A 56323-nucleotide genomic window follows, 5' to 3' on the forward strand; every position below is an offset into this window, starting at 1 on the left:
CACGGTCGGGCGCGGCTCGATCATGATGCGCTCGAAGCACGAGATCGAGACGAAGCGCGGCGACCGCACCTCGATCGTGCTGACCGAGATCCCGTATCAGGTGGGCAAGGCCGGCCTCGTCGAGGGGATCGCCGAGGCCGCCAAGGAAAAGCGGATCGAGGGCGTCAGCGACATTCGCGACGAATCGAACCGGTTCGGCGTGCGGATCGTCATCGACCTTAAGCGCGACGCGACCCCCGAAGTGGTGCTCAACCAGCTCTGGCGGCATACGAGCGCGCAGACGAGCTTCCCGGCCAACATGCTCGCGCTTCGCGGCGGCCGGCCCGAGACTTTGTCGCTCTACGACATCATCGAGGCGTTCGTCGGCTTCCGCGAGGAGGTCATCACCCGCCGCTCGAAGTTCGAGCTGCTGAAGGCGCGCGAGCGGGCGCATGTGTTGCTCGGCCTCGTCGTCGCGGTGACCAATCTCGACGAGGTCGTGAAGATCATCCGCGGCTCGGCCTCGCCCGTCGTGGCGCGCGCCGCGCTGGCCGCCCGCGAATGGCCGATCGCCGAGATCGCGCAATATATCCGCCTCGTCGAAGCGGTCGAGGAAGAGGTGACGGGCGACACCTACACCCTCTCCGACATCCAGGTCCGTGCGATCCTCGACCTGCGGCTCCACCGCCTGACCGGCCTCGGCCGCGACGAGATCGGAAGCGAGCTGGAAGGCCTCGCCACATCGATCGGCGAATTGCTCGAGATCCTCGGCAACCGTGTGAAGCTGTACGAGGTGATGGACGCCGAATTCGACGCGATCCTCGCGGCCTTCGCGACCCCGCGCAAGACGCTGATCGCCCCCGCCGGCGACGATATCGACGACGAGGATCTGATCGAGCGCGAGGACATGGTCGTGACCGTGACGCTCGGCGGCTATATCAAGCGCACCCCGCTCGATACGTTCCGCACGCAGGCGCGGGGCGGCAAGGGCCGCTCGGGCATGGCGACCAAGGACGAGGATGCGGTCACCAAGCTGTTCGTGACGAGCACGCACACCCCGGTCCTGTTTTTCTCGACCGCGGGCAAGGTCTATCGGATGAAGGTCTGGAAGCTGCCCGAAGGCGCCCCGCAGGCGCGCGGCCGGCCGATGATCAACCTGCTGCCGCTGGCGCCCGGCGAGACGATCTCGACCGTTTTGCCCTTGCCCGAGGACGAGGCGGAATGGGGCAAGCTTCATATCCTGTTCGCGACCGCCAAGGGTCTCGTCCGCCGAAATTCGATGGACGCGTTCACGAACATCCGCTCGGCTGGCAAGATCGCGATCCGCTTCGGCACCGACGACGAGAGCGAGGATGCGACAGATCGCCTGATCGGCGTGACCCTGCTGACCGAGGAGGACGACGTCCTGCTCGCGACGCGCAACGGCAAGGCGATCCGCTTCGCCGCGACCGACGTGCGCGAATTCCAGAGCCGCACCGCATCCGGCGTGCGCGGCGCCAAGCTGATCGGCGGCGACGAGGTGATCTCGCTCTCGATCCTTAAGAGCGCGCCGTGGGACACCGAGACTCGCGAGAAATATCTGAAGGCCGCCCCCTGGAAGGAGGGCGAGCGCGAGACCGACCTCGATGCCGAGCTGATCGCGGAAATGTCCGAGCGCGAAGAGTTCGTGATGACGGTGTGCGCCAACGGCTATGGCAAGCGTTCCTCGGCCTATGAATATCGCCGCACCAATCGCGGCGGCCAGGGCATCACCAATATCGACAATCTCGCGCGCAACGGCGCGGTCGTCGCCAGCTTCCCCGCGCACAAGGGCGAGCAGCTCATGCTCGTCACCGATCAGGCCAAGCTCATCCGCATGTCGGTAGGCGATACCCGCGTGATCGGGCGCGGTTCGGCGGGCGTCCGCCTGTTCCACGTCGCCGACAACGAGCATGTCGTCGCCGCTGCGCGGATCGAGGAGGCTGAGGAAGAGGCCGAGGCCGATGTGCGCGAGGATGGCGACATCGTCGCGCCGACGACCGATCCGGTGCCCGATGCCGACACCGGCGAGGATCTCGCCGACGGAGGCGAGGCCGAGTGACGGACGGGCAATGATGTTCGCGCCCGGCGCGGCCGCCTGCATCGGTGCCTGCCTGATCGAGGCGCTGTCGCCCGAGCGGCGCGCGGTCGTCGAGCAGCAGGTGCGCACGCAGGGGCCGGCGCGCGCCGTCGCCGATCTGTCTTCGGACGGGGTCGGCCGCGGCAGCCGCTGGGACATATTGATGATCGCGATCGAAAGCGGCGATGTCGGCTGGCTGCGCGTCGCCGGAGCGCTCCGCCCCGGCGCAACCGGGGCGGCCGGAGAGGCGTTGCTCAGCGCGCTGTCTACGGCGCTCCGCCGCAATGCGCCCGGCGTGCTCGGCATGATGGGGCCGACGATCCGCGCCGAGGACATCTGCTATCAGCGGATCGATGCGCGGCCGATCGACGACAAGGTGTTCGAGGTCCATACGCGCAACGCTCTGGTGAGCGTCGCCGACCCCAGATTGACGGCGCTGCGCGACAAATGCCTCGCGATCCTGACCCAGCATAGCGAGGAATGACGATGCCCGAGCCGATCGCCTACAAGGTTCTGACGACCGAGCAGATGGAGATGCTGGAGCATGAGAGCAGCTTCGCGGGCGCACCGATCGATCTCGCCGACGGCTATATCCACCTCTCGACCGCGGCGCAGCTGACCGAGACCGTCGACAAGCATTTCGCCGGGCAAGACGGGCTGCATCTGGCCGCGGTCGATCTCGATGCGCTGGGTGACGCGATCCGCTGGGAGGAATCGCGCGGCGGCCAGCTCTTCCCGCATCTCTACGGTCAGCCGCTGAGCCTGGAGACGATCCTCGCCTACGGCCCGCTCGAACGCGAGGCGGACGGCACGATCCGGTTGCCCGTCGCCGGCTAGACCGGGGGCACCGCGCTCGCGGGGCGCAGGGCGAGCGCCTAAAGGGAATGTCCGGGGGGATTCTGTTGCTCGGCCCCCCCGGCGGCCGCCGGAATCCGCTTCTGTTGCCCGGTGCGGCCCGAACCGCGTTCAAGCCTTATAATCTAAGCCGTTAGGCCTTGATTATGCAGCAATCGCGAGCGCCTCGTTATCGTTGGCACTTGTGGTTTTGAGCCTTTAACGGGTTACTCAGCCCGGGCGAAAACACGCATCCCGTCCACACGTCGATCCTAGTTCGGCCCCGTCAGAGCCGGCCTTGAGAGACCGGTTATGGTGGAGCCGCCGGGTACTGCCCCCGGGTCCGCTGCGTCGAAAGTACGTACGATTTATCGCCATAGCCGCGGCGAACCCCGGCACGGGCGATATAGGCAAGCGGTGCCGGGATGTGAAGGGCGCGAACGAGCGGCGTTACTTGCCCCGCGCTTTCAGCTCGTCGCGGATCTCGCGGAGCAGCTGCACCTCGGCGCTGTCGGGCGCGGGGGCGGCGCCTGCTTCCTCGCGCGCTTTCTCCGCCTCGAAGGCGGTCATCGCCTTGCTGACCGCGCGCAGCAGCAGGAAGATGATGAAGGCGACGATGATGAAATTGACGACCTGCGTCGCGAAGGCGCCATAGCCGAGCAGCGGGACGCCGGCCTTCTTGAGATCGGCATAGCTGGCCATCGACCCGGCATAGTCCGCCGGGACCGGGCCGAGCCGCAAGAAATAGCCCGAGAAATCGAGCCCGCCGAAGATCTTGCCGATCATCGGCATGATGATGTCGTCGGTCAGGCTGGTCACGATCTTGCCGAAGGCGGCGCCGATGATCACGGCGACCGCGAGATCCATCACGTTGCCGCGGTTGATGAATGCCTTGAATTCCTTGAGCATCGAAAGTCCTTTTCGGCCGTTTCTCACCCTGCGCGCTTTGTCGGGCCTCGCGCCGGCCGGATCAACCCCGACGATCCGGCGATCTTGATTGCGGCACGTGTTCTACCCAAGTAAGACGGCGCAACCGAAACAATCCTTTCCGAGGACGCATGATGTCGCTTTCGATCAAGACCCGTCTCGCCTTTGTCGCGCCCCTCGCTGCGATCGCGCTCGGCGGCTGCGGCATCAATTCGATTCCGACCGCCGAAGAGAATGCGAAGGCCAAATGGGCCGACGTGCAGAACGAATATCAGCGCCGCGCCGATCTCGTCCCAAATCTCGTGGCGACGGTGAAGGCGGCCGGCGCGCAGGAAAAGAGCATCCTCGTTGAGGTGACGCAGGCGCGGGCTGCGGCGAACACGGTCCGCGTCTCGGCGAGCGACCTGACCGATCCGGCCAAGCTCGCGCAGTTCGATCGCGCGCAGAGCACGCTCGGCCTATCGCTGCAGAAGATGCAGGAAGCCTATCCCGAGTTGCAGAGCCAGGAAGGCTATAAGACGCTGCAGAGCCAACTCGAGGGCACCGAGAACCGGATCACGATCTCGCGCCGCGATTATAACGAGGCGGTGCAGAGCTATAACACGCGCATCCGCACCTTCCCCGACGCGGTCGGCGCGAAGATCTTCTACGGCGCCAAGCCGATGGCGACCTTCCAGGCGACGAGTGCGGGCGCCGACACCGCCCCCAAGGTGAATTTCTAAGCGGCTCGTGACGCTTTTTCATCCGCACGGCCAGGGCCGGGGTTCATCGAGGCGCTCGGCCCGCGCTCCGGCTTTAGCTTGGCTATGGTTGGTCGCGCTGGCGGCGTTCGCGCTGGGCGGGGTCGCCTCCCCTGCTCGCGCGCAGACCTTTCCGGCGTTCACGGGGCTGGTCGTCGACGGCGCCAACCTGCTTCCTGCCGATCGCAAGGCGACGCTGCAGGCCAAGCTCGAAGCCTTCCAGAAGACGACGCAGCGCCAGCTCGTCGTCGCCGTCATCCCTGATCTGCAGGGCTATGCGGTCGAGGATTATGGCTACCGGCTCGGGCGCAGCTGGGGCGTCGGGCTCAAGGATGCCGACAATGGCGTGATCCTGATCGTCGCGCCCAAGGAGCATAAGGTCCGGATCGAGGTCGGGCGCCGGCTAGAGCCCTTCCTGACCGACGCGATCTCCAGCGTCATCGTCCGCGACCGCATCGTCCCGGCCTTCAAGGCGAACGACATGCCCGGCGGCATCGACGCCGGCACCGACGCGATCATCGCACAGCTCAGCCTGCCCGACGAGCAGGCGAAGGCGCAGGCCGCCAAGGCCGCGACCGAATTCGATCGGACGCACAAGCGCTCGTCCTCCGGCGACGGCCTTCCGCTCGGCCTGATCTTCTGGGGCTTCGTCGTCCTGTTCGTGATCCTCGCGATGCGGCGCGGGCGCAGCGGCAATGCCGGCGGGCCATGGGGCCAGCGCCGCTACAAGAGCAATGACGGCGGCCATGGCTGGATCTGGCTGTGGGCGGCGAGCGAGATCCTCAACAGTTCGAGCCGTGGCGGCGGGGGCGGCGGCGGTTTCCTCGGCGGCGGGAGCAACGGCGGCGGGGGCTCCGACGGCAGCTGGGGCGGCGGCGGCTTCACCGGCGGCGGCGGCGGCGATTTCGGAGGCGGTGGCGCCTCGGGAGACTGGTGATGAAGCTGACCCCGCGCGATTCGCAGATCGTCGCCGACGCGATCCGCGCCGCCGAGGCGCGCACCGACGGCGAGGTCGCCGCGATCGTTGCGCAGGAGTCCGACAGCTACAAGGATGTCGTGCTGCACTGGGCTCTGGTTGTGGCACTGCTGCCGCTCAGCATCGCCGCCGGTTTCCCGGCGCTGCATGCCAAGGGCGCCACGATGCTCACGGGCGGGTGGGAAGAGCCGTCGCTGCGGCTGATGCTGATGATCCTGCTGTTCGAGACCGTGCTGGCCTTCCTGGTCGGGCGCTTCGTCGTTGGCCTTCCCAGGGTCCGCATGGCGCTGACGCCGGCCACGACGAAGGCGCGGCGCGTCCGCCGCCGCGCGATCATGCTGTTCCGCACCGGCACCGAACAGCGCACCGCCACCTCGACCGGCGTTTTGCTCTATCTGAGCCTTGCCGAGCATCGCGCCGAGATCGTCGCGGATGCCGCGATCCACGCGAAGGTCGAGCCGGCTCTGTGGGGCGAGGCGATGGCGGTGCTGATCGCGGCGGTGCGCGACGGACGCCCCGGCGAAGGCATTGCTGCGGCGATCGCGAAGATCGGCGACGTGCTCGCCGAGCATTTCCCGCGCGGCGACGATCCCAACGAGTTGCCCGATCGGCTCATCGTCCTCTGATCGAAAGACCACGCATGGATTTCCCCGACAGCGACCAGCCGGTCGAGACGATGTGGACCGGCAAGTTCATCGTCGCGAAACGACAGGGCCGTTGGGAATATGTCGGCCGCGCGCGCGGCATTCATGCCGCGGTGATCCTCGCGATCGATGAAGGTGCGGACGGGCGCCACGTTCTGCTCGTCGATCAGCCGCGCGTGCCGCTCGGCGCGCGCTGCATAGAGCTTCCCGCAGGCCTCGTCGGAGACGAGACCGCGGGCGAGGCGATCGACGTCGCCGCCGCGCGCGAGCTGGAGGAAGAGACCGGCTATCGCGCCGCGCGGATCGAGATCATCGGGCGCTTCGCCTCCTCGCCCGGCATGGTCTCCGAGACCTTCACGTTGGTCCGCGCGCACGGTCTGGAGAAGATCGGCCCCGGCGGCGGCGTCGATGGCGAGGATATCGTCGTCCACCGCGTGCCGATCGCCGGCATCGCAGACTTCCTCGCCGCCAAACGTACCGAAGGCTATTATATGGACGTGAAGCTGCTCGCCCTGCTCGGCCCCGGCCTGCTCGGCTAGCGCTTGAGCGCCCGCTCCGCCTCGTGCGCGAGCAGGGTCAGCTCGATCAGGTTTTCCGGCTCGTCACGCGGCTTGGTATCGACGATGCACAGCGCACCGAGCGCATAGCCCATCCGATCCACCAGAGGCACGCCCGCATAGAAGCGGATACCCGGATTGTCGGTCACAAGGGGATTGTCGGAGAAACGCGGATCCTTTGCCGCATCGGTCACGACCATTGGTTCGCCGGGCCGGTGGATCGCATGTGCGCAGAAGGATTGGCTACGCGGCGTCTCGTCCGTGCCGAAGCCCTGCCCCGCAGCGAACCATTGCCGCTGCTGATCGATGATCGAAATGGCCGCGATCGGCGCCTTGAAGATCTTGGCAGCGCGCTCGACGATCCGCTGCAGATCGCTTGCCGCCCAGCCACGCAGCAAGCCGCTGCTATCGACAGCGCGCTGGCGTTCGGCCTCGAAGGCGGGGGGCGATAAGGGCTCGCGATTCGCGGCAGCAGCCATCCCGGATTGCTAGCACAGGGTTTTCGCGCATTGTAAGACCAAATGCTCTTATTTCGAGATGGAACCAGATTTACATCTTGTTAGCACAGTAAAAAGGCCACTGTTTTTCAAGATATCCTGCGGTTCGTCAGACCTGTTCTCGCACGCGTTCATGATGGCGGATGACTTCGTCGATAATGAAACGAAGGAATTTCTCCGAAAAATCGGGATCCAGCTGTGCTGATTTGGCGAGCGTGCGCAGCCGTTCGATCTGCTCGGCCTCGCGCGACGGATCGGCGGGCGGCAGTCCGGCCTTCGCCTTGTAATGGCCCACCGCCTGCGTCACCTTGAAACGCTCGGCGAGCAGGCAGATCAAAGCGGTGTCGATATTGTCGATGCTCTGGCGATAGGCGTCGAGCTGGGCGTCGCTCACTTTTGTCTCCTCGGTCCGCCGCCTTTTGTGATCGCGCCGCCCCGAGCGCAAGCACGCGCTGTTGCCTTTGCCGTCCCGCGGCTCCAAGGGCAGGGTCTATGGGACAGGTCACTCCCCTCCGCCGCAACCAGCCCGCGTCGCTCGATCCGATGATGAAGCTGGTCTCTGCCGACATGCACAACGTCAATTCGGTCATCTTGACGCGGATGCAGTCGGACGTGCCGCTCATCCCCGAGCTCGCCGGTCATCTGATCGCGGGCGGCGGCAAACGGATGCGGCCGATGCTGACCTTGGCCTGCGCCCGGCTGCTCGATTATCAGGGCGCGCGGCACCACAAACTGGCGGCCGCGGTCGAGTTCATCCACACCGCCACGCTCCTGCACGACGATGTCGTCGACGGATCGAACACGCGGCGCGGGCGGCGCACCGCCAATCTCATCTGGGGCAATCCGGCGAGCGTGCTCGTCGGCGATTTCCTGTTCAGCCGCGCCTTCGAGCTGATGGTCGAGGACGGATCGCTGCGCGTGCTGCGCATCCTCTCCAACGCCTCCGCCGTGATCGCCGAGGGCGAGGTCAACCAGCTCACCGCGCAGCGCCAGATCGCGACGAGCGAAGCGCGCTATCTCGACATCATCGGCGCCAAGACCGCCGCGCTCTTCGCGGCCGCCTGCCGCATCGCCGCGGTCGTCGCCGAGCGCGACGAGGCGGTCGAGGAAGCGCTCGATTCCTACGGCCGTAATCTCGGCATCGCTTTCCAGCTCGTCGACGATGCGATCGATTATGCCTCTGACGAGGCGACGATGGGCAAGGACGCGGGCGACGATTTCCGCGACGGCAAGGTCACCCTCCCCGTCATCCTCGCGCATGCGCGCGGCAGCGAGGCCGATCGCAAATTCTGGCGCGAGGCGATGGAAGGCCGGCGCACGAGCGACGCGGATCTCGCGCTGGCGATGCAGCTTCTGGAGGCGACGAATGCGATCGCCGACACGCAGGCGCGTGCCCGCCATTATGGGCAGCTTGCGATCGACTCGCTGGCCGGGCTCGGCACCGGCGCGGCGCGCGCGGCATTGATCGAGGCCGTCGAATTCGCGGTGGCGCGCGCTTACTAAGCCGTGTCGGGGGCCGTTCTCCACGAGGCAGCGGGCGAGCCGACGCTGGCCGCGCCCGTCTCGCAGGCCTGCACCGCCGCGCAATTCGCCGAGCCGGACTATGCGCGCTGGGCCGATGCGATCCGCGAGCCGGCGCGCACGCACCGCAAGCAGTGGGAATTCGTCTATATCCTGCGCGTGCTGGAAAGCCGCGGGCTGCTCCGGCCCGGCGTGCGCGCGCTCGGCTTCGGCGTCGGCTTCGATCCGCTGACGGCGGTACTCGCCGCGCACGGCGTGGAGGTGACCGCGACCGATCTCGCGCCGGAGGCGGCGGCGGCCGGCGCCTGGATCAAGACCAGCCAGCATGCGCCGGACCTGCAGGCGCTCAACGATCGCGGCATCTGCGATCCCGATCTCTTCGCCGCGAACGTCCGCCACGAACCGGTCGACATGCGCGCAATCCCCGGACATCTGCGCGATTACGACCTGGTCTTCTCGTCCTGCGCATTCGAGCATCTCGGTACGCTGAAGGCCGGCGAGGATTTCGTGATCGCGGCGCTCGATTGCCTGAAGCCAGGCGGGCTCGCGGTGCACACGACCGAGCATAACCTGAACGATACGTGGCGGACGCGGCGGCGCGGCGCGACGGTGCTGTATCGGCGGCGCGACCTCCAGCGCATCTTCGATCGCGCGGCGGCGAAGGGCTTCGGCGCGACCGTGAACTGGAGCCGCGGCGCGGGTGCGGTAGACCGGCATGTGGACCTGCCGCCTTATAGTGACGATGGTCATGTGAAGCTGCTGTTTCGGGGGTATGAGATGACGAGCTTCGGGCTGGTGCTGGGGAGATAGAGGCCCAGCCTCTCTACCGCGCCCCTTACCCCGCTCATCCTGAGAAGCCATTGAGCGAAGTCGAAATGGCGTCTCGAAGGACGCGTGCAACGTTGAGGGTCCTTCGAGACGGGCCTTCACGAAGCTCAGTCCCTCCTCAGGAAGAGCGGAGGAGAGATCGCCCCCTCTACCCCCTAGCCCCGCATCGCCGCCATGAAATGCCGCCGGCACAGGGCCACATAGCGATCATTGCCGCCGATCTCGGTCTGGTCGCCCTCGCGCACCGGGCGGCCCTCCCCGTCCACCCGCAGGTTCATCGTCGCCTTGCGGCCGCATTCGCACACCGCCTTGATCTCGCTGAGCGTGTCGGCGAGCGCGAGCAGATAGCGGCTGCCTTCGAACAGCTCGCCCTGGAAATCGGTGCGCAGGCCATACGCCAGCACGGGAATGTCCAGTTCGTCGCACAGGCCGCACAGCGCCAGCACCTGATCGCGCGTCAGGAACTGCGCCTCATCGATCAGCACGCAGGCGAGCGGCCCCGCCCGGTGGCGCGCCTCGATCGCCGCGCGCAGATCGGTGTCCGGCGCGAAGATGTCCGCCTCCGCCTCCAGCCCGATCCGCGAGGTGACGACGCCCGCGCGGTAGCGCGTGTCGATCGCGGCGGTCCACAGCATCGTCTGCATGCCGCGCTCGCGATAGTTGAAGCTCGCCTGCAGCAGGTTGGTCGATTTGCCCGCGTTCATCGACGAATAATAGAAATAGAGCTTGGCCATGCGATCAGCCGCGCGCCTTCGCGATATAGCCGTCGACGACGCGCTCGAGCAAAGTCAGCGGCGTATTGCCCGAGCCGACGACGATATCATCGAACGCGCGCAGATCGAACCGACTGCCCAGCCCCGCTTTCGCTTTCTCGCGCAGGCGGATGATCTCGTTGTGCCCCATCTTGTAGCCGCACGCCTGCGCCGGCATCGCGCAATAGCGATTGACCTCGCTGACGAGCTGCGCGCGCGACATGCCCGTATTGGCCTGGAACCAGTCAACCGCCTGCCCCGGCGTCCAGCGCTTAGCGTGGATGCCGGTATCGACGACGAGCCGGCAGGCGCGGAAGGCGATCGACTGGAGATAGCCCAGCTCGCCCAGCGGATCGCCCTCATAGACGCCCAGTTCACTCGACAGCTGCTCGGCATAGAGCGCCCAGCCTTCGGAATAGGCGTTGAAGCTCAGATAGGTGCGGATCAGCGGCAGCCGGTTGGCATATTCGCCCGCCCAGACATGACCGGGAATACCCTCGTGGAAACAGAGCGTCGGCAGCGAGAAGCGCGGCCAGATGCCTGTATCCTTCAGGTTGATATAATAATTGCCCGGCTGGCTGCCGTCGATCGAGCCTGCCGCGGCATAGCCGTTAGGCGCGCCGTCCTGGATCGAGGGGGGTACGCGCTTGATCAGGAGATTGCCCTTCACGAGCGTGCCGAAGGCGCGCGGCAGGCGGGTACGCACGTCGGCGATGCGGCCGTTGAGGAAGGCGAGCAGTTCGGCACGGCCCTTGTCGTCATTGGCGAAGAGCTGGTCGGGGCGCTTGCCGAGCGCGGTCATCCGTTCGCCGACGCTGCCCTGCGTCAGCCCCTGCTTGCGCAGGATCACGTCCATCCGCGCCTGCAATTCCTTGACCTGCGCCTGGCCGAGCGCGTGGATTTCATCGGGCGTGCGATCGTTCGTCGTCGCGAAGCGCAGCGCCCACGCATACCAGGCGGGGCCGTCCTTGAACTTCCAGACGCCGGCGTCGGACGTCGCCTTAGCGCGCGCGTCTCTCAGCACCGCGAGCTGGCCGTCGAGCGCGGGGGTCACGTGATCACGTACGATCGCCGCCGCGCGGCCCGCATAATCGCTTGTCAGCCCAGCCTTGGCGGCTCGATCGGCGAGCGAGCGGACGAGGCCCTGCTGCGCGACCGGCACGGCGCGCGCGCCGGCAATCTGGCCGATCGTGATGTCGAGCAGAAAATCGGGCAGCATGATGCCCCGCGCCGTATCCGCGGCGATGCGCACATTCTCGGCGGCAAGTTCGCCGGCATAGGCGTCGAGACGGGCGAGATAGGCGTCCGCATCGGCGGCGGTCTCGACGACGTGACGGCTGTCGAGGAAATCGGGCTGGTCGACGAACGCGCCGCACAGCTGCGAGGTGACATAAGGCGAATTGCGGAAGCTGTTCTGCCCGTTGAGCACGCCCATCTCGCCGAACGGGAAGCGCCAGCCCTGCACGGCGAGATCGAACGCGGTCTGCGCGACATCGACATCCAGCGCGGTCTTGGGCGAGAGCGCCGTGCGATCGACCGCCTTCAGCTCCGCCAGGCGGCGCGCGGCCCAGGCGGCACGGCTCTTCTCGGCGGCGATCGACTTGTCGGCCAGCTGCGACTTGAGCGCGGCACCCGCCCCCTTGTCGAGCCCGTAATAGCTCGCATTCTCCGGATAGAGCGCGAGCAGCTCCTGCGCGGTCTTCGCGAGCAACGCCTCCGCCGCCGCGTCGCCGCCCGGCGCCTGCGCCCAGGCGGACATCGCCATCAGCGCTGCGCCAGCGACGCCGGCGGCCAGAAGCTCGCGCCTCGTCAGATCGTGCATTTCGGTCTCCCTTTGGCGCGAGGCTAGCGCGTCGGACGGCGGCTGACGAGCGTCGAGCGCGGCTGGAGGCGGCGGTCACACGCCGCGGAAGTTGACAAAGTTGACACTACGTCACCCCCCATCCCGGGGTCTTCGGGGGCGATCGCCACGAAAAGTCGCGTCTCCCGGCCGGCGTGCGTCGCGGCGCGCGAGCGACCGAAGCGGTGGGATCGACGGGCAAGGGGGCATGGCGTCCGACTCCGAAAGGGGCAAGCGGACAGCCCAGATGTCACGGCAAATCCTACATTGCAAAGGGCTTTGCGGAGAAACGGTTGCGGACGTCTGTTCCTCCCCCGCTTCGCTGGAGAGGGACGAACTGCATTCCATCCTCCGCCAACACTGGCCTAAAGGCAGGGGGATGGCCGATCTGCCGATCCTTTCCGTGCTGCCCGACCTGCTCGCCGCGCTCGACGCGCGCGCGAACGCCGTGCTCGTCGCCCCGCCCGGCGCAGGCAAGACCACCGCGGTCGCCCCGGCTCTGCTCGATCGTCCTTGGTGCACGGGCCGCGTGCTGCTGCTCGGCCCGCGCCGCCTCGCGGTGCGCGCGGCGGCGGAGCGGATCGCCGCCAATGCCGGCGAGGCGATCGGCGGGCGGATCGGCTATGCGACGCGGCTCGACAGCAAGCAGAGCGCGGCGACGCGCGTGCTGGCGATCACGCAGGGCATCTTCGTCCAGATGATCCAGAGCGATCCCGAGCTGCGCGGCATATCGGCGGTGCTGTTCGACGAGGTGCATGAGCGCAGCCTCGACGGCGATTTCGGGCTCGCGCTGGCGCTGGACGCGCAGGAGGCGCTGCGGCCCGATCTGCGGATCGTGGCGATGTCGGCGACGCTCGACGGCGCGCGCTTCTCGCGGCTGCTGGGCGAGGCGCCGGTGATCGAGAGCGAGGGGCGCAGCTTTCCCATCGAGCATGTCCATCTCGGCCGGGGCGGCGCGCGGATCGAGGACGATATGGCGAGTGCGATCCGCCGCGCTTTGGCCGAGCGCGAGGGTGGCATCCTCGCCTTCCTGCCCGGCGTCGCCGAAATCAGGCGGACCGCCGAGCGGCTGGAAGGACTGCCCGCCGACATCGCGCTGCATCTGCTGTCGGGTAGTGCCGAGCCTGCCGCGCAGCGCGCCGCGATCCAGCCGGAGAAGGACGGTCGCCGCAAGCTCGTCCTCTCCACCGCGATCGCCGAGACGAGCCTGACGATCGACGGAGTCCGCATCGTCGTCGATTCAGGGCTCGCCCGACGCCCGCGCTACGACCGATCCGCGGGGCTGACCCGGCTCGTCACCGAGCGGGTCAGCCGCGCGGCGGCAACGCAGCGCGCGGGCCGCGCCGGTCGGCAGGGGCCGGGCATCGTCTATCGCCTGTGGGAGCAGGCCGCGCTTGCCGGCTTCCCCGCGCACGATCCGCCCGAAATGCTGGAGGCGGACCTGTCCGGGCTGCTGCTCGCCTGCGGATTGTGGGGGGTCAGCGATCCGGCGCGCCTCAAGTGGATCGATCCTCCGCCCGACGCCGCCGTCACCGAGGCGCGGGCGCGACTGGCGGGGTTCGGGCTGATCGATGCGGACGGACGGCCGACCGCGCATGGCAAGCAGGTCGCGGCGCTGCCGGTGGGCCCGCGCCTCGGGCATATGCTGGTGCGCGCCGGCGAGCAGGGCATGGCGCGGACCGCGGCCGAGGTCGCGGTGTTGCTGTCCGAACAGGGGCTGGGCGGGAGCGATCCCGATCTGGAGGTGCGCCTGCGCCGCTGGTGGAGCGAACGCGGACCGCGCGCCGATGGCGGGCGCAAGCTCGCCGAGCGGTGGGCACGTCTTGCCTCCCCTCCCTGCCCGCAGGGAGGGGATCGAGGGGTGGGTTCCTCTCGGCAGGGCGCATCACCCGCCTCCGGCCAACCCACCCCCAACCCCTCCCTTTCAGGGAGGGGGGAGGGAGACGTCGGCGCGTGCGTCGCGCTGGCTTTCCCCGATCGCATCGCGCGGCGGCGGGGTGGCGACGGGGCCGACTGGCTTTCGGCCGGCGGACGCGGGTTCCGGCTCGATACGGCCTCGTCGCTCGCGCGCGCCGAGTGGCTGGCGGTGGCCGAGACGCACGGCGCGGCGTCGGGCGCGCGGATCCTCTCCGCCGCGCCGATCGAACAGGCGGTGATCGAAGGACTGTTCGCCGAGCGGATCGTGACCAAGCGCGAGGTGCGGTTCGACAAATCGACGGGCGGGATCGTCGCGACGCGCGAGCGCAGGCTCGGCGCGGTGCGGCTGTCGGGCGGGGTCGATCCCGATCCCGATCGTGCAGAAATCGAAGCGGCGCTGATCGCAGCGGTGCGCGAATTCGGGGTCGCGCTGCTCCCCTGGGGCTCCGCCGCGAGCGCGCTGCGCCAGCGCGCCGCTTATGCCGGCGCGGCGGTGGACCTGTCCGATCAGGCGCTGCTCGCGCGGCTCGACGAATGGCTGCCGGCGCTCGTCGCGGGCCGCCGCAAGCCCGGCGACGTGGCGCCGTCGGACCTGCATCAGGCGCTAGAAAATCTGCTCGGCTGGGCGGGCAAGAGCGCGCTGGATGCCACTGCCCCCGGCCACTTCACCTCGCCGCTCGGGAACCGCCACGCGATCGATTACGCCGCCGAGGGCGGCCCGGCGGTGGAGCTGCGCGTGCAGGAAGTGTTCGGCCTCGCGCGCCATCCGATGATCGGCACCACCCCGCTGACGCTGCGTCTGACCTCGCCCGCCGGCCGGCCGATCCAGACGACGAAGGATCTGCCCGGCTTCTGGGCGGGCAGCTGGGCGGCGGTCGCCAAGGAAATGCGCGGCCGCTACCCCCGCCACCCCTGGCCCGACGATCCCGCAGGCGCCGCGCCGACTTTGCGCACGAAGCGCGCCCAGGTTCGTGACGGCGGCTCTTGACGCGGCCACGCGCCGCGATAGGGCGTCGGACATGGTCGAAGCCCGCATCCACCCGCGCGTAAAGAGCAGCATGCAGTCCGGTCGTGCCAATGAGGGCGCCTGGATCCTCGAATATGAGCCGGCCGAGGCGAAGAGCCCCGATCCGCTCACGGGCTGGGCGGGATCGGGCGATACGCGCGATCAGATACGGCTCGGCTTCCCGACGCTCGATGCGGCCAAGGCCTATGCGACGCGCAACGGACTCGCCTTCCACGTCAGCGGCGTGGCGAGCGGGCGGACGCTGAAGCTCCAGACCTATGCCGACAATTTCAAGGGCCCGGACATCGCCTGAGGCCTGACGCGGCGCCCATCGAGAGGAGCGGCCGCGCATGAAGCTGGCGATCCTGACGAGCTTCCTCCACGCCCGCAGCTTCATCTCGTCGGGATCGATCTCGGCTTTTGCGCCGACCGGCCTGCTCGCCGTGCGCGATCCGCGGCCCGATCGCCCGCGCGGCGGTTCGATCAGCGCCTTCGCCTATCGCATGCTGTTCGGCGCGATCGGCTGGCCGTGGCTGCTGCGCAGCCTGCACGGCGGCAGCCGCGCCGCTCGCGAACGGCTCGCTGCACGGCTCGGCTGGCCGCTGGATGCGCTGCCGCGGATGGGCAGCTGGAAGGCCGATGCGGGCTTCCTTCACCGGATCGTCGATGCGGTCGAGACGCTGCGGCCGGCAACCGTCGTCGAGCTCGGCGCGGGCGCCTCGACGCTCGTCTGCGCCCGCGCGCTGGCTTTGCACGGCGGCGGCCGGCTGATCAGCTACGATCAGCATGCGCCCTTCGTCGCGGCGGTGCGGACGTGGCTGTGCGAACGCGGATTGGCGGCGGACGTGCGGCACGCGCCGCTGACGCGCACCATCCCCGGATGGCCGGGCGACTGGTACGAGGCGGACGGCCTGCCGGAGACGATCGACCTGCTGCTGATCGACGGACCGCCCTGGGCGATCCACCCCTTCGTGCGCGGCGGTGCGGAGAGCCTGTTCGATCGGATCGCGCCGGGCGGGCGCATCCTGCTCGACGATGCGGCGCGGCCGGGCGAACGGATCGTCGCGCGGCGCTGGCGCCGGGCCTGGCCCGACATGCGCTTCCGCCTCGCCGGCGGCGGCAGCAAGGGCACGCTGATCGGCGAAAAGCCCGCAATAGCGCGCCCGGATCCGCCGCCTGAAACGGCCGGAGCGGAACTGATCGGCGTCACCGGGGATTGAGCCGCCACATCAGTGGAGAGTTCATCATGGCCGATACCGAAACCACGCGCACCCCAGCCGGCGGCACGACCATCATCGAGAAGAAGGGCAGCGGCGGCACGATCCTGATCGCGATCGTCCTGCTGCTCGCCGTCGTCATCGGCGGTTTCTACCTATTCTCGCGCGCAGGCTCGCAGAATGCCCGCGACAATGCGGTCACCGGCGCGGCGACCAGCGTGAGCTCGGCCGCCGACAAGGTCGGCAGCGCGGCGACCGACAGCAAGTAACCGACCGCACGCTACTACGGACGGGCGTCGCGATGCGGCGCCCGTTTTCGTGTGTGCGGGGCGCTTGCCGGGCGAGGCCGCCGATCGTATTAGGCGAGCAACACACTTTCTCCGGAGAGCCTCTTGCGCGCCACCCTGCTTGCCGCCCTCGCCTTCGCCTCGCCACTCGCCATCGCGACGGCAGCGCACGCCGCCGAGACCGGGATCGTCGCCGATGCCAGCGCGCCCAAGGGCAAGCTCCCCGATCAGGCGCGGCCGATCGCCTATCGGCTCGACCTGACGATCCTGCCCGATCAGCCCCGCTTTTCCGGCCATGCCGAGATCGACGTGACGGTGAAGGCCGAGACCAAGAGCCTCTATCTGCACGGCCGCGACCTGACGATGGCGGGCGCCCGGGCGATCGTCGGCGGCAAGACGATCCCCGCCAAATGGGCGCAGGTCGACAAGACCGGCACCGCGCGACTCGATTTCGCGGCGCCCCTGCCTGCGGGTCGCGCGACCCTCGCCTTCGATTATGACGCTGCGATCGGCGACAGCCCGTCGAGCCTCTATCGCGTCAAGGTCGGCACGGACTGGTATAGCTGGACGCAGTTCGAATCGATCGACGCGCGCGGCACCTTCCCCTCGTTCGACGAACCCGGCTTCAAGACGCCGTTCACGGTTTCGATCACGACCAAGGCCGGCGACAAGGCGGTGAGCAACGCGCCCGAGACCGACGTAACCCGCATCAAGGTCGATCCCCGATCCGCCGCCGCCCAATATGCGCGCGCGCACAAGCTGCCCGTGCCGACCGCGCTCGACGTCCACCATTTCCAGCCGACCTTGCCGCTGCCGACCTATCTCGTCGCGCTGATGGCCGGGCCGTACATTACTGCCGAGGGCAATGCCCCGCCGGTCGGCGCGCGCACCGCGCCGCTGCCGCTCCGGATCGTCGCGACCAAGGCGCAAGCGGGCAAGCTCGATTATGCGATCGCCGAGAGCCCGCGCATCGTCGAGCTGCTCGAGAAATATTTCGGCCAGCCCTTCCCCTTCCCGAAGCTCGACCAGATCGGATCGCCGGTGATGCCCGGCGCGATGGAGAATGCGGGCGCCGACATCTATGGCGACGACATCATCCTGATCGACGGCAATGCGACGACGCGCCGCAAGCAGAATTTCGGCATGATCGTCGCGCACGAGCTGTCGCATCAATGGTTCGGCGATCTCGTCACGCCGGCCTGGTGGGACGATATCTGGCTCAACGAGAGCTTCGCCAACTGGATGGGCTATCGCATCGGCAACGAGTGGCGGCCCGAGCTCAATATCGGCGTCGGCGCGATCGACGAGGCGCTGTCGGCGATGGACACCGACGCGCTGGAGGTCGGCCGGCCGATCCACCAGATCATCGCCGAGAACAGCCAGATCGACAGCGCCTTCGATTCAATCACCTATGGCAAGGGTGGCCAGGTCGTGGCGATGATCGCCTCCTATCTGGGCGACGAGGAATTTCGCGACGGCGTGCGCCTGCACCTTTCGCGGCACCGTTACGGCAATGCGACCTCGGATGAATTCTTCCAGGCTTTGGCCGATGCCGCGCACGATCCGCGCGTGCTTCCCGCGCTCAAGAGCTTCGTCGATCAGCAGGGCGTGCCCGTCGTCGATATCCGGCGAGAGGGCGGGCAATTGGTGGCGAGCCAGTCGCGCTACGCGTTCCTGGGCTCGAGCCCCAAGCCTTTGACCTGGACGATCCCGCTGTGCGTGCGCGTCGGCGAGAAGCGGACCTGCAGCCTGCTCGATAAGACCAGCATGGCGATCGGCGCGGCGGGCCCGGGCGCGATCATGCCCAATGCCGGCGGTGCGGGCTATTATCGCTTCACGCTCTCGCCAGACGATTGGAAGACGCTCATCGCCGCCGGCCCGACCTTGCCCGCGGGCGAGGCACTCGCCGCCGACGACAGCCTGTGGGCCGCGTTCCGCGCGGGCAAGGCCGATGCGGCGACGCTCATCACCGCCGCCAAGACGATGGCGACGGCCAAGGATTCGAACGTCGCGGTCGATGGCGGGCTGCGCCTGGCCGGTCTGCGCGCGACGGGGCTCATCGACGATGCCTCGCTGCCCGATTATCGCCGGCTGATCAGCACGATCTACGGCCCGATGCTCGCGCAGATCGGCTTCGATCCGGCGGCGGGCGCTCACAAGTCCGACGATCCCGACCGGCAGAAACTCCGCCAGGATCTGGTGCGGATGCTGGCTCTGACCGCGCAGGACGCAGATGTCCGGGCGAAACTGCTTGCCGCCAGCGACGCCTATTTTGCGGGCAACATGCAGGCGATCGACCAGGCGTTCCTCGCGCCGATGCTCGCCCTTACCGTCCAGAAGGGCGGATTGCCCGCGGCCAAGACGATGCTGGAGCGCGCGCTGACGAGCGAGGATGCGGTGTTCCGCCCGCGCGCGCTGAACGCGATCGCGCTGTCGGGCGATCCGGCGATCGCGCGCTGGGTGTTCGGCCTCGCCGACAAGCGGCTGCGCCCGACCGAGCGGATCAACCTGATCACTTTGCTCGCGACGACGCGCGAGACGCGCGACGTGACCGCCGAATGGCTGCTCGCCAATTACGACACGATCGCCGCGGGCAACGGCATCTTCATCACGAGCCGGCTGCCGCAGGTGCTCGGCACGCAATGTTCGGCGGAGCGCGCCGCGGACATCCAGGCCAAGCTCGGGCCGAAGGTGAAGGCGATGGGTGCAGGCGAACTCGAATTCGCGCGCACGGTCGAGGAGATCCGCCATTGCGGCGTGCTGAAGGACGCCAAGGCTGACGAGATCGCGGCGGCGCTGAAGGCAGCGGTGGCCGGTTAAGCCACGGCGTCATCCTGAACTCGTTTCAGGATCCATTACCTGCCTTCTCAACCGTCCCGCCGGCGGAGATGTCGGTCCATGGATCCTGAAACAAGTTCAGGATGACGAACCGCGTCGATCACGCCAGCGCGGCATCGCCAGGCAGTTCATAACCCCTGATCGGCTCCTGTTCGCCGCGCGAATAGGTGCCGACGAGCAGCCCCGCGCCAAGGATCCGCCCCTCGATCGCGCGCAGGAAGCCCGATCGGCCGGGATTGGCGCCGATGTCTGGCGTCTCCGACAGAGCGAAGAGCTGGAACACATAATCGTGGCTACCATGGCCGTTGGGCGGATCGGGCGGCAGCCAGCCTTCGCGCAGATAGGAATTGCGGCCGACGTCGCGTCCGTCCGCGCTGCCTGCCCCGTCCGCGACGATCGCGCCTTCGGCCAGCCGCCGTTCGTCCGGCGGCAGATCCCAGATGATCGCATGCGTCAGCGGGTGAGTCGCGGGCGCATCGGGATCCTCGACGATCAAAGCGAGACTCGCGGTGCCGGGCGGCACATCGCCCCACACCAGCGGTGGCGAGACGCCCGCGCCATCGGCGGTGAATCGCTCGGGCAGACGCGCGCCGGAGGCGAAGGCCGGGCTCGACAGATCGATCGTCGCATCCCCCAGAGCGAGGCCGGGATCGACGATGACCAGTCGGGCATGACCCGCGCGGATATTGCTCAGCAATCCGCCGATCCAGCTGGGAATATGTTCGAGCATATGCGCCTCCGTTCGATGAGCAGAACCCGCGAAGGCCTCCGGAATGTCCGCCGCCTGACGCGAAGCGCCGGCACGGTTCATCGCAGGCCCATGCTGCGACGCAGCGAGTCGCTTGAATCGTTAAGCCTCCCCGGGGTAAAAGAGAGCATGTCCCAAAATGCTCTCGTCCTCCAGGCCATCGCCCTCAAGCAGTGCGTCGAGGCCACCTATAATCGCGTGAAGGTCCGCCTCGCGCCCCATATCCTCTATACGCGCCACGACGAACTCTATGTCGATGCGGTGACGATCGAGCGCGACGGGCAGCCGCCCAAGGAAATCAAGATCGGCACGTTCAAGCTGGCCGGGCTGCAGGATCTGGCCGTCGCCAATCGTGCGTTCGTGCCGCAGACGATCTTCGATCCGGGCAGCGAGAAATATCAGGGCGTCACGCTGTTCGCGGTCGAGCGCAGCTGAGCCAGCACAACTGACGCCCGGCTTCGGCCCGGTTCAGTCGGCCTCGACGCGCCCGCGCGCGCAGCAGACCATGTTCCGCCCGCCGCGCTTGGCATCGTAGAGCGCCTCGTCCGCCCGCTGGAGCAGGCCGGTCAGCGTCTCGCCCGGCTGCCAGCCGGCGACACCCAGGCTGGCGGTGACGGTCGGCCAGTCGCCGAAGCTGTCGATCGCATCGGCCGCGATCGCGGCACGGACGCGATCCGCGATCGTCTCGGCGACGTCGAGCGAGGCGTTGGGCAGGACGATGATGAATTCCTCGCCGCCGAAGCGCCCGATCATGTCGGTCCCCCGCAGCGCCGACATCGCCGCCTGCGCGACGCGCTGCAGAACGCGATCGCCGACGACATGGCCGTACGTGTCGTTGACGCGCTTGAAATGATCGATGTCGAGGATCGCGACCGCCAGCGCCTGGCGCTTCTCGCCCGCGAGTTCGCGCGCGCGTTCCAGCACGATCAGCAATTGCCGGCGATTGGCGAGCCCGGTCAGCGAATCGGTTTCCGACGCGACCCGCGCGGCGGCGGCGGATTCCTCGGCGGCGATGCGGGCATAATCGAGCGCGCTTTCCTGTTCCGACTGGACGGTCACGTCCTGGATCATGCCGAACAGCGCGATGATCTCGCCATCCGGGCCGCGATCGATCTCGCCGCGTGACGAGACGTGGCGGACCACGCCGTCGCGGCGGCAGATGCGCGAGCGGAATTCGTAAGGCAGCCCGTCCGCCAGCGCCGTCTCGACGAGCGCCTGGATGCGCGCGCGATCGTCCTCGGCATAGACCGCCAGCGCATCGGCCAGGGTCGGCGACGGGCCGGCCGGGTCCCAGCCGTGGATGCGATACGTCTCGGCCGACCAGAACAATATCTGCTCGCCGACCGTGAGCCGCCAGTGGCCGAGCTGCGCCGCCGCCTCGGCCAGGTTCAGCAGGCGGTTATTCTCGCGCAACTCCTCCAGCAGGCGGCGCTGCGCGCCGAGCAGGGCCGCCGTCGGCAGCGAGGCGGCATAAAGGACGAACAGATAGACCTGGACGAAGAAGGCGTCCTGCAGCCGGGTCATCGCGATCGTCACGACCGGGCCGGTGCCGAGCCCGGTGGTGGTCGCGGCGATCACGGCAATCACGAGCACGCTCGCCGATGCGCCGACCGTACCGAGCCGGACAACGACCGGCATCATCACCGCGAGCGGCAGAAACAGCAGCGGATAGGTGGACTGGCCGAAAACGAGGAGCGTGACCAACGTGACCATCAGCAGCAGCGAGACGGCCTCGATCGCCCGCCTGCGCGGAACGCCGGCCATCCGCCGCCAGGGATCGCTCCGCACCACATCGGCGACGACGATGGTGATCGGCGTGATGATCAGCATGCCGAGGAAGTCGGCGAGGAACCACGAGGCGAAGAAGATCGAAGGAGAGCCCGGCGCGAACAGCGTCGCCACCGTCGCGCTGACCGCCGCGGCCGTCGCCGCGACGACGCAGAACAGGGTCAGTCCCTTGCCCGAAATATCCGAGAGGCCGGCGCGCGGAAATATCGGCCGCAGCAGACGGCGGGCGAGGATCGGCTCGATCAGATTGGCGGCCGTGAACCCCGCGCAGACCGGCCAGCTGCCGCCCGCCCAATGATTCGCGGCGAGGCTCGCGACCAGCCCTGCGACCAGGTAGCGCCGCGCGCGACGACCGCCGCGCAGGATCGCCGCGAGCAGGATCGCATTGGCGGGCCAGAGCGGCGCGAAGCCATAGGGTCCCTGGCTCAGCATCAGGCTGAAGCTGGCGGCGCAGAAATAGACGATGCCGACCAGCGTCGCCTTCGCAAACGCGCCCGCACGGTCCTCGTTCGCCAATGCGGGTGTCGCAGCCATGTCGGGCGGATAAGCGCGAAGCGTTAAGGCGTCGACAATGATCGCCGGATCGCGCGCTCCGCAATACGCGCCATCGTTCGGTCGCCGGCGACGGCCGAGGAGCCCCACTAACGGGGATCGCTGTTTTGGGCGGGCGCCATCGGGAGGCGCGATACGCCGCCGATCACCGCCGGACGAAGCTCCCGCGCGCCATGCCGGTGATCCAGGCGATCACTGGCAGGCGAGGCATTCGTCATAATCCTTGGCTTCCAGCTCGATCTGCTTGAGATCGGGCGTGTTGTCGGCCTCGACGCCACCGGCGAAACCGGCGCGCTGGATCGACTTCGAGCGAAGATAATAAAGCGACTTGATGCCCAGCTCCCACGCACGGAAGTGGAGCATCAGCAGATCCCACTTCTCGACATCGGCGGGGATGAACAGGTTCAGCGACTGCGCCTGATCGATGAACGGCGCGCGATCGCCGGCCAGCTCGAGCAGCCAGCGCTGATCGATCTCGAAGCTCGTCTTGAACGTGTCCTTCTCGTCCGCGCTCAGGAAATCGAGATGCTGGACCGAGCCGCCCTTCTCTAGGATCGTGTTCCACACCGCATCCGAATTCTTCGATTTCTCGGACAGCAGTTTCTCGAGATACGGATTCTTGACCGAGAAGCTGCCCGACAGCGTCTTGTGCGTGTAGATATTGGCCGGGATCGGCTCGATGCAGGCCGAGGTGCCGCCGGTGATGATGCTGATCGACGCGGTCGGCGCGATCGCGGTCTTGCACGAGAAACGCTCCATCACGCCCATGTCGGCGGCGTCCGGGCACGGCCCGCGCTCGATCGCGAGCGCCATCGAAGCCTCGTTAACATGCGCCTGCAAATGCTTGAAGATGCGAAGATTCCAGCTCTTCGCCATCGCACCTTCAAACGGCAGTCCGCGCGCCTGCAGGAAGGAATGGAAGCCCATCACGCCGAGCCCGACCGATCGCTCGCGCGAGGCGGAATAAGCGGCGCGCTCCATGCCCGGCTCGGCGCGCTCGATGAAATCGTCCAGCACATTGTCGAGGAAGCGCATCACGTCCTCGATGAAGAGCTTGTCGCCGTTCCACTGATCCCACGTCTCCAGATTGAGCGACGAGAGGCAGCAGACCGCGGTGCGATCCTTGCCGTGCTGGTCGCGCCCGGTCGGGAGCGTGATCTCGCAGCACAGGTTCGACGTCGAGACCTTGAGGCCCACGTCGCGCTGGAAGGCGGGCATCGTTCGGTTCACCGTGTCCTGGAACACGATATAGGGCTCGCCCGTCGCCAGCCGAGTCTCGACGAGCTTCTGGAAGAGCGAACGGGCATCGACCTCGCCGCGCTTCGATCCGTCCTTGGGGCTCTTGAGATCGAAGCTGTCGCCATTGCGGACGGCTTCCATGAACTCGTCGGTCAGCAGCACGCCGTGGTGCAGGTTGAGCGCCTTGCGGTTGAAATCGCCCGAGGGCTTCCGGATCTCGAGGAACTCCTCGATCTCGGGATGCGAGACGTCGAGATAGACCGCGGCCGAGCCACGCCGCAGCGAGCCCTGGCTGATCGCGAGCGTCAGGCTGTCCATCACGCGCACGAACGGGATGATGCCGCTGGTCTTGCCGTTGAGCCCGACCGGCTCGCCGATGCCGCGCACCTGGCCCCAATAGGTGCCGATGCCGCCGCCGCGCGAGGCAAGCCAGACATTCTCGTTCCACGTGTCGACGATGCCGTTGAGGCTGTCGTCGACCGAATTGAGGAAGCAGGAGATGGGCAGTCCGCGCCCGGTGCCGCCATTCGACAGCACCGGCGTCGCGGGCATGAACCACAATCTCGAGATATAATCGTAGATGCGCTGCGCGTGCGCGGCATCGTCGGCATAAGCCGAGGCGACGCGGACGAAGAGATCCTGATAGCCTTCGCCCGGCAGGAGATAGCGATCCTTGAGCGTCTCCTTGCCGAAATCGGTCAGGAGCGCGTCGCGGCTATGATCGACCTCGACCGGATAGGGCGCGCGGGGGCCCCGCTCGCCATCGACGGCAGCGGCGGTCTTCGCCTCGGGCTCGAGCAGAGTCGCCATGTCGTTCACGTGTCCTTCGTTGCCGCTCAAGAGATCCATCGCCTGCCCCCGCCGTTCTCTGTCCGTTCGACTCGGGGTGGCTGCCCCGATCATAGGCCCGCAGGCGGCACTGACGAGTCACGCGACCCCATTCATCCCCACCTAAAACGGGAACGGCGCGCCGGATCCGATATGGTGATCGCCCCGGAGAAACTCAATCTGGTGCCGGCCGTCAGGCATCGACACCACGGATTGTGTCATTGCCGGATTCACCGCGCAAGGCCGAAATTTCCGTTTCGGAAAACTCTCAGGCTTGACGCGGGGTGAGCCGAGCGAATTCGACGGCTTAGCGAAAAGTGCGCAAAGCCGATCCGAAGTCCCGTGGGCTGCTCGTTAACGTCTTGTTCGCACGCGGCTTTCCGCCCGGCGGTGGCAAGATTCTGCTGTCTTTACCGGCACCTGTTGGCTTCGGCGACGATACGATATGAGCTCAGTCCGCCTTGCGAATGATGAGACCGATCGACGTACAGACGAAACCGTCGATCGCCACCTTCATATGCTGCGGCTCGCCAAGCCCACGACTGATCAACTCGAGCGTGCCATCGCGCCACGGTGGCAAATCGACGAAGCGATCGAGCAAACCATTCCCCGGATCAAAATCGACTGCCTCGACATGATGGCCGCGCGCGCGAAGTCGCTCGACAAGCCCGTTGATATGCCGCTGCTGGAACATCACGGTCGGCCAATTGTCGATCGTCGGTCCGAGCGGATTGACGTTGAACTCCGTCGTGTGGACGGCCAACCCGCCCGGCCGTAATGGCTCTAGCGAGCGCTCGACGAAATCGATGCCCTGCTCGATCGAGCCCAGATGTTCGAACGCGCAGAGCGACCAGCAGAAATCGAAACCGGCAAGATCGTCATGGATTGCGTTCATGTCCATCGGCCGGAACCGGACCAGGCGATCGAAGCGCGCACGATCGACGAGGTGCGGATGATAAGCGTGATCGAGGCTGGCGGCGTGCTGCCCCGCAGCGGTCCAGCCGGCGACGCGCCGATCCTCGGGTGCAAGGTCGGTAATGAGCGTGGCAATGTCGCGGCTCGCGAAAAAGCTGGCCATTGGTTCACCGCCGCACCCGAAGCCGAGACCCCGGGCATCATGCCGAAGCAGGTTGGCCTCATGAAGCGCCTGGAGCAGGAACGACCATTCCCAACCCTTGCGATGGTAAAGCCGCGGAATAGCCAGTTCGGCATGCCAGTGCCCTGCCCAGTCGCTCTCGATATCGGCCTGCGTCGCAAGTTTGGGCCGGAGGCCGATCCGGCATGGCTCTGTTGTGGGGGGCGCGGGTAACCCTGCCGCGAGTGTCCGCGCCAGTTCGTATCCCAACGCCTTGATGTTGAGAGCCAGGATATCAAGGTTGCACGTCGCGATGCTGAGCGCGTTGAGATTGGGCTGATCGCGCGGATTAAGCAGACTCATCGCAGCGGCAAGCCTCGCGCGATCCCCGCTACCGATCCTCACCTGCCGGAGCTGACGAGGCGCAAGCTTTCGGCGCAGGGGCAGCAGATGCAGCAGATCGACGAAAGCCATTTGTGCTTGGTGCGGTGAGAGGCGCAGCCGCGCGACCGGTCCTTCGTGAATGGGCGAATGGGCGAACGGTTCTTGCCGATTACGGCGGCAATCCGCATAATCCGGGCATGACCCTTTCGGACCTGCTGGGGAGGCCGGACCGTTGGGCCAGGCTGCTGGGATGGGCGCTCGCACTGGGGCTCCTGCTCGGCATCATCGGCCCGTTCGGAAGCTATCCCGCCAACATGTTCACGCGCACCGTCTATTGGACGGGGCTGTTCGTGGGCGGCACCTTGCTGCTGTGGCCGTGCGTGGCGGCGGCCGCCGTGATCGGCCCGGCGCGCGGTTTCCCCCTGCCTTTCGCCTTCGTCGTGATTGCGCTGGCCGGCGCGGTGCCCGTGGCGGCCTTGGCGGCGGCGGGCGGGCATCTGTTCTGGCCGGTTCGCGCCTCGGGCATGCGGGCGCTGGAATGGTATGGCCAGACGGTCGTCATCGCTCTCCCCGTCGCCGCCGGCGCCCTGTGGCTGGAAACGCGTCTTTACGGCGGCGAGAGGCCTTTACCGCCGATAGCCGAATCGCCGCCGTCGGCGGACGTCACTCACCGCCTGCCCGATCATCTGCTGGAAAGCGCGTTGTGCCTGCAGATGGAGGACCATCACGTCCGCATCCACGCGCATCAGCGATCCTGGTTGCAGCTGGCGACTTTGCGCGAGGCGATCGATCAGATCGGGCCCGAGCGCGGGCTCCAGGTCCACCGCTCCTGGTGGGTCGCGCGCGATGCGGTGCGCGATGTCGTCGAGGACGGCCGCTCGGTGCGGCTCAAGCTGGCAAACGGACTGGAAGTGCCCGTCGCGCGCAACCGGATCGCCGATCTGCGCACGCGTGGCTGGCTCGATGGCCGGCAGGAGATCGCCGGCTAGCGCATCGTGGCATGCTTGGGGAGCACCATCCGCACGATCGGCGCGCGCGCGGTCGCGCGGCGGCGGACATCGCCTTCCATCAGCCGATCGAGCAGCGCCTGCCCTTCGCTCCACCGGCCGAGCCCGGAGCCGGCGTTGATATGCCCCAGATCGTCGAGCAGGACGAGATCGGCGAGCCAGGCCGAGGCCATGTCGGCGGCGCGATCGCGCCGGCAATAGGGATCGTCGGTCGAGGCGACGACGAGCGCGGGGAACGGCAAGGGCGCGAGTGGCGTCGGCGCGAAGCGCGCGATCACGTCGGGCGAGCGGCAGCGATCGACATCGGGCGGCGCGACAAGCAAGGCACCAGCGACGCGGCTCGTCACGTCCTGCCCGAGCAACCCCGCCCACCAGGCGACCGCGATGCAGCCGAGGCTGTGCGCGACGAGGATCACCGGGCCGCCCGCGGCGCGGACCGCCTGATCGATCCGCCCGATCCAGACATTCCGCACGGGCGTGTCCCAGCAGCCGAGCTCAACCCGCCTGCAATCGGCGCGCTCCTGCTCCCACAATGTCTGCCAATGGCCGGGGCCGCTATTGCCGAGGCCGGGCACGATCAGGCAGGTGGGGGAACGGCGCAGATCTTCTTCGAACATCATCGTCGCGACTCCACGGTGGGAGCCACGATGATATCCGAACCTGAACGCCAGACAACGAATTGCGGCTTAATGGGGGCACAGTTCGGCTTGTGGACCCGCCCGAGGTTCAGGCGTCATCCTGAACTTGTTTCAGGATCCATGGCCTGCCCTTCCAACCCGCGCGCGGGTGGCCGAGGTCGGTTCATGGATGCTGAAACAAGTTCAGCATGACGGAAGGAGAGGCTTTCAGATCTTCAGCGCGCCCCGCCCCGCATAGCGCCCGACCGCGCCCAGTTCCTCCTCGATGCGGATGAGCTGGTTATATTTGGCGAGCCGGTCCGATCGAGCGAGGCTGCCCGTCTTGATCTGCCCGCAATTGGTGGCGACCGCGAGATCGGCGATCGTCGAATCCTCGGTCTCGCCCGAGCGGTGCGACATGACCGCGGTATAGCCCGCCTGCTGCGCCATCGAGACCGCCGCCAGCGTTTCCGACAAGGTGCCGATCTGGTTGACCTTCACGAGCAGCGAATTGGCGAGGCCCTTCGAGATGCCCTCGGCGAGGATCGCGGGATTGGTGACGAACAGATCGTCGCCGACGATCTGGATCTTGTCGCCGAGCCGGTCGGTCAGGATCTTCCAGCCGGCCCAGTCGTCCTCGGCCATGCCGTCCTCGATCGAGACGATCGGATAGCCGGCGCAGAGCTCGGCGAGATAATCGACCATCTCGGCGGACGAGAGCTTGCGCCCCTCGCCGGCCAGATCATAGACGCCGCCCTTGAAGAATTCGGATGCGGCGCAATCCAGCGCGATCGCGACATCCTCGCCGGGCGTGTAGCCGGCTTTCTCGATCGATTGCATGATGAAATCGAGCGCGGCCCTGGGGCTGGCGAGGTTCGGCGCGAAGCCGCCCTCGTCGCCTACCGCCGTCGCCAGACCCTGATCGTGCAGCGCCTTCTTCAGCGTGTGGAAGATCTCCGCGCCGCAGCGGACCGCTTCGAACAGGCTGTCGCTGCCCAGCGGCATGATCATGAATTCCTGGAAGTCGATCGGATTGTCGGCGTGCGCGCCGCCATTGATGATGTTCATCATCGGCGTGGGCAGGACATGCGCCGAGACGCCGCCGACATAGCGATAGAGCGGCAGCCCGCGCGCCTCGGCCGCCGCCTTGGCGACCGCGAGGCTGACGCCGAGAATGCCGTTCGCGCCCAGGCGGGACTTGTTCTCGGTCCCGTCCAGCTCGATCATGATGCCGTCGATCTCGCCCTGGTCCTCGGCCTCGAGCCCCTCGACCGCCTCGGCGATCTCGCCATTGACCGCATCGACCGCGGATTCGACGCCCTTGCCGAGCCAGCGGCTCTTGTCGCCGTCGCGCTTCTCCACCGCCTCGCGCGCGCCGGTCGAGGCGCCCGAGGGAACGGCGGCGCGGCCGAAGCTGCCATCTTCCAGCGTGACGTCGACCTCGACCGTGGGATTGCCCCGGCTATCGATCACGGTGCGTGCGTGGACATCGACGATCGCGGTCATTTGGCAGGTTCCTTCGGGCGGTTTGGCGGGCTGCCGCGGGCTCTATCGGGGCCTCCCGAAAAGGGCAATAATGAGGGCCCCTCATGGAACGCGGCTGCGCGGCCATGTGTTGGAGTTCGCGAAAAGGAGATCAGCCATGGCCGCTGCCGACAAGCCCCTGCCGGAAGGCACCGATCACGTCATCAACGGCGCCAGCTCGCTGGGCGACGACGATATCGGCACGACCGCAACGTCGAGCTCTACCGACGCTTCGTCCGATGCGTCGGATACGACGGACGGTTCGACCGCCGGAGCCGACGCCCCGCGCGGCGCCTTCTTCGAACGCTTCGAGGACGTGAAGGCGCAGGGCTATGACCGGGCACGCGAATATGCCGTGCTCGGCAAGGACCGGACGACGGGCGCGCTCGACGATTTCATCCGCATGATCAACGATGCCGCCGGGCAGGTCGATAGCAAGGTCGGCAGCCAATATGGCGATTATGCCCGCCGCGCCGCCGAAGGCATCGCCTCCTTCAACGATGCGCTGAAGGGCAAGGATGTGGACGATCTGTTCACCGATGCGCGCGAGATGGTCGCCAAGGCGCCCGCGATCGCGGTCGGCACGGCGGCGGCGCTGGGTTTCGTCGTCGCGCGGCTGGCCAAGGCCGGGCTCGACACGGCCAAGCCCGACAAAGATGAACCCTCGGCCTGACGCACCAGGTGAGGGGGAGTCACGAGGCGTCGTTGCGCGAGCTGCTCGCGCGCTTGATCGACAGCGGCAAGGCCTTCGTCCAGGCCGAGCTGACGCTCGTCAAATTGACGGCGGCGAAATGGGCGGGCGCGGCGAAGATCGGCGCGGTGCTGATCGTCGTCGCGTTGATCCTGATCAACGCGGCGGTGATCGTGCTCGTCGCGGCGCTCGGCATGGCGCTGGCGACATGGCTCGGCGTCGCGGGCGGTCTCGCCGTGGCGGCGCTGATCGCGATCCTCGTCGCGGGGCTGCTCGGCTGGCTGGCCGTGCGGCGCTTCGCGGCGATGGTGAAGTGACGTGACCGACTCCGAACTGCTCGCCGCCCGGGCACGTGCGGCCGCCGCGCGCGCCGACTTGCAGGCGACAGTGCGCGAACTCCAGGCGCGGCTGCGGCCGTCCAGCCTCGCCAGCGACGCGCTGGATGGCATCAAGCGCAAGAGCGAGGACATGGCCGAGGACGCCGTCGATGCGGTGCGCAAGCGCCCCGTCGCCGCGTCCGCCGTCGTCGCCGGCATCGGCGCGCTGATCGGCGCGCGCCTCTATTTCCGCAAATCGAACGAAGGAGACCCCTCATGAGCAAGAGCGACAAGAAGCCTGCAAAGCCCGAGCCCGCGCGCCAGGAGCTCGCGACGTCGAAGGTGACGACCGCCTACGAAGCGGCGCGCGACAAGGCGTCGGGCGCGGTCCAGTCGACCGTGTCGCTGCTCGAAAGCAATCCGCTCGCGGCCTTGCTCGGCGGGATCGCGCTCGGTGCTGCGGCAGGTGCGCTGGTCCCGCGCAGCGACAAAGAGAAGGCGCTGCTGGCCCCGCTTGGCGACAAGCTCGCCGCCGCCGCTGCCGCCGCGATCGCAGCGGGCCGCGAGGCCGGTGCAGAAGCGATCAAGGGCACCGCGCTCAACAAGGATACGCTGCGCGATCAGGTGACGAGCCTGCTGGGCGAGGCGACAAAGGCCGCGACCGCCGCCGGCACCGCGGCTTTCGCCGCCGGGCGGGACAAGGTTTCGGGCTGAGGCCGCCCGGGCGCCCGCCCCGCCGCTCATTCGGCTGGCGTTCACGGCGGGAACGCTAGCTAACCTCAGCGCTTTTTATCGCGCACCATCCGAGAGACCATCATGACCCCCACCCGTTCGTTCCTCACCGCTCTGGCCTGCACGACGGCTGCGCTCGCAGCGCCGCTGGCGACGATGCCCGCGCAGGCCGCGGTCGATTCCTCCGATCCGCAGCGCTTCATCCAGACGCTGACCGCCGACGGCTTCGTCGCGATGAAGACCGGCAACAAGGCCGCCGCGCGCGCGCAGTTCCGCACGTTGCTCGCCAGCCACGTCGCGGTCGATCAGATCGGCGACCGGCTCGTCCGACGCTGGCTGCCGACCATCACGCCCGCGCAGAAGGCCGCCTACAAGCAGGCGCTGCCCACCTATATCGTCGGCACTTATGCGGATCGCCTGTTCGAATATTCGGATGCGACGATCAAGATCATCCGCGCCCAGCCCGCAGGCGGCGGCGTCGATGTGATGACGCAGGTTATCAAGCCCGGCAACCAGCCGATCCCGGCGGTCTGGTCGGTTTCTCAGGTCGGCGGCGCATGGAAGGTTGCCAATCTGCGCGTGGGCGGCATTAACGTGGCGATGGCGCAGGCGGCGGATTTCGACAGCGTCATCCAGCGCGAGGGATTCGACGCGCTGATCAAAAAGATGAAGGCGCGCGGCTGATCCGGCTGCCGCCGAACGGAAGGAACGGCAGTTGAGCAAGCTCCATCTCGTCTTCGGCGGCAGGGTCAAGGATCCGCGCGAACTGGATTTCGTCGATCTCGCAGGCCTCGACGTCATCGGCTTCTATCCCGATTACAAATCGGCGGAGAATGCCTGGCGCGGCGCCGCGCAGAAGACGGTCGACGATGCCGAGATGCGGTATGTGATCGTGCATATGCACCGGCTGCTAGAGCCCGATCTGGGCGTGTGACGCGCGAATTTTTCCGCGCATTTACAATAGCCATTGGTCGTAATCCCCGATTTTTCAGGGAACGCGCCGCTGCGCAAATCGTTAATAAACCATGTACAGCGTTCTCTTTGCGCTCCTGGCGACGACCACGTTCATGGGCCGACCGGCGACACCGCCGATCGAGTCCGCGCGCGCGATCGTGCGACCGGCGCCCGCGGGCAGCGAGGCTGCCGATCCCGGCGTCTCCGCCGTCCAGGCACGCCGCACGCCTGGGCTGAAAGATCCGGAAATCGGCGAAAGCGACGCGACGCTCGACAAATTGTGGGTGCCCCTGCCCTGCACGCGGGTCGGCCGGCGGATGGTCTGCTGAGCCGCGCGGAACGGTTCGGCCCGCCGGCGGATTATCCGGCGATGCCAATGCTCACCGCATGAAGATCGCTACCTACAATGTGAACGGCATCAACGGCCGCCTGCCCGTGCTGCTGCGCTGGTTGTCCGAGGCGCTGCCCGACATCGTCTGCCTGCAGGAACTGAAGGCCCCGGACGAGAAATTTCCCGAAGCAGCGCTCGCCGAGCTCGGCTATCGCGCGATCTGGCAGGGCCAGAAGAGCTGGAACGGCGTCGCGATCCTGAGCCGCGCGGGCGAGATCCACGAGACACGCCGCGGCCTACCGGGCGAGGCCGAGGACACGCACAGCCGCTATATCGAAGCGGCGGTCGCGGGCATCCTGATCGGCGGCCTCTACTTGCCGAACGGCAATCCGAGGCCGGGCCCGAAGTTCGACTATAAATTGCGCTGGTTCGATCGCCTGATCGATCATGCCGCCGGACTCATCGAGAGCGGCCTGCCGGTCATGATCGCGGGCGACTTCAACGTGATGCCGACCGAGCGCGACGTCTACAAACCCGAACGCTGGCTCGACGACGCGCTCTTCGCGCCCGAGGCCCGCGCGGCTTACTTCCGCCTATTGGATCAGGGCTGGACCGACGCGCTGCGCACCACGCATCCCGACGAGACGATCTACACCTTCTGGGATTATTTCCGGAACGCCTATGCCCGCAACGCGGGGCTGCGCATCGATCACCTGCTGCTCAGCCCCGCGCTCTCCGATCGGCTCGTCGCGGCAGGGGTCGATGCGCATGTCCGCGGCTGGGAGAAGACGAGCGATCACGCGCCGGTTTGGATCGAATTGCGGGACGGGTGAGGAGGGCGGAAAGGATTCCCCCTTCCTAGCCCCGTTGGGTTCGAGCTTGTCGAGAACGCGCAGGGATCGAGCGAAGTCGAGAGCCCGTGCCACGTATCCCAGGCTCTAAGCCAATAAAGTTCTCGACAAGCTCGAACCCAACGGAAAGGAAGGGTCCCGGCCGCCGCCCTCAGGCGGCCGCCACGCCCTTGTCCTGCATGAGCTCGGCCAATTCGCCGCTCTCATACATTTCCATCATGATGTCCGATCCGCCGACGAATTCGCCCTTCACATAGAGCTGCGGGATCGTCGGCCAGTTCGAATAGTCCTTGATGCCCTGGCGCACGCCCTGATCCTGCAGGACGTCGACCGATTCGAACGCGACGCCGAGATGCTCGAGGATCGCGATCGCGCGGCTCGAGAAGCCGCATTGCGGGAAGAGCGGCGTGCCCTTCATGAACAGGAGCACGTCATTGGCTTTGACGGCGGCATCGATGCGGGCCTGCGCGTCCTGGGTGGTGGTGGTCATGGCAGGATATCCTCGACGGTTCAGGAAGGAAGGGCTGTGGTGAGCTGCAGCGCGTGGAGCACGCCGCCCATCCGCCCGCCAAGCGCATCATAGACGCGCTGGTGTTGGCGGACGCGGGGCATACCCCGGAAGCTTTCGGCGACGACGCGCGCCGAATAATGATCGCCGTCGCCCGCGAGATCGGTGATCTCGACATGCGCATCGGGGATCGCGGCGCGGATCATCGTCTCGATCTCGTCGGCCTGCATCGGCATCAGCGCGTCCTCACTGGCTTTCGAGCAACTGGCGGCGCGCCTCGACGGTCGCGTCGTGCAGCGCCGAGCGGACGCGCCCGTCATCCATGTCGACGCCCGCGCCGACCAGATCGCCCAGGAGCTTGCGGATCACGTCCTCGTCGCCGGCTTCCTCGAAATCGGCCTGGACGACCGCCTTCGCATAAGCGTCGGTCTCTTCGGCGGTCAGCCCCATCAGCCCCGCCGCCCAGGTGCCGACCAGCCGGTTGCGGCGCGCGGTGATGCGGAACGCCATTTCCTCTTCCCGCGCGAACTGGCTCTCGAAAGCGCGCTCGCGATCTGAAAAATCGGTCATGTCGGCTCCCGTAACATTCGGTTTGGCAAATAGGCACGCACGCCGCCGAGCGCAACGGAGGTGCATAACCAGCGTGATTCCTCACCCCGCTCATCCTGAGGAGCCATTGAGCGAAGTCGAAATGGCGTCTCGAAGGACGGTGGCGACAGTGCGGGTCCTTCGAGACGGGCCTTCGCCAAGCTCAGTCCCTCCTCAGGATGAGCGGGCGAGAGAAGATCGTCTTATCAATCCACCAGCTTCATCAGCTTGCGCTCCAGCGGCGCGAGCACCGGCCCTAGTTCGTGCCCGCGCTTGAGCACCGCGCCCGCCTCGCCGATCAGCGCCCATTCGCCCTGGCGCAGGCGCAAGGCCGGGCGCTTCTCGATCCGATATTCGGGGCGCTCGGCGGTGCGGCGGAAGCAGGCGAAGGAGGCCGCATCGCGCCCGAAATTCATCGCATAATCGCGCCAGTGCCCAGCCGCGACCATCCGGCCATAGACGTCGAGGATCTTCTGCAATTCGCCCCGATCGAACACCACCTGCACAAGCGCAGGGCCGGGAAAGGGCGTGACGATGCCCATCAGGCGTCACGCCCCATCCGAATGAAATCCGCTCAGGCGCAATCGCGATCCCGCGCCGGCTTTTCGCCCTCGCGCTGCTCGATCAATGAGGCGAGCCGGGCGCGCAGCGTCTCGACCTCGCACTTCAGCAGTTCCAGCTGCTGGGTCTGCGGATCGAAGCGTTCGCTGCACGGCGTCCCATAGGGAATGAAGCTATTATAATTCTGCGCATCCACCAAGGTGGGGCGTGCGGGGATGCCCGTCATCGTCGCGCCCGGCGGCACGTCGCGCGTGACGACCGCGTTCGCGCCGATCCGTGCGCCCTGGCCCACCGTGATCGGCCCCAGCACCTGCGCGCCGGATCCGATGATCACATCGTCCTCAATCGTCGGGTGGCGCTTGCCGGCGACGCCGTTGGCGGGGTTCGTGCCGCCCAGCGTCACGCACTGGTAGATCGTCACATTGTCGCCGATGACCGCGGTCTCGCCGATCACGGTGAAACCATGATCGATGAAGAAGTTGGCGCCGATCTTGGCGCCCGGATGGATGTCGATCGCCGAAAACAGCCGGCCGATATGATTGACGACGCGCGCAAGGAACCAGAGCTCGGCCTCGAACAGCCAGTGCGCGGCGCGGTGGAACACGAGCGCGCACACGCCCGGGTAAAGCAAGATCTCCCAACGCGAACGCGGCGCGGGATCGCGCGCCTTCACGGAATCGAGATAGGCGATCACTTCGCGCTTCATGGTCGTTCGAACTCCCTGCGGGCGCGATCTAATCGCTTAACGCACGAATTTCCAGAACCGATCGGTACAGATGTCCGCAGATCAGACACCGAAGGTGACGTTGCCCGCTTCGTCCATCGCGAAACCCGGTTCCAGGCGATCTCCCACGCATGCCCATCGGGATCGGCGACATAGCCGCGAAACCCGCCATGCGCCGGCGCATCGGCCGCACGCAGGATCGTCCCGCCGGCGGCCGCGAGCCGATCGATCAGCGCGGTCACTTCTTCTTCGGAACCGACATTGTGCGCGAGCGTACTGGCCGGCACCCCCGCCGCCGGCCGCTGCATGTCCGCCGCAAGCTTGTCCGCCAGCCAGGTGCCGAATACGATCCCGTTGAGCTGATAGAAGACGATCTCGTCATTCTCGAAAACCGGCGCCCAGCCGAACCCCTCGCCATAAAAACGCTTCGACCGCGCCAGATCGGCGATGCCGAGCGTGATGACGGAGAGAGCCTGCGGCATTCTGTTGCAACCCGATTGGGCGAAATTGGTTGCTCGCTCTCAGCCCGACGTGACGTCTGCTTTCGCCCCAGTCGAGGGCATAAAGCAATTGCCGCCACGACCTCCCCTCCCTGGAAGGGAGGGGATTGAGGGGTGGGTCGCCTTCGACGGAGCGCTCCGTTGGACAGCGACCCGCCCCCCACTCCCCTCCCTTTCAGGGAGGGGAGTGGGGACACCCGCGCAGGCCCGCGAGCGCCTACAAATTCAGCAATGCCGGATCGCCGCCCTGCGCGGTGATATTCACCGATAGCGCCCGCTCCACCGCATAGCGCAGCAGGGCATGCGGCCCGCCGGCCTTCGGGCCCGTCCCCGAAAGCCCCTCGCCGCCGAACGGCTGCACGCCCACCACCGCGCCGATGATCGAGCGGTTCACATACACATTCCCCGCCGGCACGAGCGCACGCACCTCGTCGGCGAAGCGCTCGATCCGGCTGTGCACGCCGAGCGTCAGCCCATAGCCGCGCGCCGCCAGCGCGCCCGCCACGTCGGCCAGATCGTCGGGATCGTAGCGATAAACGTGGAGGATCGGCCCGAACGTCTCGCGCTCGAGGAAATCGGGACGCGGCACCTCGGCGATGACCGGTGCGAAATAGCTGCCCTTCGCCCCCCACGCGCCCACATCCAGGCGCCGCACGATCTTCGCCTCGCGCTGAAGCCGCACGACATGGCTTTCCAGCGCCGCGCGCGCCTCTGCATCGATCACCGGGCCGATATCGGTCGCCGGATCGGCCGGATCGCCGACCACCAACGTCTCCAGCGCGCCCGCGATCGTCGCGATCAGCTCGTCCGCCGAGTCCTTCGCCACGAACAGCACGCGCAAAGCCGAGCATCTCTGCCCCGCCGATCCGATCGCCGAGGCGATCACGTCGTCCACCACCTGCTCGCGCAATGCGGTCGTGTCGGCGAACAGCCCGTTCAATCCGCCCGTCTCGGCGATGAAGGGCAATATCGGCCCGTCACGGTCGGCCAGCTGGCGATTGATTGCGCGCGCCGTATCCGTGCCGCCGGTGAAGGCCACGCCCGCCACGAAGGAATGCCCGCACAAGGCCGCGCCCACCGTCGCCCCGTCGCCCGGCAGCAAGGCCAGCAGATCGGGATCGAGCCCGGCTTTGTGGAACAGCCGCACCGCCTCGGCCGCCACGAACGGCGTCTGCTCGGCGGGCTTGGCGAGCACGGCATTGCCCGCCGCCAGCGCCGCCGCGATCTGTCCGGTGAAGATGGCCAGCGGGAAATTCCACGGGCTAATGCACGCGAACACGCCGCGCCCGCGCAGCTCGAGGCTGTTGGTCTCGCCGACCGGCCCCTTGAGCACCTCGGCGCCTGCGAATTGCACCTCGGCGAGATGCGCATAATAACGACAGAAATCGACCGCCTCGCGCACCTCGGCGACGCCATCGTTGAGCGTCTTGCCGCCCTCGCGCGCGAGCAGCGCGACGAGCCGGTCCATGTCCGCCTCCAGCGCGTCGCCCATCGCCCGCAGCACGCGCGCCCGGCCCCGCCCCTTCAGCGCATCCCAGCGCGGCTGCGCGGCCTTGGCGCGCTTCGCCGCCATGTCGATGTCGGCCACTGTCGCTTCGCTGACGCCGCCGAGCAGCACCGTCCCATCGACCGGGCTCATCATCGGCTCCGCGCCTTTGCCGGCGAGCAATTTGCCGCCGACGATCGGCCCTGCAGACAGCGTCTCGTTCGCCAGCGCCGCGGTCGCCTTCGCCGCACGCTCGCGCTCAGACCCGATCGAATAATCGCGCCCGAGCGGGTTCTTGCGCTCGACCCCATAGATGTCCGCGGGCAGCGCGATCTTCGGATGCGGCCCCGGCTGCGCCTCCACCGCCGCGATCGGATCGGCGACGACCAGTCCAGCCGGCACCGCATCGTTCAGCAGCGCGTGGACGAAGCTCGTATTCGCACCATTCTCCAGCAGGCGACGCACCAGATAGGGCAGCAATTCTTCATGCCCGCCGACCGGCGCATAGGCCCGCAGCCGCGCCGCCCCGCCCAGCCCCGCCGAGCGATAGAGCGCCTCGCCCATGCCGTGCAGCCGCTGATGCTCGATCGTCACGCCCGCCCGCTCGGCCATCAGCCGCACCGCTGCCAGCGTATGCGCATTGTGCGTCGCGAATTGCGGATAGAGGTGCGGGCTCGCCGCGACCAGCGCGTCGGCGCAGACGAGATAGGACAGGTCCGTCGCCGGCTTGGTCGTGAACACCGGATAGCCCGGCCGCCCCGCCACCTGCGCGCGCTTGATCTCGCTGTCCCAATAAGCGCCCTTGACGAGCCGGACCATGATCCGCCGCCCCGTCTCCTCGGCGAGCCCTCGCAGCGCCTCGATCACCGCGAGCCCGCGCTTCTGATAGGCCTGCACGACCACGCCGAGCCCGGTCCACGCGCCAAGCTCAGGCTCGCGCGCCAAGCGATCGACGAGCTTCAGCGACAGGACGAGCCGATCCGCCTCCTCGGCATCGATCGCGAAGTTGAGATCGTGCGCCGCCGCCAGCACCGCCAGCCGCCTGAGCCGCGGATACAGTTCCTCCCAGACGCGCGTCTCCTGCACCGCCTCGTAGCGCGGGCATAGAGCCGAGAGCTTGACCGAAATGCCGTGCCCGTCCTCGGGCGTCAGCCCCGCCCCGCGCGCCTTGCCCACCGCCGCGACGGCGCGCGCATAGATCTGCTCGTAGCGCTCGGCATCGGCCGCGGTCCGCGCGCCCTCGCCCAGCATGTCGAACGAGCAGAGATAGCCCTCCTTCTTCGCCCGAGACAGCGCCGCCTCGATCGTCCGCCCCAGCACGAACTGCTCGCCCATCATCCGCACCGCCGCGCCCACCGCCTGGCGGATCACCGGCTCGCCCAGCCGCGCCGTCATCCGTTTGAGGAAGCCGGGCAGATCGCGCTTCGCCTCGTCGTCGACATCGACGAGCTTGCCCGTCAGCATCAGCCCCCAGGTCGAGGCGTTGACGAACAAACTGTCCGATTGCCCCAGATGCGCCGCCCAGTCGGCCGATCCGATCTTCTCGGCGATCAGCCGGTCGCGCGTCTCGGCATCGGGGGTCCGCAGCAGCGCCTCGGCGAGGCACATCAGCGCCAGCCCCTCGCGCGTGCCGAGCGAGAATTGCTGGAGGAAGCTCTCGACCACCCCCTGCTTCTCGGCCGACGCGCGCGCCGCCTCGACGAGCCGCGTCGCCTCCGTGGCCACGCGCCGCCGTTCCTCGGCCGAGAAAGGCTGCGCGGCGAGCAAAGCGCGCACGGCCTCGCTCTCGTCGCGATATTTGAGGGCGTCGAGCGCGTCCCAGCGCGCGGGATCATAGGTCGTCATGGGCGATAGCTGGCCCCGTTGAAGCCCCTCGGCAACCCCACCGCCGTTCGGTTCGAGCAGCATCAAGCTTGTCGAAATGCGTCCGTCGAGAACGCCCGCGCTGACTTCTCGACTGCGTTCTCGGCTTCGCTCGAACTCCGCTCGAATCGAACGGAGACGGCGTCAGCCGCCGCGCATCCTCGCCTGCGTGCCCAAGTGGAATACCCGATCCCCCGCGAGCACCGCATCCGGCTCGAGATCAGCCATGTCTTCGACCGCATCATACAAGGGCCCGAAATCCGTCTCCAAGGTCTGCCGCAGCAGATCCTCGAAACTCGGAATCACGAAATAGCTCTGCTGGTAATCGTCGATCCGGTAGCGCGTCCGCATGATCCGCTTGAGATCGAAGCCGATCCGATTGGGCGAAGGATCGTCGAGCGCGAACATGCTCTCGCCGAACGACGAGACGATCCCCGATCCGTACAATCGCAGGCCGTCCGGCCCCGCGATCAGCCCGAACTCGACCGTATACCAGTAAAGCCGCGACAGCCGCTCGATCGCGCCCAGCCCGCCCGCGCGCTGCCCACCGCGGCCATAGGCCTGCATATAATCGGCGAACATCGGGTTCGCGAGCAGGGGCACATGCCCGAACACGTCGTGGAAGACGTCGGGCTCCTCCAGATAATCGAGCTGGTCGGGCCGGCGGATGAAGCGCCCCGCGACGAAGCGCCGGTTGGCGAGATGATCGAAGAACACCGCATCGGGCACGAGCCCCGGCACCGCCACCACCTGCCAGCCCGTCGCCGCCATCAGCCGCGCGGACAGGGCCTCGAAATCGGGAATGCCCGGCCGGTCCATCCGCAGCAGATCGAGCCCGGCCAGAAATTCAGGCGTCACCCGCCCCGGCAGCATCGCCGCCTGCCGCGCGAACAGCCTATCCCACATCGCATGTTCGGCGGGCGTGTAGCGCGCCCAATCCTGCGGGACCGTCCAGTCGGCGGCGGCGCCTTCGGGCAACGAGGCCGACGATTCGCTCACCCGACTCCCAGCTCCTTCGCCGCCGCGTCGATCCGCCCGAGCGCGCTTGCATCGCCCGCAAACGCGGCCCGCGCCTTCGCGCGCGCGTCCTTGGCGCCGGCCGCGTCGCCCAGCACGAGCTTCGCGCGCATCAGCCGGATCCAGCCTTCCTCGTCATGCGGCTGCTGCGTGAGCCGCGCGGCGAGGCGATCGACCATGCCGCGCGCCAGCGCATCCTGCTGCGTCGGCGTCATCCGCGCCGCATCCTGCATCTGGTTGGGCGTCGGCCCGGGAATCGCGTCGCTCGCCACGCTCACCGGCGCAGGCGCGGTCGGGATCCGCCCGGCGACATCGATCTTCTCGCGCTTGGAGACCTTCTCGATCAGCGTCCGGATCGATTCGGCATAAGGCGCATCGGCCGGCGCATCGCGCAGCACCGCGATCCAGTCATCGATCGCGCCCTTGTGATCGCCCTGCAGATCCTTGCGCACCGCGAGAAAATAGCGCGCGCGCGCATCCTTGGGATCGATCTCGACCGCGCGGCCAAACGCATGCGCGGCATCGTCGTCGACGCCCTTCTGGTGCGCATAGACGAGCGTCTCGCCCAGCGCGGACCACAGGCTTGCGTCGCGCGGCGCCTGCTCGGTCGCGCGCGCATAGGCCTTCGCCGCATCCGCGAATCGGTTGAGGTTGAAATAGGACCAGCCGAGCATCCGCCAGCCTTCGGTGTCCTTGGGGTTCGCCTTCAGCTTGGCTTCCAGCGCCGCGATCATCCCGCTGACGTCGCCCGGCGTCGCGGCGGGCGCCGCTGCGCTCGGCGCCGCGCCCTTGTCCACTCCGCCCTCGCGATAGCGCAGCCCCAGCGCGACGACCGCCGCCACGCCCGCCAGCACCAGCGCGTACAGCCCGATCCGGCTCGCCCCGAAACCGCCCCCGTCCGCCAATTCCCGCTCTCCCCCCAAAATCCACTCCCCCTCTAGCCTCCCGCCGCAGGGATGCTAGAGCAAGCACAGGGGAAGTGGGGGGACATCCGTGACGATGCATCGCGTCGCCATTATTGGGTCGGGACCGGCGGGCCTGAGCGCTGCCGCGCATGCCGCCGCTTTGGGCCTTGATCATGTGCTGATCGAGAAGACCGATCACCTCTCCGATACGATCTACAAATATCAGAAGGGCAAGCACGTCATGGCGACGCCGGCCCAGCTGGTGTTGCGATCGGATCTCGATTTTGCGGCGGGCAAGCGCGAGGTGATTCTCGGCGCCTGGAACGAGGGTACCGAAGGCCACAAGGTCAACGTGCTGATGGAGGCGGAGGTCGTCGCCGTCACCGGCCAGGCTGGCGATTTCACGATCAGCATCAAGGGCAAGCCCGATGTGAAGGCCGAGACGATCGTGCTCGGCATCGGCACGCAGGGCAATCCGAACCGGATGCGCTGCCCGGTCGATGACAATGCCACCGTCCAATATACGCTCGACGATCCCGCCGAATATATCGACGAACATATCACCGTCATCGGCGGCGGCGATGCGGGGATCGAGAATGCGCTCGGCCTGATCGCCGATCCCGAGCAGCGCAACACCGTCACGCTCGTCAATATCGGCGCCGATTTCCCGACCGCCAAGGACGCGAACGTCAAGCTGCTGATGGCCGCCGAGGCCGAAGGGCGGATGACGGTGATGCGCGAGACCAACACCGCCGCGATCGGCGCAGACACGATCACTTTCGATGCGCGCGACGGATCGGTCACCGTGCCGTGCAACCGCACGATCGCGCGGATCGGCTCGGCCCCGCCGCGCGCCTTCGTCGAGGCATGCTGCGCGAGCTTCGAGGACAAGGACGGGCGGAAGTCGGTCGTCCCCGGCACCGGCGTCCAGTTCGCGAGCGCTGATCGCATCTCGTACCCGAAGCTCACGCCGACCTTCGAATCGACCGTCCCCGGCATCTTCGTGATCGGCGCGCTCGCGGGCTATCCGCTGATCAAGCACTGCATGAACCAGGGCTATGACGTCATCGAGTTCATCGCCGGCAATACAGCGCTGAAGCCCGCCGACGAGCCGATCCTCGAACAGAAGTTCTCAGGCCTCCCGAGGGGCCTCGCGCGCACCGACGATGTCACCGGCTGGCTCGATTATCTGCGCGAGCATGTCGAGATCCTCCACGATCTCTCGCCGCTGCAGATGCGCGAATTCATGCTCGACAGCGAGATCGCGGCCTTTGCCGCGGGCGAGACGATCTTCCGTCGCAACGATCCCGGCTCGTCGCTGTTCGCGGTCGCCGCCGGCGCGGTCGCGGTCGAGGTCGCGCCCGGCACCGACGTGATGATCGGCGAGAGCTCGATCTTCGGCGAGGTCGGCTTGATCTCGGGCCGCCGCCGCGGCTCGACCGTGCGCGCCGCCAAGCCCTGCGTCCTGCTCGAAATCCCGCGCTCGGCCGCGCTCAAGCTGATGAGCCAGGTGCCCGCGGTGAAGCGCACAATCATCCGAATCTCCACCGAACGGCAATTGCTGCAGATGTTCGGCTCGGGGCTGACCCCCGCCGATCTCGCCGATGTGATGACGCATTCGGAGATCAAGCAGATCAAAGCCGGCGAGGCGATCCTCGTCGAGGGCGACGAGGGCCGCGACATCTATGTCGTCCGCTCGGGCTCAATGATCGTCGAGAAGAAGGTCGGCGGAAAGCCGATCTTCCTCTCCTATCTGCCCGCCGGCTCCTATGTGGGCGAGATGGCGCTGATCGACGGCGGCACGCGCACCGCCACCGTTCGCGCCGCGATCCGCTCCGAAGTGCTGCGCATCGACGGCGACGCCTTCGCCGCCTTGCTCCAGAAGCATCCGGCGCTGCTGGAGCGCGCGACGCGCGACATGGCCGCGCGCCGCCAGGTCAACGGCTTCATCGAGGATCGCAAGGCCGATTTCGGCGGCGCGGTCGACATGTATTCCTCGGTCGCCAACTTCCTCATCGAGAATGGCATCGGCGAAGCGACCGACGTGCTGCTGATCGACGAGAAACTCTGCGTCGGCTGCGACAATTGCGAGAAGGCCTGCGCCGACAGCCACGAGGGCCTGTCGCGCCTCGATCGCGAGGCCGGCCGCACCTACGCGCATCTCCACGTCCCGACCTCGTGCCGCCATTGCGAGCATCCGCACTGCATGGCCGATTGCCCGCCCAACGCGATCCATCGCGGCCCGGACGGCGAGGTTTTCGTCGACGACAGCTGCATCGGCTGCGGCAATTGCGCGCGCAACTGCCCGTATGGCGTGATCCGGCTCGACAAGGTCCCGCCCAAGAAGCCGGGCCTGCTCTCGTGGCTGCTCTTCGGGCGCGGCCCCGGGCCGGGCGAGCCCTCGCACAAATGGTCGCACGACAATATGCCCGCCGGCGTCGAGAAGCCGAAGAAGGCGATCAAGTGCGACATGTGCTCGGGCATAGACGGCGGCCCCGCCTGCGTCCGCGCCTGCCCGACCGGCGCGGCGATCCGCGTCGCTCCGGAGGAATTTTTGACGGTGGCGCGACTGGGAGCGGAGCGGTGAGCGCCGTGCCTGCGAGCCCCGCCGCCCCCCGCCCCTCCCCGTTCGCTTCGAGCGAAGGTTCGAGCCTGCCGAGAACCGTAGTCGAGAAGGCACGCTCGAGGCATGTTCTCGACGGTCGCATCTCGACAAGCTCGATGCTGGTCGAACCCAACGGATGGCGCGAAACATCGGAGGGCCCGCGCTGATGGCCACGCGCTCCGATCGCAAGCAGGTCCGCCGCTCCGGTGCGGTCCTCCACGACAGCTTCCTGCGCCACCGCAACTGGCGCTGGGCGAAGATCGCCTCTCTGCTCTGCCTCGTCCTGATCCTGATCTACGCGTTCGACAATCCGATCCCGCGTCCCGAGGGCGACACGGTCTACGGCTACACGCTCGGCACGATCGGCTTCGGCCTGATCCTGTGGCTGACCGCGCTCGGCATCCGCAAGCGGCGCATGTCGCCGGGCGTCTGGTCGTTGAAGGCGTGGACGTCGGCGCATGTCTGGCTGGGCCTGTCGCTCGTCGTGATCGGCACGCTCCACACCGGCTTCCATTTCGGCTGGAACGTCCACACGCTCGCTTATGCGCTGATGATGCTCGTCATCCTGTCAGGGCTGTTCGGCGTCGCGGTCTATGCGTCGCTGCCGTCGCGCCTGTCCGAGAACCGCGGCGAGCTGACCGAGACGCAGATGCTGGAGGGGCTGCGCGCGATCGATCGCCAGCTTCATTCGGCCGCGCAGCCGCTCAACGCGCGGGCGGCGGGCGTCATCCAGGCGAGCCTCGACGAGGATGCGTTCGGCGGCGGGCTGCGCGCGCGGCTGCGCTCGGGCAAGCTCGACAATGCGACGACGCGCGCCGAGCATGATCTGCGCACGATGGCGGGCGAGATCCCCGCCGATGCGCTGGCGCGCTTGCTGTCCCTGCTCAGCCAGAAACATGGTCTCGTCGCGCAATTGCAGCGTCATTTGCGCCTGCGCGCGATCCTCGAAATCTGGCTCTACGTGCACGTACCGTCGACGATCGCGCTGATCGCGGCGCTGATCGCGCATGTCGTCTCCGTCTTCTTCTACTGGTGAGGGCGGCATGTCGTTCCTGATCCACGCCGTCTCCGTATCCGCCACCGGGCGCGAGATTAGGCGCAGCCGCCGTCTCGAAGACGCCCGCATCACCGTCGGGCGCGATCCCGCCTCGGACATCGTCCTCACCGATCTCGAGGTCACGCTCAATCACGCCGAGCTGATCCAGACCGGCCCGCACCGGCTGATCGTCCGCGCGGTCGCGGGCATCCCCTTCACGATCGACGGCCGCTCGACGCTCGAGAGCGAAGTCGATGCGCGCGCGGGCACCGAGATCCGCATCGCCGGCTTCCGCCTGGAAATCGCGTGGGACGAGGCCGAGAGCGCGATCGGCGTCACGGTCGAGCGCTACGGCCTGCCCGGCGGGGGCGACGAGGAGCGCGACGAACGCCAGCTCTTCACGCTCGTCGGCGTCGCGCCGTCGCGCCGCCTGCTCGCCTGGGCGGGCGCGCTGATCGTCCTGCTCGCCTTCGTGGCCTGGCCGATCGCGTCCTACATGGCCGCCAGCGGCAAGAAGCTGACCTCCGAACAGATGATGGCGGGCGCCGCGGGCTTCCACGGCGATCGCAGCTGGTCGGCCGGCCCGCTCTCCGCCGCGCACGCCAGCCTCCAGAACAATTGCACCGCCTGTCACACCAAGGCGTTCGTCTCGGTCCGCGACGACAGCTGCAAGACCTGCCACGCCAGCGTCCACGATCATGCCGATCCTGAGAAACTGCGCGTCGCGCTGGCGCCCGACACGATCGGCGGCAAGCTCAGCCTCGCGGTCGCGCACGCCTTCAATCGCCCCGCCGGGCGCTGCGTCGATTGCCACACGGAGCATAAGGGGCAGGCGATGCAGATCGCCGCGCCCAACCAGAAATTCTGCGCGGATTGCCACAGCGATCTGAAGGCCAAGCTGCCCGAGACGGCACTCGGCGACACGAAGGATTTCGGCACCGCGCACCCGCAATTCCGCCCCGCCATCCTGATCCAGCCCGGCGCGAATCCGGTCTTCCGCCGCACGTCGCTCGACGCGCATCCGCGCCAGGAGACGGGGCTGCTCTTCCCGCACGATCTCCACCTCTCGGCGACCAACGGCGTCGCGCGCATGGCGCAGGCGCTGGGCCAGGTGAAGCAGGGCGGGCTCGAATGCGCGGGCTGCCACACGCCCGATCCCAGCGGCGCGGGCTTCCAGCCGGTGACGATGGAGAAGGATTGCCAGTCCTGCCACAGCTTGGCCTTCGGCCGCCGCGACGGGCAGGTCCGCACGCTGCGTCACGGCGATGTCGCGCAGGCGATCGCGCAGGTCCGCGATTTCTACGGCGCGGGCGGCGGCACCTCGGTCCAGCCGCTCGAAGGCTATGCGCGCAAGCGTCCGGGCGATTTCGCGGCCGCGCAGCTCGCCTCGCTCGCCGCCCCCGGCGGCAGCACGGGCCAAGCGATCCGCGCGCTCTTCGCGCCGAATGGTACGTGCGCCGATTGCCACCGGATCACCGGCCCGTCGCGCGCCGGCGCGGTCGATTACAAGATCGCCCCCGTCACCCTGCCCGATCATTTCTACGTCAACGGCTGGTTCGATCACCGCGCGCACGCCACCGAAAGCTGCGCGAGCTGTCACAATGCGCCCAAGTCGAACGACGCGCGCGAGGTGCTGATCCCCGGCATCGCCACCTGCCGCAATTGCCATGTCGGCGAGAATGGCGGGGGCATCGCCAAGAAGGCGCAGGTCGCCTCGAACTGCGCGATGTGCCACGTCTATCACAAGGATGATCGCCGCGGCGCCACCGCCGCGCAGCGTCAGGAAAAGCGAAAGTTCGCGCAACCTTCGCCCGCCGCGTCCGTAAGGGATAGTGGGTAGGAAGGTGACGGGGGGCACATCACCGATGTTGATCGCGCAGATTTCCGATCTGCATATCGGATTCGAGCGCGCCCACCCGGACGAGCCCAATCTCCGCCGCCTCAATCGCGTGCTCGATCGCATCCTCGCGCTCGATCCGCTGCCCGATCTGCTGATCGCCTCGGGCGACCTCACCGAATATGGCGACGCGGAAAGCTACACCGTCCTCGCCAAGGCGCTCGCGCGCTGCCCGATGCCCGTCCACCTGATGGCCGGCAATCACGATCTGCGTGGCCCCCTCGCGCAGGTCTTCCCCGATGCGCCGATGCCCGATGGCTTCCTCCAGCATGTCATCGAGGGCACCGATCTTCGCCTGATCCTGCTCGATACGCTCGAGGAAGGCCGCCACGGCGGCGCCTTCTGCGAGATCCGCGCCGCCTGGCTCGCCGCGCGCCTGGCCGAGGCGCCCGACCGGCCCACGCTCGTCTTCCTCCACCACCCGCCCCAGAGCGTCGGCATCCCCTGGATGGACCCGGCCCCTACCGAACCCTGGATCGCGCGCCTGAACGCGGCGATCGCCGGCCACGCGCAGGTGATCGGGCTCGTCTCGGGCCACGTCCACCGCTCCAGCCACACGAGCTGGTCGAAGCTCCCGCTCATCATCTGCCCTTCGACAGCGCCCGAGGTCAGCCTCGTCCTCACCCCGATCGACGCCGCGCATCCCGACGATCGCCCACTGATCGAGGATGGCGATCCCGGCTTCGCGCTGCATTGCTGGCACGGCGATCGCCTGACGACCCTGTTCGGCGGCTGCCCGCCGCAGGTCCTCGCCAGCTACACCGACAAGCTCCAGCCGATGATCGCCTCGATGCTGGCCGAACGCGCAGGGTAACCCCCAAGCCGTTCGGTTCGAGCAGCTTCGCGCTTGTCGAGAAGCGTCCGTCGAGAACCTGCCCGAAGCTGGCGCGCGATTTCTCGACTTCGATCTCGACAGGCTCGATCTCCGCTCGAAACGAACGGAAAGACGTCGGTCTCGAAGGTGCGGCATCTCACGCCCCCACCGTTGAGATTCCCCGCCACATCCCCTACGTGCGCCCGCTCGAAAGGACCGAATGCATGGCGACGAACTGGACGCCCGACAGCTGGCGCAATCACGAAGCGCGGCAGCTCCCGGAATATCCCGATCAGGTGGCTCTGGAAGCCGCCGAGACGGAGCTGCGTCGCTATCCGCCGCTCGTCTTCGCCGGGGAGGCGCGCGCGCTCACCGCCGATCTGGCGCAGGTCGCCGCGGGCAAGGCCTTCCTGCTCCAGGGCGGCGATTGCGCCGAGAGCTTCGCCGAATTCCACCCGGACAATATCCGCGACACGTTCCGCGTCATCCTCCAGATGGCGGTCGTCCTGACCTATGCCTCGAAGATGCCGATCGTGAAGGTCGGCCGCATGGCGGGCCAGTTCGCCAAGCCGCGCTCGGCCAATACCGAGACGATCGACGGCGTCGAGCTGCCCTCCTATCGCGGCGACAACGTCAACGACATCGCCTTCACGCCCGAAAGCCGCATCCCCGATCCGCAGCGCATGATCCGCGCTTATTCGCAGTCGGCCGCCACGCTCAATCTGCTGCGCGCCTTCGCGCAGGGCGGCTATGCGAACCTCCAGCAGGTCCACCGCTGGACGCTCGATTTCATGGGCCGCAGCCCCTGGGCCGCGCAGTACCAGCAGCTCGCCGATCGCATCGGCGATGCCCTGGGCTTCATGGCCGCGTGCGGGATCAACCCCTCGACCGTCCCCCAGCTCGCCGGCACCAGCTTCTACACGAGCCACGAGGCGCTCCTGCTCCAGTATGAGCAGGCGCTCACCCGTCAGGACAGCCTGACCGGCGACTGGTACGACACGTCCGCGCACATGGTCTGGATCGGCGATCGCACGCGCTTCGAAGGCTCGGCGCATGTCGAATATCTGCGCGGCGTCGGCAATCCGATCGGCCTGAAATGCGGCCCCAGCCTCGATCCCGATGCGTTGCTGCGAATGCTCGACACGCTCGATCCCGCGCGCGTCCCCGGACGCATCACATTGATCACGCGCTACGGCCATGATCAGATCGAGAAGCATCTGCCCAAGCTCGTGCGCGCGGTGAAGCGCGAGGGGCGCCCGGTCGTCTGGTCGTGCGATCCGATGCACGGCAATGTCATCAAGGCCGCCAACGGCTACAAGACGAGGCCCTTCGAGCGCATCCTCGCCGAGGTGCGCGGCTTCTTCGCCGTCCACAGAGCCGAGGGCACGCACGGCGGCGGCATCCACGCCGAGATGACCGGCCAGAACGTCACCGAATGCACGGGCGGCGCGATCGCGGTGACCGAACAGGGCCTCGCCGACCGCTACCACACGCACTGCGACCCGCGCCTGAACGCGGGCCAGAGCATCGAGCTGGCGTTCCTGCTGGCCGAAATGCTCAACCAGGAAATGCGCGATCGGGAGCGGGTGGCTGCGTAAGGCTCTCCATCCGCCCCAGCGTTCCGCCCCGCCGCCCCGTCGTCCGCGCATCGGGGCCCTTTGAGCGCGCGCAACGATCTGTCGCGGCGGGGACATTTCGGAATGCGTGCCTGAAACCGTTGCGGCCTTAGCCGCCGACGAAGTCCAGATAGGCGACGACATCGTTGCTGGTCTGAAGGAACAGCCCGTCCTGCACATCCTCGGGCTCGGCCTCCGCCGCCGCCAGAGCCTCGGCCAGCGTGCCGTACAGCAGGGTCGTCGTCGCGCCGCTGTCGGGATCGAGATGATAGAGCCGGACGGCGTCCTGGTCGGAGGTGGTGCGCATCGCCGCACCTTACCTGCTCCCCTCCCCGAAAGGGAGGGGAAGACGCTTAATTGGCGTAGGCGCTGCCCGGCTTCCATGTCGGCCGCGTCGGCGCGTCCGCCACTTTGGCGGTCAGATCGTAGAAGAAGCGGTTGAACTTGCCCGCCGCCGCCCAATCGATCGGCTGGCTCAGATCATCCTGCGGCCGGTGGTAGCGCGTCTCGTACCAGCCCCGGTAGATCGCTTCCGAAGGCGATCCGGGCCGGTAGCCGAAGACGAAACCCGTCGCCGGAATATGGTGCTCGATGAACAGCCAATGGTCGGCGCGGGCGAGCAGGCCGCGCTCGGGCTCGGGATCGATCTGCACCGCGATTCTCGACTTGGCCGCCACTTCGCGGACATCGTCGCCCAATGTGCTTTCGTTGAGCGCATGGACGGTCAGCAGATCGAGCGGGAAGATTGGCCGGAGTTGGTCGAGATTGATGTCGGCGACGATGGTCGCGATCGGCACGGTCGGGTGCGCGGTGAAGTGGACCGCGCCGAGCAGCCCCTTCTCCTCGCCGGTGAAAGCCGCGAATAGCAATGACCGGCGATAGCCCTTGCCCGCGCGCCGCTCCGCCAGCCGCTCCAGCAAGGCGACATAAGCGGCATCGTCGAACGCGCCATTGTACAGCACATCGCCGTCGACGGCCTCGCCAAAGCCATAGCCGTCGAGATGCGCCGAGACGACGACGACCTCATGCTTCAGCGCCGGATCGGTCCCCGGCAGCATGGCCAACACGTTGTCGGATCGCAGCGCCCGGTGCGACAGCGCGATATGCGCGGTCAGCCGCCCGGCGTCGAAGCTCGGGAGGGGGCGCCCCGCGCTCCCCTCGGCGATGATCGCCGCCGCATCCTGCCCGCTGCCCGCGATCAGCGCCCCCAGCGCCTCGGCATTGACCGAACCGATGAGCATCGCGTCATTGGCCGGCGGCTTCTCGCCCTCCAGGGTTACCGTCCGGGCATAAGCCGCGGGCCAGCGCGGCGGCTCCACCGTGAACGACGGATCGGCGATCGTCAGCAGCCCGATCGCGCCGCCCGCCTTCGCCGCCTCGGCCCGCTCGGCGGGTGCGGGCAGGCCCTTCTTGCGCGTGCCGTAGCAGAGCACGATCTTGCCCTGCACCGCGCCCATCGCGTCGCGCCCGCAATAGCCGCGAAAGGCGATCCCCGCGTCCAGCTGCGTCGGCATTCCCGGCGAGGCGCGCAGCGTCAGATCCTGCAGGAAGCGCAGCGGCCGACCGCCGACCGCAAGGCTGGTCCCCTCCCTCTCGATCGTGACGTCGTTGAGCTTCAGCGTCTGGAAAAAGGAGCCATTGTCCCCCGCCGGCTTCAGCCCTGCTTTGGCGAAGCTCGCCGCAACGAGCTGCGCCGCGCGATCATAGCCGGGCGATCCCGTATCGCGCCCCTCCATGTCGTCCCCCGACAGCGCCTGCGTCGCCTGCCACCAGGCGGCGGTGTCGCGATCGGGCGCAGGCGCCGCGCGTGGAGGCCGATGCCCTGCGGCAGCGGCGGCAAGCAAGAACGACACCAGCATCGCGGTCCCCCCGTCGCAGCAGGTGTCGCAGCCTTGGCGCGGAACGCAAGGCTTGCCGTGCATCCGGCGCGGTGGACAGAGCCGCGCGCGCATGGTTCAAGACGGCATGACAGGCCCGCCGGTCTCGCGGACGTTCCGCTCGCAGAGGCTCGATCTTCATTATGTCGATTGGGGCGGCGCGCATCTTCCGCCGCTGATCCTGCTGCACGGCGGAAATGATCATTGCCGCAGCTGGGATCCGCTCGCGCGCGCGCTGTCCGATCGCTTCCGGGTCATCGCGCCCGATCTGCGCGGCCACGGCGACAGCGGCTGGTCGAGCGACAGCCATTATTCGATCACCGCGCACGTCTTCGATCTGCTCGCGCTCTACGAGGCGCTGGGCCTCGAATCGGCGCCGATCGTCGCCCACTCGTTCGGCGGCTTCGTCGCGCTACGCTTCGCCGGCCTGTATCCGGCGGCGGTGACACGCCTCGTCCTGCTCGACAGCGCGAGCCGCTTCGATGGTGAGGCGGAGCGGCTCGCGGTGCCCGTCGAACAGCGCATCGTCACCTTCTTCGAGAAGATCCGCCGGGCCGGCCGCGCGTCTCCCCGCCCCTATGCGAGCATCGGCGAGGCCGCCGCGCGGATGCAGGTGACCAATCCCAGCCTCTCGGACGATCTGGCGCGGCATCTGGCCGAACATGGCAGCCGCCTCGGCGAAGACGGCATGCGCCGCTGGAAGTTCGATCCCAGCGCCCGCGTCAGGACGCCGGTCGATATCTCGCCCGAGGAACGCCGCCGCCTGCGCTGGCAGGTCGCGGCACGGGTCCTGATCCTCGACGGCGCCCAAAGCTGCGGCGCGCCCGGCCGGCAGCCGCTCGATTTCCCCGACGCGAGCCGGATCGTCGTCGCGGACGCGGGTCACTGGGTCCAGCACGACCAGCCCGCCGCGGTCCTGGCGGCGGTGCGGGATTTCCTCGCCGCGGATTAGAGCGCCGGCCGCAGCTTGTGGAGCCCGAGCGCGAGCACGCCGCCGACGAGGAGCCCGACGATCCCCGCGCCGATCGCCCCGATCGCCCACGCGACGAACCCGCCGATCGCCGGCAGCGCATGAGCGGCTGTTTCGCCCGCGCCGTGAATCAGATGCGCCAGAGCGCCGAAGCCCAGCACCTCCATCCCGTGGACGAGGATCCCGCCGCCAACCCACAGCATCGCCACCGTCCCGATCGACGCCAGCGCCGACATCACGACGGGCATGCCCTTGACCAGCCCACGCCCGATCGCCCGGATCGCCGTGCCCTGCCGGCGCGACAGATGCAGGCCGATATCGTCCATCTTCACGATCAGCCCGACCACGCCATAGACGCCCGCGGTGATCCCGATCGCGACGAGGATCAGCGCCAAGGCCTGCGTCAGGATCGGCGAGGTCGCAACATCGCTCAGCGCGATCGCCATGATCTCGGCAGACAGGATCAGGTCGGTGCGGATCGCACCGGACACCTTCTGCTTTTCCAGCTCGGCCGGGGTCGCCGCGCTCTCGGCCGCGTCGTCATGCGCCTCGCCGCTTGCCGCCTCGATCAGTTTCTCGCCGCCCTCGTAGCAGAGGAAGCAGCCGCCCAGCATCAGCAGCGGCGTGATCGCCCATGGCGCGAAGGCGCTCAGCAGCAGCGCCGCGGGCAACAGGATCAGCAGCTTGTTGCGCAGCGACCCTACCGCGATCTTGGCGATGATCGGCAGCTCGCGCTCGGGCGAGAGCCCCATCACGTAGCGCGGCGTCACCGCCGTATCGTCGACGACAACGCCCACCGCCTTGCTGCCCGCCTTGCCGGCGGCGGCGGTGACGTCATCCAGGCTCGCCGCGGCGAGCTTGGTGATGCCGGCAATGTCGTCGAGCAGCGCTACGAGACCGGAGGCCATGGGGATCCTTGGTGCAGGGACAGGAAGCCGGCGATAGCCTGCGCGGGCATCCGCCGGAACAGCGAAGTCAGATCTCGACCTGGCTGCCGAGCTCGACGACGCGATTGGTGGGCAGCCGGAAGAATTCCATCGCGCTTTCGGCGTTGCGGACCATCCACGCGAACAGATGCTCGCGCCACAAGGCCATTCCGGGCCGCGCCGACGGGATCAAAGTCTGGCGGCTGAGGAAATAGCTCGTTTCCATCTGCTTGAACGGGCCGCCGCAAATCGCGCGCGTGCCGAGCGCCGCGGGAACGTTCATCTCCTCCATGAAGCCGTAGCGCAGGAAGACGCGGAAGAAGCCTTCGCTGAGTTCCTCTACGGCGATCCGGCGGTCCTCGCTCACATAGGGCGTCTGCTCGATGATGAGCGTCAGGATCAGGTTGCGCGCGTGCAGCACCTTGTTGTGCTTCACATTGTGCAGCAGCGCGGGCGGGATGCCCTCGCGCGCCGACGACAGGAAGATCGCGGTGCCCGAGACGCGCTCCAGCCGCGGCGAGGCGGAGGCGATGAACAGCTCGACGGCCATCGCATCCTCGGCAACGCGCGCGCGCACCAGGCCCCGTCCCTTCGCCCAGGTCGTCAGGATGATGAAGACGATCGCGGCGACGAGCAGGGGAAACCAGCCCCCATCGGGAATTTTGGTGACGTTCGAGGCGAAATAGAGCCCGTCGACGAGCAGGAACGCGCCCGTCGCCAGACCCGCAATCACTGGTGGCCATTTCCAGACGGTGAAGGTCAGCACGCCCAGCATGCAGGCGGTGATGAACATCGTTCCCGTCACCGCGATGCCATAAGCGGCAGCGAGGTTGGACGAGCTCCGGAAGCCGATCGTGATCATCACCACCGCCACCAGCAGCAGCCAGTTGACGAGCGGCATGTAGATCTGGCCGGCCGCGGTCGCGCTCGTGTTGATGATCTTGAGGCGCGGCAGGAAGCCGAGCTGGATCGCCTGCTGCGTGACTGAGAAGGCGCCCGAGATCACCGCCTGGCTGGCAATCACCGTCGCGATCGTCGCGAGGATCACGAGCGGCAGGCGCAGCTGATCGGGCGCCAGCAGGAAGAACGGATTGGCGATCGCCTCCGGCCGGCCGAGCAGAAGCGCGCCCTGCCCCAGATAATTGAGCATCAGGCAGGGAAAAGCGACGTAGAGCCACGAGACGCTGATCGCCTTGCGCCCGAAATGCCCCATGTCGGCATAGAGGGCCTCCGCGCCCGTAACCGACAGCACCACTGAGCCGAGCGCGAGGAAGGCGAGCTTCGGATCGAGCAGGAAGAAGCGCACCGCCCAGCGCGGATCGAGGCTCGCGACGATCTCCGGCCGCGCGGCGATGCTCATCGCGCCCAGCACCGCGATGACGAGGAAGTAGAAGACCATGATCGGGCCGAACAGCGCGCCGACCCGCGCCGTGCCGCGCGACTGGATCGCGAACAGCCCGATCAGCACGAGGATCGAGATGGGCAGAACGAGATTGGCGAGCGCGGGTTCGACGACGACGAGGCCCTCCACCGCCGACAGCACCGATATGGCGGGGGTGATGATCGCATCGCCGTAGAAGAGCGCGGTCGCGCTCACGCCGAGGATCGCGATGATCGGCGTCCACGTCCGCGCGCCCATCGATCGCGTCACCAGCGCCAGCAAGGCGAGGCTCCCGCCCTCGCCCTCATTGTCGGCGCGCAGGATGATCAGCACATATTTGATCGTGACGATCAGCATCATCGTCCAGAAGACGAGGCTCAGCACGCCGAACAGATGCGGCGCATCCACCACCAGCGGATGATGGCCGGTGAAGCTCTCCTTCAGCGCATAAAGAGGCGAGGTGCCGATATCGCCGAACACCACGCCGATCGCGCCGAGCGCGAGCGGAAGCTGCCGGCGGCCGCCGTGATCGGTATCGGGGTGAGGGCTGGCGGACTCCGCCGGGGACAAGTTCATCAGGACCGTATTCGCACCCGCACAACGCAGGCGGCGGCCCTATGCTCCTGCCCGCGCTGAAAAGCGATAGATCTCGATCCTCCCCGGCACGGGGAGGTGGCGTCGCGAAGCGACGACGGAGGGGGCCATCAAGCGGCGAGCCCCCTCCACCATGCTGCGCATGGTCCCCCTCCCCGTGTCGGGGAGGAACTTTGAATTACAAAGGCGCGCCCGGATTGACCGTGTAGCGCGAACGCGGCGAACCGCCCCAATCCGGCACGGCGGTCTTCGGTGCCCATTTGGCGGGCTCCTCCAGATAGCGTTCGATGTCGCGCGCACTCTGGCGATAGAAGCCGCTCGTCAGCGGATCGCCGTCCTTCTTGCCCTTCAACTCGCCCGCCAGCGACGCGAGCCGATCGAGCGCATAAGCGCGCGCCTCGGGCGACGTGTCCTTGGCCGCGCCGAGGATCATCATCGAATCCAGCGCCGCCGCCTGCGTGGCGCGCAGCACGGCGCGCTCCTCGGCCGTGCCCGTCGCGCTCGCGTGCCAGGTCTTGGCGAGCACCGCATCGAACACCTCGGGCAAGGTCACCGCACCGGCCTGCCGCGCCTGCAGCGCAACCAGCCGCGCCGCACGGTCCGGATTGAACAAAGGCTCCAGCACCATCCCCGCCAGGATCCGCGCCGCGCGCAGCTGATCGAACATGTCGTCCTTCGACAGATCCTCCTTGCCATTGTCCGGATCGGGGGTCAGCTGGACGAGCAGGCTTTCCGGCAAAACGAGGTTCTTCGGCTCGATGATGTCCATCAGCCCGTCGAGCGTCTCGTGCTGCAGCTTGGTCGGGATGAACTCGGTCGGCGGCAGCGTCTCGCCCTTCACGACGATGTTGGTGAAGATGCCGCCGATATATTTGACGCCGCTGTCGATCGCCCAGCGCTGGTGGAGATAGACCATCCACAGCCGCGCATCGCGCAGATTGCCGACCGGCTCGTCCGCCTTCAACATGTTCTGCCCATAGGTAGCGAGCATGATCTTGCGCGCCTCCGCGGTCTCGTGGAGATATTCGGTCGGCGTCGCGCGATCGTCATAGGCGGTCCAGCGCGGATCGTCCGATGGCGTGTAGATGAGATTGTGCGCGCGCATGTCGGCGATGATTGCGTCGAGCCCGGCCTTCTCCTGCGCCGGTGCGAACGGCGTGTAGGCGTAGCGCACCATATATTTGTCATACTCGCCGATCTGCTTCTGGAACGCTTCCGACAGATCGAGCTTGCCGTTGGTGACCTTCACGCGCGGGCTCGGATATTCCATCACCGACGCCTGATTGTTGAGGCTCGACGCGAAATTGTGGCCGAAGCCGATCGAGTGGCCGAGCTCATGCGCGGTCAGCAAGGCCTGGC

Annotated in this window: 55 protein-coding genes and 1 other RNA gene (2 of these 56 running past the window's edge); 30 read left to right on the forward strand and 26 right to left on the reverse strand. The window is 67.6% G+C overall.

All coding sequences use genetic code 11. The features are described 5' to 3' along the window. The 3 genes in view from gyrA to Q4F19_RS10150 are tightly spaced (at most 10 nt apart) and all read left to right on the forward strand, a layout consistent with a single transcriptional unit that may run on beyond the window. A protein-coding gene (gyrA, locus tag Q4F19_RS10140) for a DNA gyrase subunit A (protein WP_303542179.1) crosses the window boundary here: on the forward strand, positions 1-2059 show its 3' portion. Its footprint begins 728 nt before the window's first position; 2059 of the gene's 2787 nt are visible here — the last part of the coding sequence; its start codon lies off the left edge, out of view; its stop codon occupies positions 2057-2059. Between the two features lie 10 nt (positions 2060-2069). Continuing rightward, positions 2070-2561, forward strand: coding sequence for a hypothetical protein (locus Q4F19_RS10145; protein WP_303542180.1), 492 nt, complete (start codon positions 2070-2072; stop codon positions 2559-2561). Positions 2562-2563: 2 nt separating this feature from the next. Beyond that, positions 2564-2914: a DUF952 domain-containing protein gene (locus tag Q4F19_RS10150; protein ID WP_303542183.1), complete on the forward strand. Its 351-nt coding sequence runs from the start codon at positions 2564-2566 to the stop codon at positions 2912-2914. A gap of 90 nt (positions 2915-3004) precedes the next feature. Here the strand turns inward: Q4F19_RS10150 and ssrA are convergent. Both ssrA and mscL read right to left on the reverse strand, forming a co-directional pair. Further along, positions 3005-3347, reverse strand: a transfer-messenger RNA (tmRNA) gene (gene ssrA / locus Q4F19_RS10155). 14 nt (positions 3348-3361) lie between these two features. Further along, positions 3362-3820 (reverse strand): large conductance mechanosensitive channel protein MscL, encoded by a 459-nt coding sequence (gene mscL / locus Q4F19_RS10160; RefSeq protein WP_303542185.1) that lies wholly within the window; start codon positions 3818-3820, stop codon positions 3362-3364. 152 nt (positions 3821-3972) lie between these two features. On the opposite strand from mscL, the gene Q4F19_RS10165 reads away from it, so the two are divergent. From Q4F19_RS10165 to Q4F19_RS10180, 4 genes are all read left to right on the forward strand, one after another. Continuing rightward, a complete protein-coding gene (locus tag Q4F19_RS10165) occupies positions 3973-4560 on the forward strand; it encodes a LemA family protein (RefSeq protein WP_303542187.1) in 588 nt (195 codons plus the stop codon). A gap of 88 nt (positions 4561-4648) precedes the next feature. Continuing rightward, positions 4649-5515 carry a TPM domain-containing protein gene (locus Q4F19_RS10170; protein ID WP_303542189.1) on the forward strand — a complete coding sequence of 289 codons (867 nt, stop codon included), beginning with the start codon at positions 4649-4651 and terminating at the stop codon, positions 5513-5515. Continuing rightward, a complete protein-coding gene (locus Q4F19_RS10175; RefSeq protein WP_303542190.1) occupies positions 5515-6180 on the forward strand; it encodes a TPM domain-containing protein in 666 nt (221 codons plus the stop codon). Before Q4F19_RS10170 ends, Q4F19_RS10175 begins: the two co-directional genes overlap by 1 nt. 14 nt (positions 6181-6194) lie before the next feature. Then, entirely contained in the window at positions 6195-6737 is a 543-nt protein-coding gene (locus Q4F19_RS10180; protein WP_303542191.1) for an NUDIX hydrolase, read from the forward strand. On the opposite strand, the gene Q4F19_RS10185 is transcribed toward Q4F19_RS10180, so the two are convergent. Continuing rightward, entirely contained in the window at positions 6734-7234 is a 501-nt protein-coding gene (locus Q4F19_RS10185) for a GAF domain-containing protein (protein ID WP_303542193.1), read from the reverse strand. The two genes, Q4F19_RS10180 and Q4F19_RS10185, sit on opposite strands and share 4 nt — an antisense overlap. 127 nt (positions 7235-7361) lie before the next feature. Further along, complete coding sequence (locus tag Q4F19_RS10190; protein ID WP_303542194.1) at positions 7362-7646, reverse strand: chorismate mutase; 285 nt, start codon at positions 7644-7646, stop codon at positions 7362-7364. Between the two features lie 98 nt (positions 7647-7744). Between Q4F19_RS10190 and Q4F19_RS10195 the strand changes: the two genes are divergently transcribed. Further along, complete coding sequence (locus tag Q4F19_RS10195) at positions 7745-8755, forward strand: polyprenyl synthetase family protein (protein ID WP_303542196.1); 1011 nt, start codon at positions 7745-7747, stop codon at positions 8753-8755. A 3-nt stretch (positions 8756-8758) separates the two neighbouring features. Then, entirely contained in the window at positions 8759-9583 is an 825-nt protein-coding gene (locus tag Q4F19_RS10200) for a class I SAM-dependent methyltransferase (RefSeq protein ID WP_303542198.1), read from the forward strand. A 173-nt stretch (positions 9584-9756) separates the two neighbouring features. Here the strand turns inward: Q4F19_RS10200 and Q4F19_RS10205 are convergent, their stop codons facing one another. Beyond that, positions 9757-10335, reverse strand: coding sequence for a thymidine kinase (locus tag Q4F19_RS10205; protein WP_303542200.1), 579 nt, complete (start codon positions 10333-10335; stop codon positions 9757-9759). 4 nt (positions 10336-10339) lie between these two features. Further along, on the reverse strand, positions 10340-12175 hold the full coding sequence (locus tag Q4F19_RS10210) for a DUF885 domain-containing protein (RefSeq protein WP_303542202.1): 1836 nt from the start codon (positions 12173-12175) through the stop codon (positions 10340-10342). A gap of 397 nt (positions 12176-12572) precedes the next feature. Here Q4F19_RS10210 and hrpB point away from each other — a divergent pair, with 397 nt between their 5' ends. The 5 genes from hrpB to Q4F19_RS10235 all read left to right on the forward strand — a co-directional run bounded on the left by hrpB (position 12573) and on the right by Q4F19_RS10235 (position 19440). Further along, positions 12573-15098 carry an ATP-dependent helicase HrpB gene (hrpB, locus tag Q4F19_RS10215; RefSeq protein ID WP_303542204.1) on the forward strand — a complete coding sequence of 842 codons (2526 nt, stop codon included), beginning with the start codon at positions 12573-12575 and terminating at the stop codon, positions 15096-15098. A gap of 31 nt (positions 15099-15129) precedes the next feature. After that, the gene (locus tag Q4F19_RS10220) at positions 15130-15429 is read left to right on the forward strand and encodes an NADH dehydrogenase ubiquinone Fe-S protein 4 (protein WP_303542206.1); all 300 of its coding nucleotides are present in this window, start codon (positions 15130-15132) and stop codon (positions 15427-15429) included. Positions 15430-15466: 37 nt separating this feature from the next. Further along, positions 15467-16336 (forward strand): class I SAM-dependent methyltransferase, encoded by an 870-nt coding sequence (locus tag Q4F19_RS10225; protein ID WP_303542208.1) that lies wholly within the window; start codon positions 15467-15469, stop codon positions 16334-16336. Between the two features lie 26 nt (positions 16337-16362). Further along, positions 16363-16602: a flagellar basal body-associated FliL family protein gene (locus Q4F19_RS10230; protein ID WP_303542210.1), complete on the forward strand. Its 240-nt coding sequence runs from the start codon at positions 16363-16365 to the stop codon at positions 16600-16602. A 123-nt stretch (positions 16603-16725) separates the two neighbouring features. Beyond that, complete coding sequence (locus Q4F19_RS10235; protein ID WP_303542213.1) at positions 16726-19440, forward strand: M1 family metallopeptidase; 2715 nt, start codon at positions 16726-16728, stop codon at positions 19438-19440. A gap of 118 nt (positions 19441-19558) precedes the next feature. On the opposite strand, the gene Q4F19_RS10240 is transcribed toward Q4F19_RS10235, so the two are convergent. Beyond that, positions 19559-20188, reverse strand: coding sequence for a YbhB/YbcL family Raf kinase inhibitor-like protein (locus tag Q4F19_RS10240; protein ID WP_303542215.1), 630 nt, complete (start codon positions 20186-20188; stop codon positions 19559-19561). A 147-nt stretch (positions 20189-20335) separates the two neighbouring features. Here Q4F19_RS10240 and Q4F19_RS10245 point away from each other — a divergent pair, with 147 nt between their 5' ends. Beyond that, positions 20336-20641, forward strand: coding sequence for a hypothetical protein (locus Q4F19_RS10245; RefSeq protein WP_303542217.1), 306 nt, complete (start codon positions 20336-20338; stop codon positions 20639-20641). Between the two features lie 33 nt (positions 20642-20674). Here Q4F19_RS10245 and Q4F19_RS10250 read toward each other — a convergent pair whose 3' ends face one another. The 3 genes from Q4F19_RS10250 to Q4F19_RS10260 all read right to left on the reverse strand — a co-directional run bounded on the left by Q4F19_RS10250 (position 20675) and on the right by Q4F19_RS10260 (position 26051). Continuing rightward, complete coding sequence (locus Q4F19_RS10250) at positions 20675-22528, reverse strand: sensor domain-containing diguanylate cyclase (protein WP_303542218.1); 1854 nt, start codon at positions 22526-22528, stop codon at positions 20675-20677. A 210-nt stretch (positions 22529-22738) separates the two neighbouring features. Next, the gene (locus Q4F19_RS10255; RefSeq protein ID WP_303542219.1) at positions 22739-24634 is read right to left on the reverse strand and encodes a ribonucleoside-diphosphate reductase subunit alpha; all 1896 of its coding nucleotides are present in this window, start codon (positions 24632-24634) and stop codon (positions 22739-22741) included. 430 nt (positions 24635-25064) lie between these two features. Further along, complete coding sequence (locus Q4F19_RS10260; protein ID WP_303542220.1) at positions 25065-26051, reverse strand: methyltransferase domain-containing protein; 987 nt, start codon at positions 26049-26051, stop codon at positions 25065-25067. 218 nt (positions 26052-26269) lie between these two features. Between Q4F19_RS10260 and Q4F19_RS10265 the strand changes: the two genes are divergently transcribed. Further along, positions 26270-27061 carry a LytTR family DNA-binding domain-containing protein gene (locus Q4F19_RS10265; protein ID WP_303542222.1) on the forward strand — a complete coding sequence of 264 codons (792 nt, stop codon included), beginning with the start codon at positions 26270-26272 and terminating at the stop codon, positions 27059-27061. Here the strand turns inward: Q4F19_RS10265 and Q4F19_RS10270 are convergent. Beyond that, positions 27058-27699: an RBBP9/YdeN family alpha/beta hydrolase gene (locus Q4F19_RS10270; RefSeq protein ID WP_303542224.1), complete on the reverse strand. Its 642-nt coding sequence runs from the start codon at positions 27697-27699 to the stop codon at positions 27058-27060. The two genes, Q4F19_RS10265 and Q4F19_RS10270, sit on opposite strands and share 4 nt — an antisense overlap. A 225-nt stretch (positions 27700-27924) precedes the next feature. After that, complete coding sequence (gene eno / locus Q4F19_RS10275) at positions 27925-29202, reverse strand: phosphopyruvate hydratase (protein ID WP_303542226.1); 1278 nt, start codon at positions 29200-29202, stop codon at positions 27925-27927. A gap of 136 nt (positions 29203-29338) precedes the next feature. Between eno and Q4F19_RS10280 the strand changes: the two genes are divergently transcribed. The 8 genes from Q4F19_RS10280 to xth all read left to right on the forward strand — a co-directional run bounded on the left by Q4F19_RS10280 (position 29339) and on the right by xth (position 33078). Further along, on the forward strand, positions 29339-29893 hold the full coding sequence (locus Q4F19_RS10280; protein ID WP_303542228.1) for a hypothetical protein: 555 nt from the start codon (positions 29339-29341) through the stop codon (positions 29891-29893). Between the two features lie 32 nt (positions 29894-29925). Continuing rightward, complete coding sequence (locus tag Q4F19_RS10285) at positions 29926-30228, forward strand: phage holin family protein (protein WP_303542230.1); 303 nt, start codon at positions 29926-29928, stop codon at positions 30226-30228. A gap of 1 nt (position 30229) precedes the next feature. Beyond that, on the forward strand, positions 30230-30508 hold the full coding sequence (locus Q4F19_RS10290) for a DUF3618 domain-containing protein (RefSeq protein ID WP_303542232.1): 279 nt from the start codon (positions 30230-30232) through the stop codon (positions 30506-30508). After that, entirely contained in the window at positions 30505-30942 is a 438-nt protein-coding gene (locus Q4F19_RS10295) for a hypothetical protein (RefSeq protein WP_303542234.1), read from the forward strand. Before Q4F19_RS10290 ends, Q4F19_RS10295 begins: the two co-directional genes overlap by 4 nt. A gap of 102 nt (positions 30943-31044) precedes the next feature. After that, complete coding sequence (locus Q4F19_RS10300) at positions 31045-31644, forward strand: MlaC/ttg2D family ABC transporter substrate-binding protein (RefSeq protein WP_303542236.1); 600 nt, start codon at positions 31045-31047, stop codon at positions 31642-31644. Positions 31645-31675: 31 nt separating this feature from the next. Beyond that, positions 31676-31894 carry a DUF4170 domain-containing protein gene (locus Q4F19_RS10305; RefSeq protein WP_303542238.1) on the forward strand — a complete coding sequence of 73 codons (219 nt, stop codon included), beginning with the start codon at positions 31676-31678 and terminating at the stop codon, positions 31892-31894. A 91-nt stretch (positions 31895-31985) separates the two neighbouring features. Then, positions 31986-32243, forward strand: a complete 258-nt coding sequence (locus tag Q4F19_RS10310) for a hypothetical protein (RefSeq protein ID WP_303542240.1) — start codon at positions 31986-31988, stop codon at positions 32241-32243. Between the two features lie 58 nt (positions 32244-32301). Next, complete coding sequence (gene xth / locus Q4F19_RS10315; protein WP_303542242.1) at positions 32302-33078, forward strand: exodeoxyribonuclease III; 777 nt, start codon at positions 32302-32304, stop codon at positions 33076-33078. 169 nt (positions 33079-33247) lie between these two features. On the opposite strand, the gene grxD is transcribed toward xth, so the two are convergent. The 9 genes from grxD to Q4F19_RS10360 all read right to left on the reverse strand — a co-directional run bounded on the left by grxD (position 33248) and on the right by Q4F19_RS10360 (position 41248). Further along, positions 33248-33586 (reverse strand): Grx4 family monothiol glutaredoxin, encoded by a 339-nt coding sequence (grxD, locus tag Q4F19_RS10320; RefSeq protein WP_303542244.1) that lies wholly within the window; start codon positions 33584-33586, stop codon positions 33248-33250. A 20-nt stretch (positions 33587-33606) separates the two neighbouring features. Beyond that, positions 33607-33840 (reverse strand): BolA family protein, encoded by a 234-nt coding sequence (locus tag Q4F19_RS10325; RefSeq protein WP_303542245.1) that lies wholly within the window; start codon positions 33838-33840, stop codon positions 33607-33609. Positions 33841-33850: 10 nt separating this feature from the next. Next, on the reverse strand, positions 33851-34174 hold the full coding sequence (locus tag Q4F19_RS10330; protein WP_303542247.1) for a DUF1476 domain-containing protein: 324 nt from the start codon (positions 34172-34174) through the stop codon (positions 33851-33853). A gap of 224 nt (positions 34175-34398) precedes the next feature. Then, complete coding sequence (locus Q4F19_RS10335) at positions 34399-34734, reverse strand: DUF2794 domain-containing protein (protein WP_303542249.1); 336 nt, start codon at positions 34732-34734, stop codon at positions 34399-34401. A 32-nt stretch (positions 34735-34766) separates the two neighbouring features. Next, entirely contained in the window at positions 34767-35459 is a 693-nt protein-coding gene (gene epsC / locus Q4F19_RS10340) for a serine O-acetyltransferase EpsC (RefSeq protein ID WP_303542250.1), read from the reverse strand. After that, positions 35456-35959 carry a VOC family protein gene (locus Q4F19_RS10345; RefSeq protein ID WP_303542251.1) on the reverse strand — a complete coding sequence of 168 codons (504 nt, stop codon included), beginning with the start codon at positions 35957-35959 and terminating at the stop codon, positions 35456-35458. Before Q4F19_RS10345 ends, epsC begins: the two co-directional genes overlap by 4 nt. Positions 35960-36194: 235 nt before the next feature. After that, complete coding sequence (gene putA / locus Q4F19_RS10350; RefSeq protein ID WP_303542254.1) at positions 36195-39308, reverse strand: bifunctional proline dehydrogenase/L-glutamate gamma-semialdehyde dehydrogenase PutA; 3114 nt, start codon at positions 39306-39308, stop codon at positions 36195-36197. A 162-nt stretch (positions 39309-39470) separates the two neighbouring features. Further along, a complete protein-coding gene (gene phhA, locus Q4F19_RS10355) occupies positions 39471-40325 on the reverse strand; it encodes a phenylalanine 4-monooxygenase (RefSeq protein WP_303542256.1) in 855 nt (284 codons plus the stop codon). Continuing rightward, positions 40322-41248 carry a tetratricopeptide repeat protein gene (locus Q4F19_RS10360; protein ID WP_303542258.1) on the reverse strand — a complete coding sequence of 309 codons (927 nt, stop codon included), beginning with the start codon at positions 41246-41248 and terminating at the stop codon, positions 40322-40324. Before Q4F19_RS10360 ends, phhA begins: the two co-directional genes overlap by 4 nt. Before the next feature lie 94 nt (positions 41249-41342). On the opposite strand from Q4F19_RS10360, the gene Q4F19_RS10365 reads away from it, so the two are divergent. The 5 genes from Q4F19_RS10365 (at position 41343) to Q4F19_RS10385 (ending at position 49198) form a co-directional block, all read left to right on the forward strand. Next, on the forward strand, positions 41343-43835 hold the full coding sequence (locus tag Q4F19_RS10365) for a cyclic nucleotide-binding domain-containing protein (protein WP_303542786.1): 2493 nt from the start codon (positions 41343-41345) through the stop codon (positions 43833-43835). Between the two features lie 184 nt (positions 43836-44019). Then, positions 44020-44889 (forward strand): hypothetical protein, encoded by an 870-nt coding sequence (locus tag Q4F19_RS10370; RefSeq protein ID WP_303542259.1) that lies wholly within the window; start codon positions 44020-44022, stop codon positions 44887-44889. Between the two features lie 7 nt (positions 44890-44896). Further along, positions 44897-46729: a cytochrome c3 family protein gene (locus tag Q4F19_RS10375; RefSeq protein WP_303542260.1), complete on the forward strand. Its 1833-nt coding sequence runs from the start codon at positions 44897-44899 to the stop codon at positions 46727-46729. Between the two features lie 25 nt (positions 46730-46754). Continuing rightward, positions 46755-47600, forward strand: coding sequence for a metallophosphoesterase (locus tag Q4F19_RS10380; RefSeq protein WP_303542262.1), 846 nt, complete (start codon positions 46755-46757; stop codon positions 47598-47600). 224 nt (positions 47601-47824) lie between these two features. Next, positions 47825-49198, forward strand: a complete 1374-nt coding sequence (locus Q4F19_RS10385) for a class II 3-deoxy-7-phosphoheptulonate synthase (protein ID WP_303542264.1) — start codon at positions 47825-47827, stop codon at positions 49196-49198. A gap of 127 nt (positions 49199-49325) precedes the next feature. Here the strand turns inward: Q4F19_RS10385 and Q4F19_RS10390 are convergent, their stop codons facing one another. Beyond that, the gene (locus Q4F19_RS10390; protein WP_303542266.1) at positions 49326-49523 is read right to left on the reverse strand and encodes a hypothetical protein; all 198 of its coding nucleotides are present in this window, start codon (positions 49521-49523) and stop codon (positions 49326-49328) included. Positions 49524-49569: 46 nt separating this feature from the next. Then, positions 49570-51075, reverse strand: a complete 1506-nt coding sequence (locus tag Q4F19_RS10395) for a M28 family peptidase (RefSeq protein WP_303542267.1) — start codon at positions 51073-51075, stop codon at positions 49570-49572. A 91-nt stretch (positions 51076-51166) separates the two neighbouring features. Here Q4F19_RS10395 and Q4F19_RS10400 point away from each other — a divergent pair, with 91 nt between their 5' ends. Then, entirely contained in the window at positions 51167-52045 is an 879-nt protein-coding gene (locus tag Q4F19_RS10400; protein ID WP_303542269.1) for an alpha/beta fold hydrolase, read from the forward strand. On the opposite strand, the gene Q4F19_RS10405 is transcribed toward Q4F19_RS10400, so the two are convergent. The 3 genes from Q4F19_RS10405 to Q4F19_RS10415 all read right to left on the reverse strand — a co-directional run. Then, positions 52042-52971 carry a DUF808 domain-containing protein gene (locus Q4F19_RS10405; RefSeq protein WP_303542271.1) on the reverse strand — a complete coding sequence of 310 codons (930 nt, stop codon included), beginning with the start codon at positions 52969-52971 and terminating at the stop codon, positions 52042-52044. The genes Q4F19_RS10400 and Q4F19_RS10405 overlap by 4 nt on opposite strands. Positions 52972-53038: 67 nt before the next feature. Beyond that, positions 53039-54946: a potassium transporter Kup gene (locus tag Q4F19_RS10410; protein ID WP_303542273.1), complete on the reverse strand. Its 1908-nt coding sequence runs from the start codon at positions 54944-54946 to the stop codon at positions 53039-53041. A gap of 196 nt (positions 54947-55142) precedes the next feature. Continuing rightward, positions 55143-56323 carry the end of a zinc-dependent metalloprotease gene (locus Q4F19_RS10415; protein ID WP_303542275.1) on the reverse strand. Its footprint extends 1336 nt past the window's final position, so the window shows 1181 of its 2517 coding nt (coding positions 1337-2517); the start codon falls outside the window, past its right edge; it ends in the stop codon at positions 55143-55145.

This window comes from Sphingomonas natans (genome assembly GCF_030546695.1).
Classification (GTDB): Bacteria; Pseudomonadota; Alphaproteobacteria; order Sphingomonadales; family Sphingomonadaceae; genus Sphingomonas_I; species Sphingomonas_I natans.

Excerpts from the sequence above, each read along its gene's own strand:
- putA (WP_303542254.1), bottom strand. The coding sequence starts at position 39,308 with ATGACGACCTATGATCCCGCGCGCTGGGACGCGCTCGACGCCCTCAAA.
- epsC (WP_303542250.1), bottom strand. The coding sequence starts at position 35,459 with ATGAAGCGCGAAGTGATCGCCTATCTCGATTCCGTGAAGGCGCGCGAT.
- mscL (WP_303542185.1), bottom strand. The coding sequence starts at position 3,820 with ATGCTCAAGGAATTCAAGGCATTCATCAACCGCGGCAACGTGATGGAT.
- Q4F19_RS10395 (WP_303542267.1), bottom strand. The coding sequence starts at position 51,075 with ATGCTGGTGTCGTTCTTGCTTGCCGCCGCTGCCGCAGGGCATCGGCCT.
- Q4F19_RS10205 (WP_303542200.1), bottom strand. The coding sequence starts at position 10,335 with ATGGCCAAGCTCTATTTCTATTATTCGTCGATGAACGCGGGCAAATCG.
- Q4F19_RS10345 (WP_303542251.1), bottom strand. The coding sequence starts at position 35,959 with ATGCCGCAGGCTCTCTCCGTCATCACGCTCGGCATCGCCGATCTGGCG.
- Q4F19_RS10280 (WP_303542228.1), top strand. The coding sequence starts at position 29,339 with ATGGCCGCTGCCGACAAGCCCCTGCCGGAAGGCACCGATCACGTCATC.
- Q4F19_RS10165 (WP_303542187.1), top strand. The coding sequence starts at position 3,973 with ATGTCGCTTTCGATCAAGACCCGTCTCGCCTTTGTCGCGCCCCTCGCT.
- Q4F19_RS10375 (WP_303542260.1), top strand. The coding sequence starts at position 44,897 with ATGTCGTTCCTGATCCACGCCGTCTCCGTATCCGCCACCGGGCGCGAG.
- Q4F19_RS10405 (WP_303542271.1), bottom strand. The coding sequence starts at position 52,971 with ATGGCCTCCGGTCTCGTAGCGCTGCTCGACGACATTGCCGGCATCACC.
- Q4F19_RS10365 (WP_303542786.1), top strand. The coding sequence starts at position 41,343 with ATGCATCGCGTCGCCATTATTGGGTCGGGACCGGCGGGCCTGAGCGCT.
- Q4F19_RS10210 (WP_303542202.1), bottom strand. The coding sequence starts at position 12,175 with ATGCACGATCTGACGAGGCGCGAGCTTCTGGCCGCCGGCGTCGCTGGC.
- Q4F19_RS10300 (WP_303542236.1), top strand. The coding sequence starts at position 31,045 with ATGACCCCCACCCGTTCGTTCCTCACCGCTCTGGCCTGCACGACGGCT.
- Q4F19_RS10150 (WP_303542183.1), top strand. The coding sequence starts at position 2,564 with ATGCCCGAGCCGATCGCCTACAAGGTTCTGACGACCGAGCAGATGGAG.
- eno (WP_303542226.1), bottom strand. The coding sequence starts at position 29,202 with ATGACCGCGATCGTCGATGTCCACGCACGCACCGTGATCGATAGCCGG.
- Q4F19_RS10145 (WP_303542180.1), top strand. The coding sequence starts at position 2,070 with ATGATGTTCGCGCCCGGCGCGGCCGCCTGCATCGGTGCCTGCCTGATC.
- Q4F19_RS10410 (WP_303542273.1), bottom strand. The coding sequence starts at position 54,946 with ATGAACTTGTCCCCGGCGGAGTCCGCCAGCCCTCACCCCGATACCGAT.
- Q4F19_RS10225 (WP_303542208.1), top strand. The coding sequence starts at position 15,467 with ATGAAGCTGGCGATCCTGACGAGCTTCCTCCACGCCCGCAGCTTCATC.
- Q4F19_RS10180 (WP_303542191.1), top strand. The coding sequence starts at position 6,195 with ATGGATTTCCCCGACAGCGACCAGCCGGTCGAGACGATGTGGACCGGC.
- Q4F19_RS10240 (WP_303542215.1), bottom strand. The coding sequence starts at position 20,188 with ATGCTCGAACATATTCCCAGCTGGATCGGCGGATTGCTGAGCAATATC.
- hrpB (WP_303542204.1), top strand. The coding sequence starts at position 12,573 with ATGGCCGATCTGCCGATCCTTTCCGTGCTGCCCGACCTGCTCGCCGCG.
- Q4F19_RS10325 (WP_303542245.1), bottom strand. The coding sequence starts at position 33,840 with ATGCCGATGCAGGCCGACGAGATCGAGACGATGATCCGCGCCGCGATC.
- Q4F19_RS10270 (WP_303542224.1), bottom strand. The coding sequence starts at position 27,699 with ATGATGTTCGAAGAAGATCTGCGCCGTTCCCCCACCTGCCTGATCGTG.
- Q4F19_RS10255 (WP_303542219.1), bottom strand. The coding sequence starts at position 24,634 with ATGGATCTCTTGAGCGGCAACGAAGGACACGTGAACGACATGGCGACT.
- Q4F19_RS10265 (WP_303542222.1), top strand. The coding sequence starts at position 26,270 with ATGACCCTTTCGGACCTGCTGGGGAGGCCGGACCGTTGGGCCAGGCTG.
- Q4F19_RS10335 (WP_303542249.1), bottom strand. The coding sequence starts at position 34,734 with ATGGGCATCGTCACGCCCTTTCCCGGCCCTGCGCTTGTGCAGGTGGTG.
- Q4F19_RS10400 (WP_303542269.1), top strand. The coding sequence starts at position 51,167 with ATGGTTCAAGACGGCATGACAGGCCCGCCGGTCTCGCGGACGTTCCGC.
- Q4F19_RS10260 (WP_303542220.1), bottom strand. The coding sequence starts at position 26,051 with ATGAGTCTGCTTAATCCGCGCGATCAGCCCAATCTCAACGCGCTCAGC.
- Q4F19_RS10220 (WP_303542206.1), top strand. The coding sequence starts at position 15,130 with ATGGTCGAAGCCCGCATCCACCCGCGCGTAAAGAGCAGCATGCAGTCC.
- Q4F19_RS10250 (WP_303542218.1), bottom strand. The coding sequence starts at position 22,528 with ATGGCTGCGACACCCGCATTGGCGAACGAGGACCGTGCGGGCGCGTTT.
- Q4F19_RS10175 (WP_303542190.1), top strand. The coding sequence starts at position 5,515 with ATGAAGCTGACCCCGCGCGATTCGCAGATCGTCGCCGACGCGATCCGC.
- xth (WP_303542242.1), top strand. The coding sequence starts at position 32,302 with ATGAAGATCGCTACCTACAATGTGAACGGCATCAACGGCCGCCTGCCC.
- grxD (WP_303542244.1), bottom strand. The coding sequence starts at position 33,586 with ATGACCACCACCACCCAGGACGCGCAGGCCCGCATCGATGCCGCCGTC.
- Q4F19_RS10185 (WP_303542193.1), bottom strand. The coding sequence starts at position 7,234 with ATGGCTGCTGCCGCGAATCGCGAGCCCTTATCGCCCCCCGCCTTCGAG.
- Q4F19_RS10310 (WP_303542240.1), top strand. The coding sequence starts at position 31,986 with ATGTACAGCGTTCTCTTTGCGCTCCTGGCGACGACCACGTTCATGGGC.
- Q4F19_RS10380 (WP_303542262.1), top strand. The coding sequence starts at position 46,755 with ATGTTGATCGCGCAGATTTCCGATCTGCATATCGGATTCGAGCGCGCC.
- Q4F19_RS10385 (WP_303542264.1), top strand. The coding sequence starts at position 47,825 with ATGGCGACGAACTGGACGCCCGACAGCTGGCGCAATCACGAAGCGCGG.
- Q4F19_RS10390 (WP_303542266.1), bottom strand. The coding sequence starts at position 49,523 with ATGCGCACCACCTCCGACCAGGACGCCGTCCGGCTCTATCATCTCGAT.
- Q4F19_RS10195 (WP_303542196.1), top strand. The coding sequence starts at position 7,745 with ATGGGACAGGTCACTCCCCTCCGCCGCAACCAGCCCGCGTCGCTCGAT.
- Q4F19_RS10245 (WP_303542217.1), top strand. The coding sequence starts at position 20,336 with ATGTCCCAAAATGCTCTCGTCCTCCAGGCCATCGCCCTCAAGCAGTGC.
- Q4F19_RS10330 (WP_303542247.1), bottom strand. The coding sequence starts at position 34,174 with ATGACCGATTTTTCAGATCGCGAGCGCGCTTTCGAGAGCCAGTTCGCG.
- Q4F19_RS10295 (WP_303542234.1), top strand. The coding sequence starts at position 30,505 with ATGAGCAAGAGCGACAAGAAGCCTGCAAAGCCCGAGCCCGCGCGCCAG.
- Q4F19_RS10230 (WP_303542210.1), top strand. The coding sequence starts at position 16,363 with ATGGCCGATACCGAAACCACGCGCACCCCAGCCGGCGGCACGACCATC.
- Q4F19_RS10370 (WP_303542259.1), top strand. The coding sequence starts at position 44,020 with ATGGCCACGCGCTCCGATCGCAAGCAGGTCCGCCGCTCCGGTGCGGTC.